This window comes from Staphylococcus croceilyticus (genome assembly GCF_002902575.1).
GTDB lineage: Bacteria > Bacillota > Bacilli > Staphylococcales > Staphylococcaceae > Staphylococcus > Staphylococcus croceilyticus.
The window spans coordinates 1-55,804 of sequence record NZ_PPRD01000002.1; the positions used below are offsets into that span (position 1 = coordinate 1).

At 33.9% G+C, this 55,804-nt stretch carries 55 protein-coding genes, 1 tRNA gene and 1 other RNA gene; 41 read left to right on the forward strand and 16 right to left on the reverse strand.

The window, feature by feature from the left end; translation table 11 throughout:
- Positions 1-33: 33 nt before the first annotated feature.
- The 3 genes from CD128_RS00085 to CD128_RS00095 form a co-directional block, all read right to left on the reverse strand.
- Entirely contained in the window at positions 34-402 is a 369-nt protein-coding gene (locus tag CD128_RS00085) for a CHY zinc finger protein (RefSeq protein WP_167797500.1), read from the reverse strand.
- Between the two features lie 37 nt (positions 403-439).
- Positions 440-1,363 (reverse strand): UDP-N-acetylmuramate dehydrogenase, encoded by a 924-nt coding sequence (murB, locus tag CD128_RS00090; protein ID WP_103328078.1) that lies wholly within the window; start codon positions 1,361-1,363, stop codon positions 440-442.
- A 141-nt stretch (positions 1,364-1,504) separates the two neighbouring features.
- On the reverse strand, positions 1,505-2,020 hold the full coding sequence (locus CD128_RS00095) for a GrpB family protein (RefSeq protein ID WP_103328079.1): 516 nt from the start codon (positions 2,018-2,020) through the stop codon (positions 1,505-1,507).
- A gap of 111 nt (positions 2,021-2,131) precedes the next feature.
- Between CD128_RS00095 and CD128_RS00100 the strand changes: the two genes are divergently transcribed.
- From CD128_RS00100 to CD128_RS00110, 3 genes are all read left to right on the forward strand, one after another.
- Complete coding sequence (locus CD128_RS00100) at positions 2,132-3,007, forward strand: EMYY motif lipoprotein (protein ID WP_103328080.1); 876 nt, start codon at positions 2,132-2,134, stop codon at positions 3,005-3,007.
- 181 nt (positions 3,008-3,188) lie between these two features.
- Complete coding sequence (gene ytxJ / locus CD128_RS00105; RefSeq protein ID WP_103328081.1) at positions 3,189-3,509, forward strand: bacillithiol system redox-active protein YtxJ; 321 nt, start codon at positions 3,189-3,191, stop codon at positions 3,507-3,509.
- A 724-nt stretch (positions 3,510-4,233) separates the two neighbouring features.
- Positions 4,234-5,355 carry a glycerate kinase gene (locus CD128_RS00110; RefSeq protein ID WP_103328082.1) on the forward strand — a complete coding sequence of 374 codons (1,122 nt, stop codon included), beginning with the start codon at positions 4,234-4,236 and terminating at the stop codon, positions 5,353-5,355.
- Between the two features lie 94 nt (positions 5,356-5,449).
- Here CD128_RS00110 and pepT read toward each other — a convergent pair whose 3' ends face one another.
- The 4 genes from pepT to gdpS form a co-directional block, all read right to left on the reverse strand.
- Positions 5,450-6,679 (reverse strand): peptidase T, encoded by a 1,230-nt coding sequence (pepT, locus tag CD128_RS00115; protein ID WP_103328083.1) that lies wholly within the window; start codon positions 6,677-6,679, stop codon positions 5,450-5,452.
- A 14-nt stretch (positions 6,680-6,693) separates the two neighbouring features.
- A complete protein-coding gene (locus tag CD128_RS00120; protein WP_103328084.1) occupies positions 6,694-7,188 on the reverse strand; it encodes a threonine/serine exporter family protein in 495 nt (164 codons plus the stop codon).
- 16 nt (positions 7,189-7,204) lie between these two features.
- The gene (locus CD128_RS00125) at positions 7,205-7,966 is read right to left on the reverse strand and encodes a threonine/serine exporter family protein (protein ID WP_103328085.1); all 762 of its coding nucleotides are present in this window, start codon (positions 7,964-7,966) and stop codon (positions 7,205-7,207) included.
- A 251-nt stretch (positions 7,967-8,217) separates the two neighbouring features.
- Entirely contained in the window at positions 8,218-9,288 is a 1,071-nt protein-coding gene (gene gdpS, locus CD128_RS00130; RefSeq protein WP_103328086.1) for a GGDEF domain-containing protein GdpS, read from the reverse strand.
- 404 nt (positions 9,289-9,692) lie between these two features.
- Between gdpS and CD128_RS00135 the strand changes: the two genes are divergently transcribed.
- On the forward strand, positions 9,693-10,769 hold the full coding sequence (locus tag CD128_RS00135) for a glycosyltransferase family 4 protein (protein ID WP_103328087.1): 1,077 nt from the start codon (positions 9,693-9,695) through the stop codon (positions 10,767-10,769).
- A gap of 74 nt (positions 10,770-10,843) precedes the next feature.
- Here the strand turns inward: CD128_RS00135 and CD128_RS00140 are convergent, their stop codons facing one another.
- Entirely contained in the window at positions 10,844-11,485 is a 642-nt protein-coding gene (locus CD128_RS00140; RefSeq protein WP_103328088.1) for a YigZ family protein, read from the reverse strand.
- 140 nt (positions 11,486-11,625) lie between these two features.
- On the opposite strand from CD128_RS00140, the gene fakB1 reads away from it, so the two are divergent.
- The 19 genes from fakB1 to whiA all read left to right on the forward strand — a co-directional run bounded on the left by fakB1 (position 11,626) and on the right by whiA (position 35,117).
- Positions 11,626-12,492, forward strand: a complete 867-nt coding sequence (gene fakB1, locus CD128_RS00145; RefSeq protein ID WP_103328089.1) for a fatty acid kinase binding subunit FakB1 — start codon at positions 11,626-11,628, stop codon at positions 12,490-12,492.
- 150 nt (positions 12,493-12,642) lie between these two features.
- Complete coding sequence (locus CD128_RS00150; RefSeq protein ID WP_231917230.1) at positions 12,643-13,878, forward strand: DEAD/DEAH box helicase family protein; 1,236 nt, start codon at positions 12,643-12,645, stop codon at positions 13,876-13,878.
- On the forward strand, positions 13,871-14,545 hold the full coding sequence (locus CD128_RS00155; protein WP_103328091.1) for a ComF family protein: 675 nt from the start codon (positions 13,871-13,873) through the stop codon (positions 14,543-14,545). Before CD128_RS00150 ends, CD128_RS00155 begins: the two co-directional genes overlap by 8 nt.
- 61 nt (positions 14,546-14,606) lie before the next feature.
- A complete protein-coding gene (gene hpf, locus CD128_RS00160; RefSeq protein WP_103328092.1) occupies positions 14,607-15,185 on the forward strand; it encodes a ribosome hibernation-promoting factor, HPF/YfiA family in 579 nt (192 codons plus the stop codon).
- Between the two features lie 479 nt (positions 15,186-15,664).
- Entirely contained in the window at positions 15,665-18,205 is a 2,541-nt protein-coding gene (gene secA, locus CD128_RS00165; RefSeq protein ID WP_103328093.1) for a preprotein translocase subunit SecA, read from the forward strand.
- Between the two features lie 213 nt (positions 18,206-18,418).
- Positions 18,419-19,535, forward strand: a protein-coding gene (prfB, locus tag CD128_RS00170) for a peptide chain release factor 2 (RefSeq protein ID WP_103328094.1) whose coding sequence is annotated in 2 segments (ribosomal slippage) — positions 18,419-18,490 and positions 18,492-19,535 — 1,116 coding nt in all. Because the reading frame shifts where the segments join, the coding sequence is not laid out codon by codon here.
- Between the two features lie 210 nt (positions 19,536-19,745).
- The gene (locus CD128_RS00175; protein WP_103328095.1) at positions 19,746-20,708 is read left to right on the forward strand and encodes a COG3942 and LysM peptidoglycan-binding domain-containing protein; all 963 of its coding nucleotides are present in this window, start codon (positions 19,746-19,748) and stop codon (positions 20,706-20,708) included.
- Between the two features lie 220 nt (positions 20,709-20,928).
- The gene (locus CD128_RS00180; RefSeq protein ID WP_103328096.1) at positions 20,929-21,570 is read left to right on the forward strand and encodes a YfbR-like 5'-deoxynucleotidase; all 642 of its coding nucleotides are present in this window, start codon (positions 20,929-20,931) and stop codon (positions 21,568-21,570) included.
- Between the two features lie 5 nt (positions 21,571-21,575).
- Complete coding sequence (locus tag CD128_RS00185; RefSeq protein WP_103328097.1) at positions 21,576-21,803, forward strand: CsbA family protein; 228 nt, start codon at positions 21,576-21,578, stop codon at positions 21,801-21,803.
- A gap of 283 nt (positions 21,804-22,086) precedes the next feature.
- A complete protein-coding gene (gene uvrB, locus CD128_RS00190; protein ID WP_103328098.1) occupies positions 22,087-24,072 on the forward strand; it encodes an excinuclease ABC subunit UvrB in 1,986 nt (661 codons plus the stop codon).
- A gap of 7 nt (positions 24,073-24,079) precedes the next feature.
- Positions 24,080-26,914, forward strand: a complete 2,835-nt coding sequence (gene uvrA, locus CD128_RS00195; RefSeq protein ID WP_103328099.1) for an excinuclease ABC subunit UvrA — start codon at positions 24,080-24,082, stop codon at positions 26,912-26,914.
- Between the two features lie 279 nt (positions 26,915-27,193).
- Entirely contained in the window at positions 27,194-28,129 is a 936-nt protein-coding gene (gene hprK / locus CD128_RS00200; RefSeq protein WP_103328100.1) for an HPr(Ser) kinase/phosphatase, read from the forward strand.
- Positions 28,130-28,132: 3 nt separating this feature from the next.
- The gene (gene lgt / locus CD128_RS00205; RefSeq protein WP_103328101.1) at positions 28,133-28,978 is read left to right on the forward strand and encodes a prolipoprotein diacylglyceryl transferase; all 846 of its coding nucleotides are present in this window, start codon (positions 28,133-28,135) and stop codon (positions 28,976-28,978) included.
- On the forward strand, positions 28,978-29,457 hold the full coding sequence (locus CD128_RS00210) for an acyltransferase (RefSeq protein ID WP_103328102.1): 480 nt from the start codon (positions 28,978-28,980) through the stop codon (positions 29,455-29,457). The genes lgt and CD128_RS00210 overlap by 1 nt, the downstream gene beginning before the upstream one ends.
- Positions 29,458-29,475: 18 nt before the next feature.
- Entirely contained in the window at positions 29,476-30,915 is a 1,440-nt protein-coding gene (locus CD128_RS00215) for a tetratricopeptide repeat protein (protein WP_103328103.1), read from the forward strand.
- A gap of 63 nt (positions 30,916-30,978) precedes the next feature.
- On the forward strand, positions 30,979-31,920 hold the full coding sequence (trxB, locus tag CD128_RS00220) for a thioredoxin-disulfide reductase (RefSeq protein ID WP_103328104.1): 942 nt from the start codon (positions 30,979-30,981) through the stop codon (positions 31,918-31,920).
- A gap of 201 nt (positions 31,921-32,121) precedes the next feature.
- A complete protein-coding gene (gene rapZ / locus CD128_RS00225) occupies positions 32,122-33,048 on the forward strand; it encodes an RNase adapter RapZ (protein WP_103328105.1) in 927 nt (308 codons plus the stop codon).
- Entirely contained in the window at positions 33,045-34,031 is a 987-nt protein-coding gene (locus tag CD128_RS00230) for a gluconeogenesis factor YvcK family protein (RefSeq protein ID WP_103328106.1), read from the forward strand. The genes rapZ and CD128_RS00230 overlap by 4 nt, the downstream gene beginning before the upstream one ends.
- 141 nt (positions 34,032-34,172) lie before the next feature.
- On the forward strand, positions 34,173-35,117 hold the full coding sequence (gene whiA, locus CD128_RS00235; protein ID WP_103298315.1) for a DNA-binding protein WhiA: 945 nt from the start codon (positions 34,173-34,175) through the stop codon (positions 35,115-35,117).
- A gap of 172 nt (positions 35,118-35,289) precedes the next feature.
- On the opposite strand, the gene CD128_RS00240 is transcribed toward whiA, so the two are convergent.
- The 4 genes from CD128_RS00240 to CD128_RS00255 all read right to left on the reverse strand — a co-directional run bounded on the left by CD128_RS00240 (position 35,290) and on the right by CD128_RS00255 (position 37,019).
- Positions 35,290-36,063, reverse strand: coding sequence for a DUF1828 domain-containing protein (locus tag CD128_RS00240; protein ID WP_103328107.1), 774 nt, complete (start codon positions 36,061-36,063; stop codon positions 35,290-35,292).
- 19 nt (positions 36,064-36,082) lie between these two features.
- The gene (locus CD128_RS12000) at positions 36,083-36,262 is read right to left on the reverse strand and encodes a hypothetical protein (protein ID WP_103328108.1); all 180 of its coding nucleotides are present in this window, start codon (positions 36,260-36,262) and stop codon (positions 36,083-36,085) included.
- 28 nt (positions 36,263-36,290) lie between these two features.
- The gene (locus CD128_RS00250; protein ID WP_103328109.1) at positions 36,291-36,521 is read right to left on the reverse strand and encodes a hypothetical protein; all 231 of its coding nucleotides are present in this window, start codon (positions 36,519-36,521) and stop codon (positions 36,291-36,293) included.
- Positions 36,522-36,947: 426 nt separating this feature from the next.
- A tRNA-Arg gene (locus tag CD128_RS00255) sits at positions 36,948-37,019 on the reverse strand.
- A gap of 170 nt (positions 37,020-37,189) precedes the next feature.
- Here CD128_RS00255 and clpP point away from each other — a divergent pair.
- Positions 37,190-37,780 carry an ATP-dependent Clp endopeptidase proteolytic subunit ClpP gene (clpP, locus tag CD128_RS00260; protein WP_103328110.1) on the forward strand — a complete coding sequence of 197 codons (591 nt, stop codon included), beginning with the start codon at positions 37,190-37,192 and terminating at the stop codon, positions 37,778-37,780.
- Between the two features lie 59 nt (positions 37,781-37,839).
- On the opposite strand, the gene CD128_RS00265 is transcribed toward clpP, so the two are convergent.
- Together CD128_RS00265 and CD128_RS00270 are read right to left on the reverse strand one after the other, a co-directional pair.
- Entirely contained in the window at positions 37,840-38,028 is a 189-nt protein-coding gene (locus CD128_RS00265; protein WP_103328111.1) for a hypothetical protein, read from the reverse strand.
- An 18-nt stretch (positions 38,029-38,046) separates the two neighbouring features.
- Positions 38,047-38,946, reverse strand: coding sequence for a TIGR01777 family oxidoreductase (locus tag CD128_RS00270; RefSeq protein ID WP_103328112.1), 900 nt, complete (start codon positions 38,944-38,946; stop codon positions 38,047-38,049).
- A gap of 707 nt (positions 38,947-39,653) precedes the next feature.
- On the opposite strand from CD128_RS00270, the gene CD128_RS00280 reads away from it, so the two are divergent.
- Complete coding sequence (locus CD128_RS00280; RefSeq protein WP_103328114.1) at positions 39,654-40,448, forward strand: DUF4887 domain-containing protein; 795 nt, start codon at positions 39,654-39,656, stop codon at positions 40,446-40,448.
- A 98-nt stretch (positions 40,449-40,546) separates the two neighbouring features.
- Here the strand turns inward: CD128_RS00280 and CD128_RS00285 are convergent, their stop codons facing one another.
- Positions 40,547-40,765, reverse strand: a complete 219-nt coding sequence (locus tag CD128_RS00285) for a hypothetical protein (RefSeq protein ID WP_231917232.1) — start codon at positions 40,763-40,765, stop codon at positions 40,547-40,549.
- Between the two features lie 338 nt (positions 40,766-41,103).
- Between CD128_RS00285 and CD128_RS00290 the strand changes: the two genes are divergently transcribed.
- From CD128_RS00290 to CD128_RS11980, 16 genes are all read left to right on the forward strand, one after another.
- The gene (locus CD128_RS00290; RefSeq protein WP_103328116.1) at positions 41,104-42,120 is read left to right on the forward strand and encodes a sugar-binding transcriptional regulator; all 1,017 of its coding nucleotides are present in this window, start codon (positions 41,104-41,106) and stop codon (positions 42,118-42,120) included.
- Positions 42,121-42,168: 48 nt separating this feature from the next.
- Entirely contained in the window at positions 42,169-43,176 is a 1,008-nt protein-coding gene (gap, locus tag CD128_RS00295) for a type I glyceraldehyde-3-phosphate dehydrogenase (protein WP_103328117.1), read from the forward strand.
- Between the two features lie 163 nt (positions 43,177-43,339).
- A complete protein-coding gene (locus tag CD128_RS00300) occupies positions 43,340-44,530 on the forward strand; it encodes a phosphoglycerate kinase (RefSeq protein ID WP_103328118.1) in 1,191 nt (396 codons plus the stop codon).
- 120 nt (positions 44,531-44,650) lie between these two features.
- Complete coding sequence (tpiA, locus tag CD128_RS00305) at positions 44,651-45,412, forward strand: triose-phosphate isomerase (RefSeq protein WP_103297440.1); 762 nt, start codon at positions 44,651-44,653, stop codon at positions 45,410-45,412.
- Between the two features lies 1 nt (position 45,413).
- The gene (gene gpmI / locus CD128_RS00310; protein ID WP_103328119.1) at positions 45,414-46,931 is read left to right on the forward strand and encodes a 2,3-bisphosphoglycerate-independent phosphoglycerate mutase; all 1,518 of its coding nucleotides are present in this window, start codon (positions 45,414-45,416) and stop codon (positions 46,929-46,931) included.
- Between the two features lie 156 nt (positions 46,932-47,087).
- Positions 47,088-48,392, forward strand: a complete 1,305-nt coding sequence (gene eno, locus CD128_RS00315; protein WP_103328120.1) for a surface-displayed alpha-enolase — start codon at positions 47,088-47,090, stop codon at positions 48,390-48,392.
- 296 nt (positions 48,393-48,688) lie between these two features.
- Complete coding sequence (locus CD128_RS00320) at positions 48,689-49,159, forward strand: hypothetical protein (RefSeq protein ID WP_103328121.1); 471 nt, start codon at positions 48,689-48,691, stop codon at positions 49,157-49,159.
- A 67-nt stretch (positions 49,160-49,226) separates the two neighbouring features.
- Complete coding sequence (secG, locus tag CD128_RS00325) at positions 49,227-49,460, forward strand: preprotein translocase subunit SecG (RefSeq protein ID WP_103297444.1); 234 nt, start codon at positions 49,227-49,229, stop codon at positions 49,458-49,460.
- Between the two features lie 228 nt (positions 49,461-49,688).
- On the forward strand, positions 49,689-50,429 hold the full coding sequence (locus CD128_RS00330; protein WP_103328122.1) for an alpha/beta hydrolase: 741 nt from the start codon (positions 49,689-49,691) through the stop codon (positions 50,427-50,429).
- 42 nt (positions 50,430-50,471) lie between these two features.
- Positions 50,472-52,850 (forward strand): ribonuclease R, encoded by a 2,379-nt coding sequence (gene rnr / locus CD128_RS00335; RefSeq protein ID WP_103328123.1) that lies wholly within the window; start codon positions 50,472-50,474, stop codon positions 52,848-52,850.
- A gap of 24 nt (positions 52,851-52,874) precedes the next feature.
- Entirely contained in the window at positions 52,875-53,345 is a 471-nt protein-coding gene (gene smpB, locus CD128_RS00340; RefSeq protein WP_103328124.1) for an SsrA-binding protein SmpB, read from the forward strand.
- A gap of 109 nt (positions 53,346-53,454) precedes the next feature.
- Positions 53,455-53,816: a transfer-messenger RNA gene (gene ssrA, locus CD128_RS00345) on the forward strand.
- Positions 53,817-53,960: 144 nt separating this feature from the next.
- Positions 53,961-54,176 carry a GNAT family protein gene (locus CD128_RS11735; protein ID WP_135351004.1) on the forward strand — a complete coding sequence of 72 codons (216 nt, stop codon included), beginning with the start codon at positions 53,961-53,963 and terminating at the stop codon, positions 54,174-54,176.
- 2 nt (positions 54,177-54,178) lie between these two features.
- Positions 54,179-54,394 carry a GNAT family N-acetyltransferase gene (locus CD128_RS00350; RefSeq protein WP_231917234.1) on the forward strand — a complete coding sequence of 72 codons (216 nt, stop codon included), beginning with the start codon at positions 54,179-54,181 and terminating at the stop codon, positions 54,392-54,394.
- A 69-nt stretch (positions 54,395-54,463) separates the two neighbouring features.
- Entirely contained in the window at positions 54,464-54,961 is a 498-nt protein-coding gene (locus tag CD128_RS11975) for an amidohydrolase family protein (RefSeq protein ID WP_269458891.1), read from the forward strand.
- 28 nt (positions 54,962-54,989) lie between these two features.
- The gene (locus tag CD128_RS11980) at positions 54,990-55,451 is read left to right on the forward strand and encodes an amidohydrolase family protein (RefSeq protein WP_269458892.1); all 462 of its coding nucleotides are present in this window, start codon (positions 54,990-54,992) and stop codon (positions 55,449-55,451) included.
- A gap of 88 nt (positions 55,452-55,539) precedes the next feature.
- Here CD128_RS11980 and CD128_RS11740 read toward each other — a convergent pair whose 3' ends face one another.
- Positions 55,540-55,716 carry a hypothetical protein gene (locus CD128_RS11740; RefSeq protein ID WP_167797498.1) on the reverse strand — a complete coding sequence of 59 codons (177 nt, stop codon included), beginning with the start codon at positions 55,714-55,716 and terminating at the stop codon, positions 55,540-55,542.
- Positions 55,717-55,804 lie beyond the last annotated feature (88 nt).

Consider the following 55,804-nt stretch of genomic DNA (forward strand, 5'->3'; position numbering starts at 1 on the left):
TTGCCTCAACAACAAAAAAAGAGATTAAACAACCTAAGGTTGCTTAATCTCAATATTAGGACTCATCAGTCCGATTTGACGTAGAGCCCATAATTCAAAGTATAAATGATAATGGAATTTGCAACGAGTATTAAAATGAGCGTTACAATTCGGGCAAACTTCAGTCATCATATAATCTTGTATGGACAGTTCATGTTTACATACACCACACATAATGGCTTTGGTGTGGAATTCTTTTTCCGGCCATCGTTTAATATTGTGAGATTCATGTTCATTATGGCATTGATAGCAAGGATAATATTTATTGCAACAATTAAATTTAATGGCTACAACATCTAAAAATGTATGATAATGCACACAACGTGTTTCTTCATCTACAAGTGACCCGTAAACATGGGGCATCATACATCGTCTCCTTACTTTAAAAATTTAATTTAAATTATTCTTCTGGATGTTCGCCGATAATTCTTACTTCTCGGTGAAGGTCTACATCAAATTTTTCTTTTACAACGTTTTGAACATGGTGGATTAAATCTTCGTAATCTGTAGCAGTCCCATTATCTACGTTAACCATAAAGCCAGCATGTTTTTTTGAAACCTCTACGCCACCAATACGATATCCTTGTAAATCTGAGTCTTGGATTAATTTTCCAGCAAAGTGACCAGGAGGTCTTTGGAAGACACTACCACAAGAAGGGTATTCAAGTGGCTGTTTAGTTTCACGACGTTCTGTTAAATCATCCATTGTAGCTTGAATTTCATCTAAGTTACCAGGAGCTAAACTAAATGCGGCTTCAAGAACGACAAGATGTTTCTTTTGAACGATACTATTACGATAATCTAATTCTAACTCTTGATTAGTAAGTTGTAATAAATCGCCATCTTCATTCACACATAAAGCGTAATCAATACAATCTTTCACTTCACCACCGTAAGCACCTGCGTTCATGTAAACAGCACCACCAACTGAACCTGGAATGCCACAAGCAAACTCTAATCCCGTTAGTACGTGGTCTCTTGCTGCACGTGATACATCAATAATAGCTGCACCACTACCAGCGATAATTACATTGTCAGATACACTAATATGATCAAGTGATAATAAGCTAATTACTATTCCGCGAATACCGCCTTCACGAATAATGATGTTAGAACCATTTCCTAAATATGTTACAGGGATATCGTTCTCTTGAGCATAACGTACAATAGTTTGAACATGCTCATTTTTAGTAGGGGATAAATAAAAATCAGCATTACCACCAGTTTCAGTATATGTATAACGTTTTAAAGGTTCATCGACTTTAATAATATCTTCAGGTATTAAGGATTTTAAATTTTTTAAGATGTTATCTTTGTTTAACATAAGTACATCCTTTCTTCTCTTCTGTACTATAATCTATTCCTTATTATAGCAACTTTAAATCTTATTTGTTAATTGAGAGATAACGAATTAATGACATATTATGTCATATATTCTCATTTTAAATTACGTTCGGATAAGAATTTATAATTTTTTGTATAAACTTTCGAAGTATTTCTGTTTTTGATTTTCATAAGTTCTTATACGATTGACATGTTCAATCATAGTTTTCTTTTTTTCTGAAAATTGAAGCGCCATGTCCTGGTTTGAAGCGAGCGCCTCATCTACAGCTAAATATTGTTCAAATAAAGGCGTGTTCATTTGAACAATATGAAGGCGTATCGTTTGTTTTAAATCAATCATGTTATTGAAGTGAGCCATCATTACTTTTTTCTTATATGGATGATGCAAACGATAAAATCCTACGTAATTTAACCGTTTTTCATCTAAAGAGGTAATGTCATGTAAATTATTAACGCCGACTAAAATATCTAGTATAGGTTCAGTAGCATAATTAAAATGCTTTGTTCCCCCAATATGTTGGGTAAACTGAACTGGAGAATCTAATAAATCAAAAAGTAATTTTTTAGTATTCTGATATAAAGTTTTATAATGTTGTTTAGATGAATTGTCGACAAAAGGTTGGACAGTGGAATACATGTGAATCTCCTTCAAATGATTGATTATTTTACAAATTCTGAAATACTATAACATAAATAATTTTCAATATAAATAGCTTTAGGTATAATACATGATGATAGGAGTGCAGATATGAAAAAAATAGCAATTCTTTCAATAATAATAATATGTGGATTGGTTCTATCGTCATGCGGCACGCAACATAATGCGGATTTAAAAAGCTTTGCACGTCAAGTAGACAAAGTCGAAGAAAAGAAAAAAGACGTTGAAACGGTTATGGATAAAATTCATTTAACAAAACTTAATGAATTGAGTAAAACAGATACTACCGATAAAAATAAACAAGAATTTAAGGTTCTCCAAAAAGACATTAATAACCATCTAATGCCTGCATTTAAAAAATATGATAAAGAAGCTAAACAGTTACCAGCTAAAACGTCAGAAATTAAAGATTTAAAGCAGAAGTATTTAAATAATGTTAGCCGAGAAAGAAAAGAGATTAATGATATTAAAACATTTGTCGATTTATGTAATCAATCGATTCAAGCAAATGAGAGTATATTAGATTATACGAAATCATTTGAAACGAATCGTTCTCAGGTAGAAACAGCAATTCAAAAATCTAGTAATCAAGATGATGCAAATCAATTAACTACTAAAATTGAATACAATAATAAACAATTACAACAAACAGCACAAAAATATTTAGAAAATGGTAAGTTTGATTCAAAACAAGCTATTGAAACACGCATTAAACCATTAATTGAAAAACAAATTACTGATCTTAATCGAACTAATATTACAGATGCTAATGTTAATGAGGCGCGTAAAAATGCTATTGAGATGTATTACAATCTGATGAACTATTATGATACGCGTGAAAAAACAATTGAAATTGAGAAAAAACTTTCTAAAATTGATGTCGAAAAATTGCCAAAAACGGGTAAAGAGTTAAATAAGCAAGATAATGATTTTGAAAAAGCGTTCAAGCGTATAAAAGAGAAGTAATATTGGAAAATATGAGAATTTAAACATTGTTATGTGCTATAATCATTTAAATCTTATATTAAAAATTAAAATTTTTGGTTAACATTAGAGAATGAAATGTGTATAATTGTACCCATTGAGTAGTTTATAATGATTATAAATAGTAGGAATATGGGCATTAATAATTTTAGAGGTGAATAGAATGGCTATAAAGCTGAGTTCGATTGACCAGTTTGAACAAGTACTAGATGAAAATAAATATGTATTTGTATTAAAACATAGTGATACTTGTCCAATCTCAGCAGATGCATTTGATCAATTTAATAAATTTTTATATGAAAGAGACATGGATGGCTATTATTTAGTTGTTCAAGAAGAAAGAAAGCTCTCTGATTATATTGCTGAAAAAACGAATGTAAAACATGAATCACCCCAAGCATTCTACTTTGTAAAAGGGGAAGCTACATGGAATGCAAGTCATAGTGACATCAATGTATCTGCGTTAGCTCAAGCTGAAGAATAATATAAATTAAATACAAAGTCTGGAATTTTATTCCTAGAAAAGTAGCCAGTAAATGATTTTTTTATAATTTCATTTACTGGCTTATTTATTTATAAATTTTTCATTTTACGACTAAGGACTAGAGCGTAAAGAAGTTCTTAGGTGAACATTTACTCATTTTTATTGTGACGCTTTCTTGCGGGAAAGGCTCAAGCCTGTAGTATTATAAAGGCGTTCTTAGATAGATGTTCACTCACTTAAGTTGCTAAGCTTTCCAAGGGTGCCGTCTCAGCCTGTAGTCTTCTAAAGAAATTCTTAGATGAACATTCACTCATTCTGTTGTGATGCTTGCCTAGGGGGGCTGGGTCGAGCCTCGGTCTCGACACTCATCCTGCTCCCTCAGGCGTCACACAACGTCATTCGTAGTTCATCTTTAGAATTTCTTACATAAGTGCATAGCACTTATGTTCATTAATAATCAACATAGGAGTCTACGCAACTACGTTTCGTTATCTACCTTAGAACTACTTACTTAAATGTATGAGTATTTATGTTCATCAAATTACCGTTCTCTCAAGTATCATACACCTCTATTTCGTAGTTCATCTTTATGTATTCTCATAATTAGTTTTGTTTCATTAGTAAAAGTGAAGGTAACCCATGTATAATGTGAAAGTGAAGTTAAAATAATAAAGTATGTATTATTTTTAAGATAATAGGAAAAGTGGCAAGAGGTGATTAAAGGATGAAAGTATTAGTAGCCATGGACGAGTTCAATGGTATCATTTCAAGTTATCAAGCGAATCGTTATGTAGAAGAAGCAGTAACAAGTCAAATTGAAAAAGCTGACGTTGTCCAAGTCCCATTATTTAATGGACGCCACGAATTGATGGACTCTGTATTCTTGTGGCAATCTGGGACGAAATATAGAGTGAATGTGCATGACGCAGATATGAATGAAGTTGAAGCGGTTTATGGTCAAACAGAAGACGGTTTAACAGTCATTGAAGGAAATTTATTTTTAAAAGGTCATCAACCTATTGAGCAACGTTCAAGTTTTGGTTTAGGAGAAATTATTGTCGATGCGTTAAAGAACGGTGCTGACAATATTGTTATCTCTCTTGGTGGCATTGATAGCTTTGATGGCGGTATTGGCATGTTACAAGCTTTAGGCGGTAAATTTTATGATGATGAGAATAATCTACTAGATGCCCGCGAAGGCGCACGTATGATTAAATTTATTCGCCATATTGATTTATCAGGAATAGCTACTGAATTTAGTAATGCTAAAATTCAAGTAATGTCAGATTTCTCAAGTAAATTATATGGTAAAAATAGTGAAATTATGAAGACATTTGATGCGCAGCACATCAGTCTTGATAAAGCGAAAGAGTTAGATAACTTAATTTGGTATTTTAGTGAACTTGTTAAAAATGAATTGCGTGTAGCTTTAGGCCCTATTGAACGTGGAGGTGCCGGCGGTGGTATCGCAGCTGTGTTAAGTGGACTATATGGAGCGGATATTTTAACTAGCCACGAATTAGTAGATCAAATTACGCATCTAGACGATTTAATTTCGCAAGCGGATTTGATTGTTTTTGGAGAAGGCTTAAAAGAAGAAGATAGTCTTTTAGAAACAACAACTTTAAGAATCGCAGAGTTAACAGAGAAACATCATAAGCCTGCCATTGCCATTTGTGCAACAGATGATAAATTTGATGTTTTTGATAAACATAATGTTACAGCTATGTTTAATACATTTATCGAAATGCCTGAAAGTTACACTGATTTTAAAATGGGCATTCAAATTAGACACTACACAGTTCAAGCATTACGACTATTAAAAATGTCGTTAGATAAATTGTAATTTTATAAACACTACAAATAAGGCAAACCTGAAGCTCCCAGGGTAGAGATACCCACGTCGACTTAGGTTTGCCTTTTAATGTATTTAAAATATTTTATTTTTTATAGTTAGTAACTTCTTGAGCAATACCAATAATCACTTGTACAGCTTTTTCCATGACATCAATAGAGGCATACTCGAAAGGACCATGGAAATTACCACAACCAGTGAAGATATTAGGTGTTGGAAGTCCCATAAATGAAAGTTGTGAACCATCAGTACCACCACGAATTGGTTCAGTATTAGGTTCGATATTTAAATCTGCGAACACTTTTTTAGGAATCTCAATAATATATGGGTGTGGTTGAATTTTTTCAGACATATTATAATATTGATCTTCAATGTCTACTTTGACAGGATAATCTTCATAATGTGAGTTGATATCATCACGAATTTCGAGAAGTTTTTTCTTACGTAATTCAAACGCTTCTCTATCGTGATCGCGAATGATATATTGAAGCGTCGCTTTTTCAACATTACCTTCAAATTTCATTAAATGATAGAAGCCTTCATAACCTTCAGTACGTTCAGGCACTTCACTAGCTGGTAATAAACTATGGAATTGATGACCTAATGAAAGGGCATTAACCATAATATTCTTAGCAGAACCGGGATGAACATTCACACCATGTGTTGTAATTTTAGCTTCAGCAGCGTTGAAACTTTCAAATTGAAGTTCACCAAATTCACTACCATCCATTGTATATGCGAAATCAGCATTAAAGCGTTCTACATCAAATTTATGAGGACCACGACCGATTTCTTCGTCTGGCGTAAATGCGATGCGAATGCGTCCATGTTTTACTTCGGGATGTTCGTTTAAATATTTTACAGCTTCCATAATTTCTACAACGCCAGCTTTATCGTCGGCACCTAACAAAGACGTACCATTCGTAATCATTAATGTATGACCTTTAAGTTTTTTTAATTCAGGAAAAGTTTCTTGGCTTAACACGCGATTTGTATTACCTAATTGAATAGGTTTACCATCGTAAGACTCAACAATTTGAGGGTTTACGTTAGTAGCATTAAAATCTGGCGATGTATCTACGTGAGCTAAGAAACCTACTGTTGGTATGTCTTCTTGAATATTACTTTCTAATGTAGCAAATAAATAACCGTTGTCATCCATATCAGTAGATAACCCAAATGCTTCAAGTTCTTGTTGTAATAAGCGTAATAAATCCCATTGCTTATCTGTTGAAGGTGTAGTTTCCGAATCTGGATTAGATTGTGTATCGATTTTTACATAACGTGATAATCTGTCTATAATTTGTTCTTTCATAGCTAGACATCCCCTTAGACTCTATTATTCATATCATAGATTTTCTTATATCTTTTACCTTTAATTTTATCATAATACTGTTTGATACGGGTGTAAATGTAATAGAGAATCTCTGCTACTAATATACCAAAAGCAATTGAACCTGAAATAAGTGTTACTTCTAAAAATGTATTAACAGCCTGTGTATAATCATTTGAAACTAAGAAACGTGTTGCTTCATATGCTGTTCCTCCAGGTACTAGTGGAATAATTCCTGGCACGATAAAGATGATAACTGGACGTTTATAGCGACGACTCATAACATGACTTAGTAAGCCTAATATTAAACTACCAAGGAACGCGGCGCCCACTTTTCCTAAATCCATATCTACAGTGTATTGATAAATTGTCCAGGCTACGGCACCTACGAAACCACAGGCAAGTAGTAATCTCTTAGGCGCATTGAAAATGATGGAAAAAAGCACTGTAGAAATGAAACTAATTGTAAAATGAAACAAATAAAATAACATTTATTAACAGCCTTTCTTATAAGATTAATAGAACGATGGCTACACCGGCCCCAATTGCAAATGATGTAAGGGCCGCTTCAACACCACGTGACATACCGGCAAGGAGTTCGCCTGCCATTAAATCTCGAATAGCGTTGCAAATTAAAATACCAGGAACTAATGGCATAACACTAGAGATGGTAATGATATTCTGGTTAGTAGCTATTCCTAATTTAGTAAACGAAGCAGCGATAGTAATTACTACAGCTGAAGCTACAAATTCTGAAAAGAACTTAATCTGTATAAAACGTTGCACTAAACTGAAAGTTAAAAAAGCAGCACCGCCTGCGAGCACAGCAATCCAACAATCAGATGCTACACCACCAAACATGAATAAGAAGAAACCACATGCAATTGCAGCAGCAAAAAAGTTTAATAGAAATGAATATTGTAGTGAAGCTTTACTTAAATGAATAAGTTCCGATTTAGCTTCATCAATAGTTAATTCATTTCTTGAGATTTTTCGTGAGAGGCTATTTGTTAGCGCAATTTTCTCTAAATCTGTCGTACGTTCTCTAATACGAATCAAACGTGTACTCGTTCGATCATTAAGTGAAAAAATAATAGCTGTAGAAGTTACGAAGCTATATGTATCATTTAAACCATAACTATGCGCGATACGATTCATAGTATCTTCTACACGATAGGTTTCAGCGCCAGCTTCTAGGAGAATTCTTCCAGCTATTAACACGACATCAATCACTTTATTTTCATCGATAATAGTGATTGAATCTGACATAAACGGCACCTCCGTAAAATTAGTTAAATTCATTTTATTTATTAGGACAATTTGAAGTGTACAACTAGAAGATGTAACTTGCAATAGCCTTGAGTTTAATCACACATTTTCTTAAACGATAAGTTACAATTGATACGAAATCGTCATTCTATTTTCTAAAAAGCAAAAATAAAAACTGCCAATTACTATTTAACCCAATCAACTGGAATACAGCGATTTTGTAAATAGCATATTGACAGTTAATATCATCCTTATAACTTAACAATAGGATTAAACATTACTTGATTACGGCCTTCATTCTTAGCCACATGGACCATATCATCGGCATCTTTAAATACTTTACGTTGTGATTTGTGATCTTCCTGAGATAAATAGCCTACACCAATCGATACAGAAAGTTTGATGACTTCTCTATTAGGTAAATGGAACGATGATTTTTCCACGCCTGTACGAATATTTTCAGCTAATTTAACACTTTGATCTAGTGAATAATCGCGAATCACTACTGAGAATTCTTCGCCACCATTTCGGAAAATTTTAAACTGTCTTGGCACATAATTTTTCAATAACTGTGACATTTGTTTTAAGACAGCATCACCTGATTTGTGTGAATAAGTATCATTCACATCTTTAAATCCATCAATATCGATAAGAAGTAGGGCAAGACTTTCATTATTATCTTCCGCTAATTGTGAGATTTTATTTAAATGTCTATCAAACTCTTTGACGTTTCCTAAACCTGTAAGGTAATCATATTTGTCTTCATTTTCATAGCGTGTAACTAAAGAGAAGAAATGCCAAATATCAACAAATGTGATAGCTGAGGCAATTGTTAAGACAAATGAAATAGGAATTAATACTGCTACTTCTATTAAATCGTATAAAGGACTAAAGATAGATAAAATAAATAAAATGATGACACTGATCAAATTTAAAATAATCAGAGAAATGATATCGTTTTGTTTTAAAAATGGCCCTACCATACTTGAAATAAGTCCGATGACAATTAAAACGACGCCGTATAAAATAGAATTCCCAAAGGTAAAGACATCGACTAAGGCAATAATGATTGCCGCGATGAGTGTGTAACCTATATTCGTATAGCGTCCAAGAAATAGTAACGGTACAAATGTTAAGTGAATCAAATATTCATGATGGAATGGGATAGGGTAGGCGGCTAGTAATAAAGCTACTAGCGTCATTAAGACAGTGACATAGCCTTTTGAAAAGACCATGATTTTATTTTCGGAGTATTGTAACCGATGAAAAAGATAAATACCCGCAACCATGACCGCAATATTATAAATGATTGCTTCAATCATATGGAAATCGACTCCTTTAATTTAACCATTAGTTATTGTAAGTGAAAACTTACCATTTGTCATTAAGAAGCATCTTATATTGTTAGAAAATAATTGCATTAAATGTTCTTTCATGTTCAAACAACAGATGAAATGGTATGATAGAAAAAATAACTTATCTTTACAAAAAATTTACATTACTCGTAATTAAAGTAAAAACTTTTCAGAATAAAGTATAATATTTATGACTAAACTCATGAAAATGAGGCTATTTTATAGATAATGGCATCATTTTTGAAGTGAAAAGTGACGAGATATTTCCTACTATAGTCCAATATAAAAAGAAGACACATACCGTTTAAAATAATGTAAATAAGAAAAATGCAAATGCGAAAAATTTAGAGGAATTTAATGAAGGTGAACTGATGTATACTTTACTACTCATTGCTGTAACAATGGTCATCAGTCTGATACTCACACCTATCATAATTAAGGTTTCAACTAGGTTTGGCTTAGTTGATAAACCTAATTATAGGAAAGTACATACGAAACCTGTTTCCGTGTTAGGAGGCACCGTGATTTTACTTTCTTTTCTTATTGGAATATGGCTAGGCCATCCAATTGAGAGAGAAGTAAAGCCTTTGGTCATAGGGGCAATTGTTATGTACTTAGTAGGTTTAATTGATGATATTTATGATTTGAAACCGATACTCAAGTTAATTGGTCAAATAATTGCTGCGTCGATTGTGGCGGTTTATGGGATTACAATAGACTTTATTTCTTTTCCGATGGGACCGACGATTCATTTTGGTATTTTAAGTATTCCAATTACGATTATTTGGATTGTGGCAATTACTAATGCGATTAATTTAATAGATGGGCTCGATGGATTAGCTTCTGGTGTATCAGCCATTGGATTAATTACAATTGCGTTTATAGCCATTTTACAGGCAAATATTTTTATCATTATGATCTGTAGCGTATTAATAGGTTCGTTGTTAGGATTCTTATGTTTCAATTTCCATCCTGCAAAGATCTTTTTAGGGGATAGTGGCGCTTTAATGATAGGCTTTATTATAGGCTTTTTATCATTACTCGGCTTTAAAAACATTACGTTTATTTCATTATTCTTCCCAATTGTTATTCTTGCAGTACCATTTATTGATACACTATTCGCTATGATCCGAAGAATGCGAAACGGTCAACATATCATGCAAGCAGATAAATCCCATTTACACCATAAACTTCTAGCACTAGGCTATTCTCATCGTCAAACAGTCTTACTCATTTATTCAATTGCGATCATGTTTAGCTTATCTAGTATTATTCTCTATTTATCCCAACCACTAGGTGTATTACTAATGTTTGTTCTCATTCTTATCACGATAGAACTCATTGTAGAATTCACAGGATTGATAGATGATAATTATAAGCCAATTATTAATTTTATTTCTAAGAAAAATGAGCACCATCACGCTTATGACACAACAGATAAAAAATAAAACCTTGTATAAGCCAAGTAAGCGCTAATAGCTAAACTTATACAAGGTTTTTTAATATTTAAAATGCCATTACCCTAATTTGTAGGAATATCAAATGGCAATTTTTTAGTTTCTTCTTCATGTAAATCATAATTACCTGCTGTATTACGATTCAAGAATTCTATAAATGCATCATACTCCGTTTGCACGACATCTATGTGGTAGCTCACTTTGTCTGTGTAAGTCTTGTCTCTTAATAAATAAGATGTTGAAGCGAGTTCGTATTCAAATTTTCCAGTTAAATCATAACTAATCGTTACAATAGTAGGGATAGCATCTCGTAATTCAACGCGACCTATATCATAAATGACGTCTCTCACTGCGCCACTGTAAGCACGGATAAGGCCACCACCGCCTAATTTAATACCACCAAAGTAACGGGTCACTACTACGCATGCATTATGAACTTCAAGTTTTTTTAAAATTTCTAACATAGGCACACCAGCAGTCCCACTAGGTTCGCCATCATCATTCGCTTTTTGAATGTTCATTTGATCACCAACAGTATAGGCAGAACAATTGTGTGTCGCTTCTTTATGGGTTTGTTTCACCTCATTAATAAACGCTTTCGCTTCATCCTCAGAAGACACGGGTTTAATGTGGGCAATAAAGCGTGATTTATTGATTACATTTTCAATTGTATGTTCTTGTTTAACTGTTATAACATGGTCACTCAATCGTTACACCTCCATCTATCATTAATCATATGACTTTTATTATACACTCAAATTTTAGAATGAATAAATATATGATTATGAATTTCTTTTTTAATTAAAATCACTTATAATAACGATGAGTATAATTGAGGAGGACTACTATGAAAATTGCAGTTATGGCAGATTCAACTGGCTATCTACCACAAGCATTCATGGATAAATATCAAATGCCTATTGCACCATTAAGTGTTGCATTTGATGATGGAGAAACTTTTACTGAGAATGATGGTGTTCCAATTAAACACTTTTATGAGAAAATGGCTTCATCTAAAACTTTCCCAACGACAAGTCAGCCAGCTATCGGCGAATGGATTGAAAATTACGAACACTTGCGTGATAAAGGCTACACAGATATTATCGTAATTACTTTATCAAGCGGTATTAGTGGTAGCTATCAATCCGCTACTCAAGCAGGCGAAATGATTGAGGGCGTGAACGTTCACACATTTGATAGTAAATTAGCTGCAATGATTGAAGGTAGCTACACAATGTATGCGATGGAACTCGTTGAGAAAGGCTTTACGCCAGAAATTATTATTGAAGAATTAACAGAAGCGAGAGAACAAGCAGGCGCGTACCTTATTGTAGACGACTTAAAAAATCTTCAAAAAAGTGGACGTATTACAGGCGCACAAGCTTGGGTAGGTACATTATTAAAAATGAAACCTGTTCTTCGCTTTGAAGAAGATGGTAAAATTCATCCATTTGAGAAAGTACGTACAAAAAAACGTGCATTCAATACTTTAGAAAAGAATATTTTCGATATTATTAAAGATATTGAAGAAGTGACAGTATTTGTTATTGATGGCGATAAAACCGAGGAAGGTCGCGCATTTTATCGTCATTTACAAGAAACATATCCTGATGTTAATATTCAATACTCTGAATTTGGACCTGTGATTGCTTCTCACTTAGGTTCAGGTGGACTAGGATTAGGTTACTTCCCTAGAAGAATCGAAATTAATTAAGTATTTAAGTCTAGAGATAAGCAATGAGAGTTGAAAGCATGATAACTCTTACTTATCTTTAGACTTTTTTTATTTTTGAAAAGGACGTGATGAACTATAAAACATTATGGAAAGTTAATATTCCCACATACAGCATTAAGCGATGAGCGAGTGAAATTAATTACACCAGGGGTCATTGAAACGAAAACGGGTCATCATTGTATGCAATGTGGCAATGAAGATAAAACTTATTTCTGTCAGTACACTTCAGTCATTTTACAAAAAGAAATTATTTACTGTCGACGTTGTATCCAATTAGGAAGAATGGACAATATAACAGAGTATAGAATAACTGAAAGTGTGGGTCATGTAACAGAAGGTTATTATGAGTTACCATTTCAACTTTCCGAGCAACAAAGCTATGCGTCAACTCAAATTATTGAAGCCATTAACCAGCATGAGGATTTATTATTATATGCGGTCACAGGTGCTGGTAAGACAGAAATGATGTTCGAAGGAATCAGTAGGGCGCGTCAATTAGGTTTGAATGTCGCGGTCATTTCGCCACGTGTCGATGTGGTGATTGAGATTAGTAAACGCATTAAAGAAGCATTTACTGACGAAGACATTGATGTGTTACACCAATCTAGCCATCAACAATTTAATGCGCACTTTATCGTTGCGACCGTGCATCAACTCTTTCGCTTTAAAAGTCATTTCGACGTCATCTTCATTGATGAAGTCGATGCCTTTCCACTATCTATGGATCCTCAATTACAAGGTGTGATAGCGCTCGCCTCTAAAACCAAGCATAGCCATATATTTATGACGGCCACACCTCCTAAATCTTTACTACACCAAATTCAAGCAGACCATATTATAAAATTGCCTGCACGTTTTCACAGACATCCATTACCCGAACCAATATTTAGTTATTTCAAATTAAAGCCTACCCGCGCACAATATAAACTGAAAGCATTACTATTAAAACAGGTAAATGCACAACGCTTTACTTTAGTCTTCTTCAATAATATCGAACTGATGCTTAAAGCGTATGACTGTTATCATTATTTCTTCCCAGATTTAATATGTGTATCAAGTGAAGATGCCTTACGTTTTGATAAGGTTGAAGCATTGCGCCGAGGTGAACACACTATCGTATTTACTACCACCATTTTAGAAAGGGGATTTACGATGGCTCAGTTAGATGTCATTGTGATTAACGCTGATACTTTTGAAAAGGCAGCCCTAGTACAGATAGCGGGAAGAGTAGGGCGAAAACAAGAGGCACCCACAGGGACAGTAATATTTCTACATGAGGGGGTAAGTTTATCAATGATTCAAGCCAAACGTGATATCAAAGAGATGAATAAATTAGGCAAAGCGAGAGGTTGGATTAATGCATAGATGTATTCAGTGTTTACAACCTATTCGTGAAACTTTGACTATTTTTAATTTCTATCGACCACGTGAACAATTCTGTCATGCATGTCGACAACAATGGGAAGTAGTTGCGCTAGATTCGAAGGTTGATCGTTGTCCGAAATGTTTAAATAAGCAAAGAACAGACAGTGGCGTATGCCTAGATTGTCAATTTTTAGAAAAGACGTTTACTTTAATGTCTCAATTATATTGTGACTATCAATACACAGGCGTGATGAAAGAAGTGATTCATAATTATAAATTTATGCGAGACTACTATTTAGCAAAAGTGTTAGCCTCGAAACTTAAACTTCCTAAAACTTCTTATGATATGATTGTTCCCATTCCCTCTCCATATGAACGCGATGCCGAACGCACATTTAACCCAGTTACTACCGTGTTAGATTATATGGGCGTGACTTATACCAACTTATTAAAAACGCAACTTCGACCTAAGCAATCTCGATTAAGAAAGATAGAGCGTGCCAAAGCCTCTAATCCTTTTTATATTGATAGTGAGATTGATTTAACGGGAAAAGTCATCTTACTCGTTGATGATATTTATACTACTGGTTTAACGGTACACCATGCAGGAGAACTATTATGTGACAAAAGTGTCAGAAAATTCAAAGTGTTTGCGTTTTCAAGATGAGGTAAACGTGGTATTATAATAGTAAGCATTACCAATACAAGAGGTTAAAGGAGAGATAACTATGATTAGATTTGAAATTCATGGAGATAACCTCACTATTACAGATGCCATTCGCAACTATATTGAGGACAAAATTGGTAAACTTGAACGTTATTTTAACGATGTGCCAAATGCAGTAGCACACGTAAAAGTAAAAACGTATCAAAATTCAACAACTAAAATTGAAGTTACAATTCCATTAAAAAATGTAACATTAAGAGCGGAAGAACGACATGATGACTTATATGCTGGTATTGACTTAGTAACTGGCAAATTAGAACGTCAAGTTCGTAAATATAAAACACGTGTCAACCGTAAACATAAAACGCGTGGGGAACAAGACGCTTTTGCGACTGAAGTACCTGAAACACTATCAGTTCAAGCTGAAGAAGCGGATAATAACCAAGACAACGATAATGAAATTGAAATTATCCGTTCTAAACAATTTAGCTTAAAACCAATGGACTCTGAAGAAGCGGTCTTACAAATGGACTTATTAGGTCATGATTTCTATATCTTTACTGATCGTGAAACAGAAGGCACAAGCATTGTTTACAAACGTAAAGATGGTAAATACGGATTGATTGAAACAACAGAATAATTACTTTATAATAAGTAACCTTTAAAGTTGAGAGCGTCCATATTCTATGGGCGCTCTCAGACTGTAGATAAACCCTTTCACTCTTTGTCACCTTATGTGTAACTTGCTCATTTACGCATAGTAAACTCCCTTCGTTAAACATTTCGTTTCCTCGATTGGCAAGGGTTTTCTTTCAGTCTTACTATATTTATTTACTAAAGGACTAACTCAGAGCGTCTATATTCTATGGGCGCTCTTTAATATTCAATAATAACGTTATTCGTGGACGCTCTTAACATGCTATGCTAATGTAGTGAGTAATGAGTTATTAATAATGAAAAAGATACAAATATTTAGTAGGGATAGTTAAAGTAATCTATAATAGTTGTACACAATTAAGCATGGTGTTTATATGAGTATATAAGTATAAATTTGAAAGTATAAATGATATGATAAATTGTTGTAGGCCAAACAGTTTTTAAGCTAAAGGAGCGGAAGTAATGGGATTTTTATCGAAAATTGTTGACGGCAATAAAAAAGAAACAAAACGTTTAGGGAAAATAGCTGATGAAGTACTCGCATTAGAGGAAGATATGGCTATTTTAACTGATGATGAAATCAAAGCTAAAACCAAAAAATTTCAAGAAGAAGTACAAGAAATTGAAGATGTAAAAAAACAAAATGATTATTTAGATAAAATTTTACCGCAAGCTTATGCACTTGTGCGTGAAGGTGCAAAACGTGTATTTAATATGACACCATATAAAGTTCAGGTTATGGGTGGTATCGTTATTCATAAAGGCGATATTGCTGAAATGAGAACAGGGGAAGGTAAAACATTAACAGCAACAATGCCAACATATTTAAACGCATTAGCTGGTCGTGGCGTTCACGTTATCACAGTCAATGAATACTTATCTAGTGTTCAAAGTGAAGAAATGGCTGAGCTATACGAATTCTTAGGATTAACAGTTGGTTTAAACTTAAACAGTAAATCAACAACTGAAAAGCGTGAAGCATATGCGCAAGATATTACTTATAGTACAAATAATGAACTAGGGTTTGATTATTTAAGAGATAACATGGTGAACTACGCAGAAGAACGTGTTATGAGACCACTACACTTTGCTATCATCGATGAGGTCGACTCTATTTTAATTGATGAAGCAAGAACACCATTAATTATTTCAGGTGAAGCTGAAAAATCAACTTCACTGTATACTCAAGCTAACGTTTTCGCAAAAATGTTAAAAATTGAAGATGACTATAAATATGATGAAAAAACGAAAGCAGTACACTTAACCGAACAAGGTGCTGATAAAGCAGAACGTATGTTTAAAATTGATAACTTATACGATGTGCAAAACGTTGAAATTATTAGTCATATCAATACAGCATTAAAAGCACATGTTACGTTACAACGTGACGTGGACTACATGGTAGTCGATGGAGAAGTATTAATTGTAGACCAATTTACAGGTCGTACAATGCCTGGCCGTCGTTTCTCTGAAGGTTTACACCAAGCGATTGAAGCAAAAGAAGGCGTAAAAATTCAAAATGAATCTAAAACAATGGCCTCTATTACTTTCCAAAACTACTTCCGTATGTACAATAAATTAGCTGGTATGACAGGTACAGCGAAAACGGAAGAAGAAGAGTTCCGAAATATTTACAATATGACAGTAACACAAATTCCTACTAATAAACCTGTTCAACGTGAAGATAAATCAGACTTAATTTATATTAGTCAAAAAGGTAAATTCGATGCCGTTGTCGAAGATGTTGTTGAAAAACATAAAAAAGGGCAACCTGTGTTATTAGGTACAGTAGCGGTTGAAACAAGTGAATATATTTCAAACTTACTGAAAAAACGCGGTATTCGTCATGATGTATTAAACGCTAAAAACCATGAACGTGAAGCAGAAATTGTAGCAAAAGCTGGTCAAAAAGGTGCCGTTACAATTGCGACTAACATGGCCGGTCGTGGTACCGATATTAAATTAGGTGAAGGCGTTGAAGAAATAGGTGGTCTTGCGGTTATTGGTACCGAACGTCATGAATCACGTCGTATTGATGATCAGTTACGTGGTCGTTCTGGTCGTCAAGGTGATAAAGGGGACAGCCGTTTCTACTTATCACTACAAGATGAATTAATGGTACGTTTCGGTTCAGAAAGACTTCAAAAAATGATGGGCCGTTTAGGTATGGATGATTCAACACCAATTGAATCTAAAATGGTGTCACGTGCTGTAGAATCAGCGCAAAAACGTGTTGAGGGTAATAATTTCGATGCTCGTAAACGTATCCTTGAATACGATGAAGTATTACGTAAACAACGTGAAATCATCTATAACGAACGTAACAATATTATTGATACGGAAAATAGTTCTGACTTAGTAATGACAATGTTACGTTCTACGTTACAACGTGCTGTGAATTATCACATTAATGAAGAAGATGATAATCCGGATTACACACCATTTATTAACTATGTTAGTGACGTATTCTTACAAGAAGGCGACTTAACTGAAGATGAAATCAAAGGTAAAGATTCAGAAGATATCTTTGATGTTGTATGGGCTAAGATTGAAAAAGCTTATGAAAGTCAAAAAGAAAAAATTGGCGATCAAATGCCTGAATTTGAGCGTATGATTTTATTACGTTCAATTGATTCACATTGGACTGATCATATCGATACTATGGACCAATTGCGTCAAGGTATCCACTTACGTTCATATGCACAACAAAATCCGCTTCGTGATTATCAAAATGAAGGTCATGAATTATTCGATATGATGATGCAAAATATCGAAGAGGATACATCTAAATTTATTCTTAAATCAGTCATTCAAGTTGATGATGATATCGAGCGTGAAAAAACAACTGACTTTGGTAAAGCACAACACGTGTCTGCTGAAGACGGTAAAGAAAAAGCAAAAAAACAACCTGTTGTTAAAGGTGAAAAGATTGGTCGTAATGACCCTTGTCCATGTGGTAGTGGCAAGAAATATAAAAACTGTCACGGCAAAGACGAATCATAATTTTAATGAAAACGGGAGATGTGAAGGTGTTCACGCTCCTGTTTTTTTATATAGTGACAAGGTATAGTTGCACTTCAACATTAGGTCTCATAACAAGGCTTCAATATTTTATGCGAGTAAATCGAATTGGCCTTTTCCAAAAGAAATGACAAGCATGAGAAATATCATGTATGATTAAGAAATGTATAGTAATGATTAATAGGAGAGATATGAATGGAATTATCTGAAATTAAACGTAATATTGATGATTATAGTAATGATTTAGACCAAATTAGGGGGTCTCTTTGACTTAGAGAATAAGGAGACGAATATTCAAGAGTATGAGGAAATGATGACGGAGCCTAATTTCTGGGATGATCAGAATAAAGCGCAAGAAATTATTGATAAGAATAATGCGTTGAAGGCTGTAGTGAATGGTTATCATGATTTAAATAATGAAGTTGAAGATATGACTGCAACTTGGGAATTGTTGCAAGAGGAATTTGATGAGGATATGAAGGACGACTTGGAGCAACAAGTCATCGGTTTCAATGAGAAGGTCGACCAATTTGAGTTGCAATTGTTATTAGATGGTCCTCATGATGCGAATAATGCGATTCTTGAATTGCATCCTGGTGCAGGTGGTACGGAGTCTCAAGACTGGGCGAGCATGTTACTACGTATGTATCAGCGTTATGGTGAGCAACAAGGCTTCAAAGTTGAAACAGTGGACTATTTACCTGGTGATGAAGCGGGCGTTAAGAGTGTCACATTATTAATTAAAGGTCATAATGCATACGGTTATTTAAAAGCTGAAAAGGGTGTACACCGATTAGTCAGAATTTCACCGTTTGATTCATCAGGTCGACGTCATACATCATTTGCTTCATGTGATGTCATTCCAGAATTTAACAATGATGAAATTGAGATTGAAATTAACCCGGATGATATTACGGTAGATACGTTTAGAGCGTCTGGTGCTGGTGGTCAGCACATTAACAAAACGGAATCCGCCATTCGAATTACGCACCATCCAACAGGTATCGTTGTAAATAACCAAAATGAGCGTTCACAAATTAAAAACCGTGAAGCGGCGATGAAAATGTTAAAGGCCAAATTGTATCAATTGAAATTGGAAGAGCAAGAACGTGAAATGGCTGAAATTCGTGGTGAACAAAAAGAAATTGGCTGGGGAAGTCAAATTCGCTCATACGTCTTCCATCCATATTCAATGGTGAAAGATCATCGTACTAATGAAGAAACAGGTAAAGTAGATGCAGTGATGGACGGTGAAATTCAACCGTTTATTGAAGCTTACTTGAGACAGTCAATGAATAGTAATGAAGAATAATGAAGTGAGTAGATTTTTATTAAATTAATTTGAAAATGAAGGCTTTATGTGTAATTAGCAAAGATATTTATTACTAAGATAGGCGTTTTTAATTAAATATGGAGTGTTATTTAACCTTTATATTACAACGGTTTAACATTACACTTTTCCCAAAAAATTTGTGCTACAGTATTGATGAACAAGAATACATTACTACAAAGGAATGACAACATGAGAAAAAAATCATTGACTGTAACACTGACATCTATCGCAGCGTTTGCTGGTATTAATGGCTTAGCTAGTGCACAACAAACACACGTTGTTGAAGACACGACATCAGTAGAAGCATTAGCGCATCAATTTGCTACGACTGCTAGTGAAATTCAATCATTAAATCATATTCAATCAAGCGAAGTTCAACAAGGGACATCTTTAGTAGTACCAGATAAAGATGTCGTTGAAGTAAAAGTTGGAGATACATTAAATAAAATTGCTAAAGCACATCACATTTCTTTAGACGAAGTATATGCATTAAATCCTGGGTTAACAACACTTATTCATCCAGGTGATTTAATTGCTGTTACTGAAAAAGGTGCTGCTAGTTTAGATAATCTTTCTGTTGATTATGCTCAACTTTATGCAGCTTCTACAACTTCTTCTAAAGAACAAGCAATTCATACTACTCAATTAGCTAGTTCATATAGCCATGCCTATATAGGGAACAGCGCGGTAACACATAGCCAAATGACTTCTAACTATGGTGCAAGCAATTATGAAGCACCAGCAAGATATACAACTAGCCACAACTATAATGTTGAGGTGACAAGCGCACCTGTAGCTTCAAACTATAATCATAGTACTGTAAACAACCAAGGTAATCGTTATTATTATGGTAACTGTACATACTATGCGTTCAATCGTCGTCAACAATTAGGTCGTTCAGTAGGAAGCTTCTGGGGTAATGCTAGTAACTGGGCTAATTCCGCTAGAAATGCTGGCTTAGCAGTTGATAATAGACCAGAAGTTGGGGCTGTATTCCAAACTAGCGCTGGTTACTATGGTCATGTAGGTGTAGTGGAACGTGTGAATAGTGACGGTTCTTTTTATGTGTCTGAAATGAACTGGAATGGTAACTATAATAATGTGACAAACCGTACAATTAAAAATACATCAGGCTACAACTTTATCCACTAAGAGATAGTATTGAATAAATTAATTAAAATATGAGAAAGCACTATGCTAGCAAAGAATTAATTGCTAAGTATAGTGCTTTTTATTTAGTTTTGTCTTTATTGAATTCAAAAAGCACAGTTTTGCCATATTTAATATAGATTGATACTTTTCATCAAATTATTGATTGGTATAATAAAAATAAGTATAATCTGTATTTAATAAAACATGGAGGTTTCGCGATATGGGTGTTCATCAATATTTTAAAAGACTTTCTGATTTAGAAAAATTAATTCGATTACCAGGTAAATTTAAGTATTTTGAACATAACGTAGCTGCACATTCTTTTAAAGTCACTAAAATTGCCCAATACTTAGCAACCGTTGAAGAGTACCATGGTAATACAATTGATTGGAAAAGTTTATATGAGAAAGCTTTGAACCATGACTTTGCAGAGGTATTTACTGGAGATATTAAGACACCTGTCAAATATGCAAGAACGGAATTGAAGATGTTATTCTCACAAGTCGAAGAAGAAATGGTGAATACTTTTATTAATGAGGAAATCCCAGAAGCGTATCAAGATATTTATCGCAAACGACTTCAAGAAGGTAAAGATGATTCTTTAGAAGGACAGATTTTATCAGTCGCAGATAAAATTGATTTACTTTATGAAACATTTGGCGAAATTCAAAAACGTAATCCAGAATCTTTATTCTTTGAAATTTATGAAAATAGTTTAGAAACCATTATTCAGTTTGATCATTTAAGTTCAGTACAAGACTTTATCGATAATGTCATACCTGAAATGTTAACTGAGAACTTTATTCCAAGAGCTGAATTACGTGAAACAACGATGGCCATATTAAATCGTAGAAATGGGTGAAAGAAATGATTTGGTATGCTTTAGCCGCCTTTTTTCCATGTGTATTAGTCGTATTATTTAGTGTGGTTACGAGAAGTAAGTGGGTAGGCGTACTTGTAACATTGATATTAATAGCCACATCGATTTATAAAGGCTTCTTCCATAATGAATGGATTATCTTTATAGATGTGGTGTCATTATTAGCTGGGTACGTCATTATAGACAAGTTAGAATTTCATAAACACCAAGACTGATACTTTATAAACAGATAAATTGAATTTAGTAATGAGTTGTTTTATATTAATTTTACATTTAAAAGAAATTAATACAGATAGATGGGACCTCTAGGTTAAAATGCTTTAACTTTAGGCTCATCTCTTTTTATATTTGAATGATTGAGTAAGGAAGATACAAACGTAAGCGAACAAACGTTTGTATTTTTCTTTATACTTTTGCTAAAATAAGCTTAAGTAAGAATACTTTTCAAAGAATAGGAAATAACAGTAGTAAGCATAAATTGAGGAGGCGCTTGTAAGAATGGTGGAACACTATCCATTTAAATTGAATTCTGAGTTTGATCCGCAAGGGGACCAACCTCAAGCGATTGAAAAGATTGCCAAAGGCGTTAAAGAAGGTAAACGTCATCAAACATTGCTTGGCGCTACCGGTACAGGTAAAACGTTCACCATGAGTAATGTAATTAAAGAAGTTGGGAAACCAACTTTAATTATTGCCCATAATAAAACATTGGCTGGCCAATTATACAGTGAGTTTAAAGAGTTCTTCCCTGAGAATAGAGTGGAGTACTTCGTAAGTTATTATGACTATTATCAACCTGAAGCTTATGTGCCTTCTACGGATACTTTTATTGAAAAAGATGCATCGATTAATGACGAAATCGACCAATTACGTCACTCTGCTACAAGTGCACTATTTGAACGTGATGATGTTATTATTATCGCCAGTGTAAGTTGTATTTATGGTTTAGGTAATCCAGAAGAATATAAGGACTTAGTAGTGAGTGTACGTGTAGGAATGGAAATGGATCGTAGTGAATTGCTACGTAAATTAGTCGACGTACAATACTCTAGAAATGATATCGATTTCCAACGAGGTACGTTTAGAGTACGCGGTGACGTTGTTGAAATTTTCCCAGCGTCACGTGAAGAAATGTGTATACGTGTAGAATTCTTTGGCGACGAAATTGATCGTATTCGCGAAGTGAATTACCTAACAGGCGAAGTCATTCGTGAAAGAGAACACTTCGCTATTTTCCCAGCCTCTCACTTCGTTACGCGTGAAGAGAAAATGAAAATAGCTATCGAGCGTATTGAAAAAGAATTAGAAGAACGTTTAAAAGAATTAAAAGATGAAAATAAACTATTAGAAGCACAACGTTTAGAACAACGTACAAATTATGACTTAGAAATGATGCGTGAAATGGGCTTTTGTTCGGGCATTGAAAATTACTCTGTTCATTTAACATTACGACCACCTGGTTCTACACCTTACACCTTACTGGATTATTTCGGTGATGACTGGTTAGTGATGATAGATGAATCACACGTAACGTTACCGCAAATTAGAGGGATGTTTAATGGTGACCAAGCACGTAAAAAAGTGTTGGTAGATCATGGTTTCCGTTTACCAAGCGCGATGGATAACCGCCCACTTAAATTTGAAGAGTTTGAACAAAAAACAAACCAATTGGTATATGTGTCAGCTACACCAGGTCCATATGAAATTGAACATACGGATGAAATGGTTGAACAAATTATTCGTCCTACTGGCTTATTAGATCCTAAAATTGATGTACGTCCAACGAAAAATCAAATTGATGATTTATTAGGTGAAATTCAAGAAAGAATTGATAGAGATGAACGTGTATTAGTGACGACATTAACTAAAAAAATGAGTGAAGATTTAACGACATACATGAAAGAAGCGGGTATCAAAGTTAACTACTTACACTCAGAAATTAAAACGCTAGAACGTATTGAAATTATTCGTGACTTGCGTATGGGTACATACGATGTTGTCGTAGGTATTAACTTGTTAAGAGAAGGTATCGATATTCCTGAAGTATCACTTGTGGTTATTTTAGATGCCGATAAAGAAGGCTTCTTGCGTTCTAACCGTTCATTAATTCAGACTATCGGTCGTGCTGCGCGTAATGATAAAGGTGAAGTCATTATGTATGCTGACAAGATGACGGATTCAATGCAGTATGCGATTGATGAAACACAGCGTCGTCGTGAAATTCAAATGGCTCATAATGAAAAATATGGCATCACACCGAAAACAATTAATAAAAAAATTCATGATGTTATTAGTGCTACTGTGGAAAATGATGAAACAAACGAAAAACAACAAATAGAAGTACCTAAGAAAATGACTAAGAAAGAACGTCAAAAAACAATTGAAAATATAGAAAAAGAAATGAAAAAAGCAGCTAAAGACTTAGACTTTGAGAGAGCAACAGAATTGAGAGATATGTTATTTGAATTAAAAGCAGAAGGGTGACAGATAAATGAAGGGACCAAGTATCGTAGTTAAAGGTGCGAGAGCACACAATTTAAAAAATATTGATATTGAACTTCCTAAAAATAAATTAATTGTTATGACGGGATTATCTGGTTCAGGTAAATCATCACTTGCCTTTGATACGATTTATGCAGAAGGTCAACGTCGATATGTAGAATCTTTAAGTGCCTATGCACGCCAATTTTTAGGCCAAATGGATAAACCAGATGTAGATACTATTGAAGGTTTATCTCCTGCCATTTCGATTGACCAAAAAACAACAAGTAAGAATCCACGTTCAACTGTAGCCACTGTAACTGAAATTTATGATTACATTCGTTTACTTTATGCACGTGTAGGTAAAGCGTACTGTCCTTATCACAACATTGAAATCGAATCACAAACTGTTCAACAAATGGTAGACCGCATTTTAGAGCTTGAAGAACGCACTAAAATTCAAATTTTAGCGCCAGTGATTTCTCATAGAAAAGGTAGTCATGAGAAATTAATTGAAGATATTGGTAAAAAAGGCTATGTACGTTTACGTGTTGACGGCGAAATCGTCGATGTGAATGAAGTGCCAGAATTAGATAAGAATAAAAATCATACAATTGAAGTTGTTGTAGACCGTTTAGTTGTAAAACCAGGTATTGAATCACGTTTAGCTGATTCGATTGAAACAGGTTTAGAATTAGCGGAAGGCAATATTACAATAGATGTTATTGACGGTGAAGACCTTAAATTCTCTGAGAACCATGCTTGTCCAATTTGTGGCTTTTCAATAGGCGAATTAGAACCTAGAATGTTTAGTTTCAACAGTCCATTTGGTGCTTGTCCAACATGTGGTGGGTTAGGGCAACGTTTAACAGTCGATGTGGACTTAGTTGTTCCTGATCAAAATAAAAGCTTAAACGAAGGTGCCATTGAACCTTGGGAACCGACAAGTTCTGACTTTTATCCCACATTATTAAAACGTGTCTGTGAAGTTTACAAAATTAATATGGATAAACCGTATAAGAAATTAACAGATAGACAAAAAGATATTCTAATGAATGGTTCTGGCGATAAACAAATAGAATTTTCATTCCATAGTCGTAACGGTGGTACACGCCATAGAAAAATGAAATTTGAAGGTGTATTGCCTAACATTGATCGTCGCTATCATGAATCACCTTCAGAATACACACGTGAAGTCATGAGTAAATATATGACAGAATTACCATGTGAAACTTGTCACGGTAAACGTTTAAGTAAAGAAGCCTTATCTGTTTACGTAGGCGGTTATAACATTGGTGAAGTTGTAGAATACTCTATTAATAATGCTTTACAGTTCTATGAAAATATCGAATTATCAGAACAAGACAAAGCGATAGCGAATCAAATTTTAAAAGAAATTATTTCTCGTTTATCATTCTTAAATAACGTCGGCTTAGAATATTTAACATTAAATCGTTCATCAGGTACGTTATCAGGTGGGGAAGCGCAACGTATTCGCTTAGCTACACAAATTGGTTCACGTTTAACTGGCGTACTTTATGTGTTAGATGAACCTTCTATCGGCTTACATCAACGTGATAATGATAGATTAATCGGTACTCTAAAAGAAATGCGTGATTTAGGCAATACACTGATTGTTGTCGAACATGATGACGATACTATGAGAGCGGCAGATTATCTTGTAGACGTTGGTCCCGGCGCAGGTAATCACGGCGGTGAGATTGTCTCAAGTGGTACACCAACTAAAGTTATGAAAGATAAGAAATCATTAACTGGTCAATATTTAAGTGGTAAAAAACGTATAGATGTACCTGAACATCGTCGTGAAATTACTGATAGAAAAATTAGCATTAAAGGCGCACGTAGTAACAACTTAAAAGGTGTAGACGTAGATCTACCATTATCTGTGATGACAGTAGTGACAGGTGTATCTGGTTCAGGTAAAAGTTCATTAGTAAATGAAGTACTATATAAATCTTTAGCACAAAAAATTAATAAATCTAAAGTGAGACCTGGTGAACACGATGCAATTGAAGGTATTGATCAATTAGATAAAATTATCGACATCGACCAATCTCCAATTGGTAGAACGCCTCGTTCAAACCCGGCGACTTATACTGGTGTATTTGACGATATTCGCGATGTCTTTGCGCAAACAAACGAAGCTAAAATTCGTGGTTATCAAAAAGGACGTTTCAGTTTCAACGTGAAAGGTGGCCGTTGTGAAGCTTGTAAAGGCGACGGTATTATCAAAATTGAAATGCATTTCTTACCTGATGTGTACGTACCTTGCGAAGTGTGTGATGGTAAACGTTATAATCGTGAAACTTTAGAAGTCACATACAAAGGTAAAAATATTGCAGATGTATTAGAAATGACAGTAGAAGAAGCAACTTATTTCTTTGAAAATATTCCTAAAATACATCGCAAATTACAAACACTCGTAGATGTAGGTTTAGGCTATATCACATTAGGTCAACAAGCTACTACACTTTCTGGTGGGGAAGCACAACGTGTGAAATTAGCATCAGAATTGCATAAACGTTCTACTGGTCGTTCAATTTATATCCTAGATGAACCAACAACTGGTTTACACGTAGATGATATTAGTAGATTATTGAAAGTGTTAAACCGACTTGTTGAAAATGGTGACACAGTAGTCATCATTGAACATAACTTAGATGTGATTAAAACTGCAGATCATATTATCGATTTAGGTCCTGAAGGCGGTGAAGGTGGCGGTACTATCGTAGCTACCGGTACACCTGAAGAAATTGCTCAAGTCGAAGCGTCTTACACTGGTAAATATTTAAAACCCGTGCTTGAACGTGACTCAGTCGAATAAATATGCCACAACGCGCACAGAGTGGCTAAGTAAAAAGTAAATATATATTAGTGGTCTTTCCTATATAAAGTGATGGAAGTAAAGCGAAGAAATGATAGGGAATATTGATTTCTTCGATGCTATAGTAGTGCTTCTAACCTTTAAAATAGGGAAGACTTTTTTATTTGTTTAGAGCTTGAACAAACAAATTCACCTCCAAAGCGACATTTTTATATTAATAGTGACTTCATTTTTGATATGATAGTAAATGAATTCAAGTGAAAATTTTGAGGTGAACTCATGTTAACGACAGAGAAATTAGTCAAAATATTAAATTTAGAACTGTTTACTGGGGAAAAAGGATTACATAAACATATTAAAAATACGGATATATCACGTCCTGGTTTGGAAATGGCTGGATATTTTTCACATTATGCGGCTGATAGAATCCAATTATTAGGAACAACTGAATTATCTTTCTATAATTTATTGCCAGATGAAGAACGACAAGGACGTATGCGCAAATTATGCCGTCCAGAAACACCAGCAATCATTGTGACAAGGGGACTAGAACCACCTCAAGAATTAATCGAAGCAGCTCAAGAAATGGATACCCCATTAATTGTTTCTAAAGATGCCACAACAAGTTTGATGAGTCGTTTAACTACGTTTCTTGAACATGAGCTAGCACAGAGCACATCGTTGCACGGGGTATTAGTCGATGTATATGGAGTAGGTGTGTTAATCACTGGAGATTCAGGTATTGGTAAAAGTGAAACAGCATTAGAGTTAGTGAAACGTGGCCACCGCTTAGTAGCCGATGATAATGTTGAAATTCGTCAAATTACTAAAGGTGAACTCATCGGTACACCACCGAAATTAATTGAACATTTGCTTGAAATTCGTGGCCTCGGTATTATCAATGTTATGACATTGTTTGGCGCAGGGTCTATTTTGACGGAAAAGCAAATCCGCTTAAATATTAATTTGGAAAATTGGAACAAAGATAAATTATACGACCGCGTTGGTTTGAACGAAGAAACTTTAAAAATTCTTGATACTGAAATTACTAAAAAAACCGTTCCAGTACGTCCGGGTAGAAACGTAGCTGTAATCATAGAAGTGGCTGCTATGAACTACCGTTTAAATATTATGGGTATCAATACGGCTGAAGAATTTAACCAACGCTTAAATGAAGAAATTTTAAGAAAAGGTAATCAAAGCAAGGAGAAGTAAGACATGATGTTTAATTTGAATTATATTGATCCAACTGCTTTTCACTTAGGACCTTTAGCTATTAAGTGGTATGGGATAATTATCGCCGTAGGTATTCTTATCGGTTATTTTATAGCCCAGGAAAGTTTGAAGCATGTTGGTTTACATAAAGATACATTAGTCGATGTCATTTTTTATAGTGCTATCTTTGGATTTTTAGTTGCACGTATTTATTTTGTGATTTTCCAATGGCCTTATTATATGGAGAATCCTGCAGAAATTCCTAAGATTTGGCACGGTGGTATCGCGATACATGGTGGTTTAATAGGTGGATTTATTACGGGAATAATTGTATGTAAGATAAAGAATTTAAATCCATTTCAAATTGGAGATATCGTAGCACCAAGTATTATTTTAGCGCAAGGCATCGGACGTTGGGGCAATTTCATGAATCATGAAGCGCATGGGGGGCCGGTTTCTAGAACGTTTTTAGAACATTTACATATTCCTGAGTTTATTATTCGTAATATGTATGTTGAAGGTGTTTATTATCATCCAACATTTTTATATGAATCGATTTGGGATGTACTAGGATTTATTATCCTAATGACGATTAGAAAGCATCTTCGTGTAGGTGAAACATTCGCACTTTATTTAATCTGGTATTCAATTGGCCGTTTCTTTGTAGAAGGTTTAAGAACAGACAGTTTAATGTTAACGAGTCATATACGTGTTGCTCAATTAGTATCTGTTATCCTAATTATTGTAGGACTTATCTTAATTGTTTATAGACGTTTGAAACACCCCCCCCCAATTTATAAAGAAGCAGGACCATTAAGTTGGCCTAACAGTAAGGTGAACGCGAAATAATGCGACGTTTAACCCAGATAACAAGACAGGCGGTAAATCCATTATGGCGTATTTACCGCTTTGTCAGTTTTCCAAAGACCTTTAGAAATACGTTAATCATTGAGCTATGTCGCTACATACCTAACTTAAAGTTGAAACGATGGATTTATATTCATTTTTTGAAAATGAAGATCGGCAAACAGACCGCAATTGCTTATAAAGTGATGATGGATATTTTCCATCCTCAATTAATATCCATTGGCAATAATTGTGTAATTGGTTATAATACTACAATATTAACGCATGAAGTATTAGCAGAAGAATATCGTTATGGTCCAGTAAAGATCGGACATAACACTTTAATAGGCGCTAATACTACCATTTTGCCAGGTATTCATATTGGACATAATGTAACAGTGAAAGCCGGCACTATAGTGTCTAAAGATATTCCAGATAACGCGATTGTATATGGAAATCCAATGCACATACAATATAAATAGAAAGAGAGGTGACAAAGTATGGCACAAAAGAACAATAATGTAATATCAATGGTATTTGATGAAGACTTCTATCGAAAAATGGCAGATCAAAAATTTAAACAACAAGATTATAAAAAAGCAGCGGAGTACTATAAAAAAGTGCTTGATTTGTCACCAGATGATTTTGATATTCAATTAAACTATACGCATTGTCTTACTAAAATGAATTTAGGTAGCCAAGCTGAAAAGCTTTTTTACGAGAATATTATTAAAAGAAACCATGTAGAAGAAAGTTATTACCAATTAAGTGAATTAAACATCGAACTTAATGAGCCAAACAAGGCCTTCTTGTTTGGTATTAATTATGTGATTTTGACTGAAGATAAAGAGTATAGAGCAGAATTAGAAAAAACATTCGAAGTGTCTTATATAAGTGAAGAAAAAATTGAATTAGAAGCACAGTTATTTGCAACACAATTGTTATTCCAATATTTATTTTCACAAGGACGTTTAGAAGAAGCACGCGCATACATATTGCAACAAGATGAAGGCATCCAAGAACATCGCGTCGTGCGTAATTTATTAGCGATGTGTTATTTGTACTTAAGTGAATACGAAACGGCTAAAGAATTATTTGAAACACTCTTAAGTGAAGATAATTCAGATGTGCATGCCTTATGCCACTATACGTTGTTGCTCTATAACACAAATGAAACTGAAAAATATCAAAAGTATTTAAAGATTTTAAGCAAAGTTGTACCAATGAACGATGATGAAAGTTTCAAATTAGGTATCGTCTTAAGTTATTTAAAACAATATGAAGCGTCTCAACAACTTTTATTACCACTGTATAAAAAGGGCAAGTTCGCTTCAATTCAAATGTTTAACGCTTTAAGCTTTAACTATTATTACCTTGGAAATAAAGAACAAAGTGAATTATTCTGGGACAAGCTGTTACAGATTTCTAAAGTGGATGTTGGTTACGCGCCATGGGTAATAGAAGAAAGTAAACAAATATTTGATCAGAAAATTCAACCACTATTAATGGACGATGATAGCCATTATAGATTATATGGTGTCTTCTTATTGAATCAGTTAAATGGTAAGGAAATTCTTATGACTGAAGAAATTTGGTCAGTTCTTGAAACGATGAATGATTATGAAAAACTGTACTTAACTTATTTAGTACAAGGACTTCACTTGAATAAATTAGATTTTATTCATCGTGGTTTACTCAAACTTTACAATAATAAAGAATTACGTCAAGATACAGAGCTGTTTATAAGTTGGATTGATAAAGGCGAAGGATTAATTGCAAATGAAGTAGATTTAAGTGACGTAGATAGATACGTGGCAGCACATGTCTACCTTTATCATCGATACTACGACACCCATATGACTAAAAAAGAAATAATAGAATTGTTTAATACTTCAAAATACAAGCTAGATAGCGCGATTAATCAGTTATTGAGCATATAAATTTAAGAAATGACTATTATAATATATAATGCGCATGATAATAAAAACGTAGGAGGCATAAAAATGACTGAAGTAAACTATGATGTTGCGATTATCGGTGCTGGACCCGCTGGTATGACTGCAGCAGTTTATGCATCACGTGCAAACTTAAGCACTGTTATGATTGAAAGAGGAATGCCAGGTGGCCAAATGGCTAACACAGAAGAAGTAGAAAACTTCCCAGGTTTTGAAATGATTACTGGTCCAGATTTATCAACTAAAATGTTCGAACATGCGAAAAAATTTGGCGCTGAATACCAATACGGCGATATTAAATCTATTGAAGATAAAGGTGACTACAAAGTTATTAATTTAGGTAACAAAGAAATCACAGCGCATGCTGTTATTATATCAACTGGTGCAGAATATAAAAAAATCGGCGTACCTGGTGAACAAGAACTAGGCGGACGTGGCGTAAGTTACTGTGCTGTATGTGATGGCGCATTCTTTAAAAATAAAAACTTATTCGTAATCGGCGGCGGTGACTCTGCAGTTGAAGAAGGCGCTTTCCTAACTAAATTCGCAGATAAAGTTACAATTGTGCACCGTAGAGACGAATTAAGAGCTCAAAAAATATTACAAGATCGTGCATTTAAAAATGAAAAAATCGACTTCATTTGGAGCCACACATTAAAATCAATTAATGAAAAAGATGGTAAAGTAGGTTCCGTTACACTAGTATCTACGAAAGATGCCTCAGAACAAACATTAGATGCTGACGGTGTATTTATCTATATCGGAATGAAACCATTAACTGCACCATTCAATAACTTAGGTATCACAAATGACATGGGTTATATCGTTACTAAAGACGACATGACAACATCTGTCCCTGGTATTTTTGCAGCTGGAGACGTTAGAGACAAAGGTCTACGTCAAATTGTAACTGCGACAGGCGACGGTAGTATTGCTGCTCAAAGTGCAATCGACTACATTGAAGAATTAAAAGATAAAGCAGAAGCGTAAGCATAGAATCAAGCTAGGATAATGCCTCAATGAACTTTTCATGAATGGCATTGTTCTAGCTTTTTTATTTGAAAATGAAACCCCAAAAAACAAAACTATCTCGTTAGTTACGTTCCCTTAAACATATGATATTATGAAAGTAAATAGATACTTATGCATACATATTAGATATAAACATAGACTAACTGGGCGGTGTTCATAATGATAAATCAAACAAATAATGAAACAAGTGAAAAAATTAGCAAAAGTGAATTATTAGTAGTGACCGGATTATCAGGCGCAGGTAAATCTGTAGTCATTCAATGTTTAGAAGATATAGGTTTCTTCTGTGTAGACAATTTACCACCGATTTTATTGCCGAAATTTGTTGAATTAATGGAACAAGGAAACCCATCATTACAAAAAGTAGCGATAGCTATTGATTTACGAGGTAAAGAATTATTTACGTCATTAGTAGAAGAAATTGATGCTATAAAAAGTCGCAACGACGTCATCGTTGACGTGATGTTTTTAGAAGCAGATACTGAAAAACTCATTTCTAGATATAAAGAATCTCGTCGTGCTCACCCATTAAATGAAAATGGCCAAATGTCACTTATCGATTCTATTCTTGAAGAAAGACAACTGCTTTCTAGAATTCGTACTTTTGCAAATTACATTGTAGATACAACCAACTTAACAATTAAAGAATTAAAAGACAGAGTTAAAAAGAAATTTAAGGATGAAAACTTTAAGTCATTTAGTATCAATGTGACAAGTTTTGGTTTTAAACATGGTATTCAAATGGATGCAGATTTAGTATTTGATGTGCGATTTTTACCTAACCCATATTATGTAGAAGACTTGAGACCGATGACAGGGGAAGACGAAGCTGTTTACAATTATGTTATGAAGTGGAAAGAGACAGAAATATTCTTTGAAAAGTTAATGGACTTACTAAAATTCATGATTCCAGGGTATAAAAAAGAAGGAAAAGCTCAGTTAGTTATTGCGATAGGTTGTACAGGCGGACAACATCGTTCAGTAGCGCTAGCTAAGCGTATTGGTCAAGAACTTGACGAAATCTTTGATTATAATGTTTATGTTCATCACAGAGATGCACATATTGAAAGTGGCGTGAAAAAATGAAACAGTTAAAAGTCGTACTTATAGGTGGGGGGACAGGCCTATCAGTATTAGCTAGAGGATTAAGAGAATATCCCATTGATATCACAGCTATCGTTACGGTAGCCGATGATGGGGGAAGCACGGGGAAGATTCGAAATGAAATGGATATCCCTGCGCCAGGAGATATTCGTAATGTAATCGCAGCACTTAGTGATGCAGAACCGATATTAGAAGAATTATTCCAATATCGCTTTGAAGAACATCAAATTGAAGGTCATTCACTTGGGAACCTTTTATTAGCAGCACTCACTAATATTAAAAATGACTTTGGTCATGCGGTTAAAGAATTAAGTAAAATCTTAAATATTAAAGGGAAAGTTATTCCATCTACAAATACTAACGTCATGTTAAATGCCGTTTTAGAAGATGGAGAAATTGTAAAAGGGGAATCTAAAATTCCTCAAAAAAATAAAAAAATTGAGCGTGTATACTTAGAACCGCCGAATGTTGAACCTATGGAAGAAGCCATAGAGGCCCTTGATGAAGCGGATTTAATTGTGTTAGGCCCAGGTTCTCTCTACACTAGTGTCATCTCTAATTTATGTGTAAAAGGAATGTCTGACGCTATTTTGAGTTCGAAAGCGCCTAAACTCTATATTGCTAATATCATGACACAACCAGGGGAAACAAATAATTATGATGTTTTAGATCATATCAATGCTATTCATGACCATGCTGGTAAGCAGTTCATTGATTATGTGATTTGTAGCGATGAGAAATATGATGAACAAATTTTACAACATTATAAAAATCGCAATGCCCAACCAGTAGTTATGAACGAGGATGATTTAACTAAGAATAATATTAAGATTATTACGTCTTCTAATTTAGTAGAGGTATATGATCAGCATTTGGTGCGTCATAATACTAAAGTACTCGCTAAATTAATCTATGACTTAGCACTTGAATTAACAAGTACAATTCAATTTAAACCTAAGAAGTAGTATATCGTTTTTGCACTTTGAAAATTATGATACAATAGAGAGCGTGTGTTTATAAACGATTAATTATGATAACTTAATGAATTTTGGAATGTTAATTACATATATTTATGACAATGATTGGAAAGGAAGGGAAATAAGGCGATGAGTTTTGCATCAGATATGAAAAATGAACTAACACGTATAGAAGTAGATGAAAGCAACGCTAAAGCGGAACTTAGCGCATTAATCCGTATGAACGGTGCCCTTAGTCTATCTAATCAACAATTTGTAATTAATGTTCAAACTGAAAATGCGACAACAGCCCGTCGTATTTACTCATTAATTAAACGAATATTTAATGTTGAAATTGAAATATTAGTACGTAAGAAAATGAAATTAAAGAAAAATAATATTTATATTTGTCGTACTAAAGTAAGAGCCAGAGAAATTCTAGATGAACTTGGAATATTAAAAAATGGTATATTTGTACATGATATTGACGCGAGTATGATTAAAGATGACGAAATGCGTAGAAGTTATTTACGTGGTGCGTTTTTAGCAGGTGGTTCTGTAAATAATCCAGAAACCTCTTCTTACCATCTTGAAATATTTTCCCAATATGAGAATCATTCCGAAGGTTTAACCAAGCTAATGAATAGTTATGGCTTAAATGCTAAACACTTAGAACGTAAAAAGGGAAGTATAGCTTACTTAAAAGAAGCAGAAAAAATCTCAGAATTTCTTAGCTTAATAGGTGGTTATCAAGCACTATTAAAATTTGAAGATGTGCGCATAGTTAGAGATATGAGAAACTCAGTAAACCGCTTAGTAAACTGTGAAACTGCTAATTTAAATAAAACGGTAAGTGCAGCGATGAAACAGGTACAAAGCATCCAACTTATCGATGAAGAAATTGGTATTGAAAATCTTCCAGATCGCTTAAGAGAAATTGCAAAATTACGTGTAGAACATCAAGAAATTTCATTAAAAGAACTAGGAGAAATGGTTTCAACAGGACCTATTTCGAAATCAGGCGTCAACCATCGTTTGAGAAAATTAAACGAACTTGCTGACAAAATACGTAGTGGCGAGAAAATAGAATTATAAATATGAAGAAAGGTATTTTTGAAGATTAGTCAAAAATACCTTTTTATTATATAGTAGAATGTTGTTGAATAAAAAGCATAGAAGGAAATCAAGATTAAAAATCTGATTTCCTTCCTGTTATTTAGCACAATAAATATTTTTTATATATTAATCTAAACTTGTTTTTAACTTATTAATTTAATGCCTCTAATATTTCTTGCTTATTAGACCATTTAAGAATTGAAACACCTTCATAGTCAGCAGCCTGTTTTACCCGAGAGGAAACACTATTTTCGATATCATTTGCAATTATAAACATTTGAGATTCTAGGTTATTTCTATGAGGTCTGTTAGGCTTTACATCTCTATAAGCAAAAGCATCAGAAGTTATTTTATTAAAATCTAAATTATTTGCAAAATTTAGAAGTTTTTCAGGCTTATTTTTTTTAGCAGGCAAAATAAAATCTATAGTATATTTAATACCTGACTCTCCAGCTACGGCAACATTCGCTGTACCAGTTATATCTTCATTGAATAAAAAGTCGAAAACTTCTTCATAAAATAGACTTGAAACATTTGATTTGCTTGTTAAAGTTAAATCATAAATTTTTAAAATTCCTTGAATTAAATTATGTTTAGATTGGGCAAAAGTATCGTTTTGGACATAGGATATTATCTCATCGTCATCCAATGTCAAATTAAATTGATTCATAATTGAACTAATTAATTTTTGTCTAGCTTTAGTATTAATATCAATACCAAACATTTTTAGCTCATTTAACGTTAAGCCATCATCAGAAAGTAGTAATTCATTATTATTAATTATATCTACATATATTCTAATGTAATCATTTAAATGATTTTTAAAAGGAGTGGTGATTTCAGTAGAGCCATCAAGCTTTTTATAGCTATAACGTTGTTTGAGCCAATTAAAATATTCATCCATTTTTTGCTCAATAATTTCCACTTTGATCACTCCTTTTTTATTATAATAACTTTGGAATAATTATAGCATTTTTGTGATTAATATTTGTATAATCCATAAAGAATTCTAAAGAATCCATTAACTCATTTTCCAATGCTTTATTTGATAATTTTGATAAGGGAATAGCTATTCTACCATTATCATATTCTTCTGAAAAAATATGAAGGTGAGGTGTTGGAATTCTAGTATCATTAGGGGGATTAGAGTGATCAGAACAAACGTACCATTAAACTCTTTTCAGTAGCGCTGTGAAGTAGTAATGTTAGATTATATTTATTTCTGTGGCCTTTTCTATTTACTATTAAAGTGAATTTCTCATCTTTATCTATATAATGAATTAATTTATGATTAGACTGTTGCCCAACTCCTGCCAGTTTTATAATTTCTTGTTCAAAATCTTTAATCATCTTTAACAAACGATTATAGCTTTCGTTTTCCATAAATCTATCTCCTTAAAAAATTGTATTAACAGAAAATGAAACAGTTAAATATTCTATTAATATATGATATTAAGATCTTAGCACTATGCTTTTGTATTTAAAGTATTGTTTAATTCTTTAAAAGGGTAACTATTATTTGTATAGAATCGCTATGATTTTCCGAAAAGTATTATCATAAAAGCCCTTAAGTGGTGATTAATAATTTTATTATATAATACAATTATTAATATGTAAGGTAGTTTTGAATTAATTATTACTTATCGAAATTTTTACTTGATAGCTTGAGCAATGGAAGAAATGTTTAAAAAGAGAAGGCGTAAGTACTCAAAAAAGACTCTAAAATTAGTGGGATTTAGCATTTATTTAAAAGGGAAAATAAAATAACAACGTTCTAGTTTAAAAAAGTATGTTTTTATAAACTATTAGTCCCCCCGAAAGGAATCGAACCTTTATTATAAGAACCGGAATCTTATGTGCTATCCATTACACTACGGGGAGAGAATATTAAAAGCCGAATTTCTGTACTATTTGTGATTTTAAAAGTACAATCTGTATGTATGTTTATAGTGTACAAAAAATTAAAAAATAGCGTCAATAGTTAATTTTTGACCATATTTGACTTTTGTTGTAAAATGAGTACAACAGTTAATTACAAGGAGGAAATATAAATGAATTTAATTCCTACAGTTATTGAAACAACAAATCGTGGCGAACGTGCTTATGATATTTATTCACGTTTATTAAAAGACCGTATCATCATGTTAGGTTCAGCAATTGATGATAACGTAGCAAATTCAATTGTATCACAATTATTATTCTTACAAGCTCAAGACTCTGAAAAAGATATTTATCTATATATTAACTCTCCAGGCGGTAGCGTGACTGCTGGATTTGCGATTTATGATACTATTCAACACATCAAACCAGATGTACAAACAATTTGTATCGGTATGGCTGCTTCAATGGGTTCATTCTTATTAGCAGCTGGTGCAAAAGGTAAACGTTTCGCATTACCTAATGCTGAAGTAATGATTCACCAACCATTAGGTGGTGCTCAAGGTCAAGCAACTGAAATCGAAATCGCTGCTAACCATATCTTAAAAACTCGCGAAAAATTAAACAGAATTTTAGCTGAACGTACTGGCCAAAGTATTGAAAAAATCCAAAAAGATACTGATCGTGATAACTTCTTAACAGCTGATGAAGCTAAAGAATATGGTTTAATTGATAGTGTAATGCAACCTGAAGATCAAAAATAAATAAGTTAAATAAAGATTTAAGAGGGAACGCCGTAACTGGCGCTCCCTCTTTTTTATACTTATCTTGAATTTTTTGACGCTTTCAAAAATAATCTGACTGATACAACTAATAAAAGTATACCTATGATTAGGAAAAATATAGACATTATGATAATGCCTATATTATTTTCAAAAGCAAATATACCATTCAAGATAAGAAATATGCTTGCAATAATGAGCAAAATATAGGTTAACTTGTTGTCATTCATGGTATCAAACTCCTATGTTTATTTGCTAATTAAATCTTCAAGAGCTATCTTCAGGTTAGGATATTTGAAATTAAAATCTAACGCATCAAGTTTATTAGGTAGAACTTTTTGCGTGTCTAATACAACTGTAGACATTTGTCCTAAAGCAGCTCTCATGGCTAAGGCTGGAACCCATGTTTCGTGCGGTCTATGCATAACGCGACCAAGCGTATAACCAAATAAGTTTTGACGTTCAGGTATTGGTGCTGCCATATTGAAAGGTCCTTTAGCAGTTGGCTCATTAATCGTGAATAAAATAGCACGACCTAAGTCCTCAATATGAATCCAAGAATACCATTGACGACCAGAACCTAATTTACCGCCTACATAGAATTTATATGGCAATTTCATCATTGGAAGAGAGCCACCCTCGTCAGATAAAATCATACTAAATCTACCCAACACAACACGAGTACCAAACGCTTCAAATTTTTTAGCAATACGTTCCCATTGATACACTACATCTGATAGGAAATCGAATGGAAGCGTGTGATATTGCTCAGTATATGTGTGATGTAAGCTTGGAGGATAATAGCCCATAGCACTTGCATTAAATAATACTTCAGGCTTTTTAGAGCGATTTTTAAATAAATCAACCAAAGCTTGTGTAGATTGGATACGGCTAATCATAATCGTTTGTTTATATGACTCAGTCCATCGTTTGTTTAATGATGCACCAGCAAGGTTGATGACCACATCAATATCTGGAACTTGTTCTTCCCATCCGTCTTTCGACCAATTTATATATGAAACTTTAGGTTCATCACTTACTTTATCACTACGCGTTAAAATAGTGATATGTGCATCTTGCTTTTTAATTTCTTCAACTAAGTGGCTACCTACCATTCCTGTGCCACCGGTAATAAGATATTGTTTCATGTTTACACCTCGTTTAAATAATTTTTTGATTTTAATAACACACTATTCTGTTCAAATAATGTCCAATGATTAGTCAATAATATGTCATTTCCTAAGCTGTAAACCTGATTATTTCTCGAAAAATTTAAGATATAATAAAGGAGAACCTTCGCATACTATTAACATCTTTCAATTAATATTAGTATACCCATAATTAGCGAAGGTCAATTTTGACTCCCTTTAGTAATGACCCATACGTTAATCGTATGGGTTTATTGTATATCTATTATAGTACTAATAAAAAATTTTTAGGAACAATATGATTAAAGGAATAAAAATTATTGATAATAGTAAAAAATCAAAAGAAGATGTTTTATCTTCATCATAATGGTCATTATTTATCATCATTGACTTAAGTTTAGTCTTACTTGTAGTGCTATTATCAAAGCCTTCTTTTGAAAAGTTTTCATGCATTCTTATCACGCTTTCAAATTTAGAAATAGATAACTTATTTAAATTTAGTGTTTGTAAGTACTTATGATGTTATCATATATAAGAGATTATATATGATATTTATTTTACAACTTAATTCTTTCGATATGATTTTTTTAGATAAATGCTGTAAAATTATATGCTACATTCATAGAAATACACCACTAAGTTTCAATGTGGAGCATCATAAGACTTGGAAAAACAAAAATTAAGATGACGGAGGCAGACAATTAAAAATGAGTAGTATTTCAAAAATTATCAGTACAATTGTCATTTTACTTTTACTTATAGGACTAGTTTTTGCTATTTTCTCATTTGTAGACAATTCAAAACGTGGAAGTGAACGTTTAAGTAATCAAACTACAGAAAAGCATAAAGATAGCGATAAAAAAGATGATAAGAAAGATAAGAAAGATAAGAAAGATAAGAAAGATAAAAAGGATAAAGATAGTGACAAAAAAGATAAATCTAAAGATAAGTCAGATAGTAAAAAAGGAACTCAATCAAATGAAGATAATTCAACGCCAAACAATGAACAGTACAATGCAGATGTTGTTAATCAAGGCAATGTAGGAACGCGACAAGCACCTAAAACACAAGAAACCCAACAAGCTACACCATCTTCACAACAAAACACGCCACAAACACCACGTACAAGAGAATCAACGAATGATTCTAAGACTAAACAACAACAATCAACTCAGAACACTACACAAAATAAACAAACAGATACTCAAGAACAACCAACACAGGAACGAGAAGATAACGAAAATAATCCTTCTCAATCTAATACTACACATTCAGGTTCAGCCTCAAATAGTAATAGCAATAACAACAATAATGATGCAACAACTAATCAGTCATCGCCTAGAACGAATCAAGCACCAAGCACTAATAATACACAACAAGCGAATACACAAGAAGCTTCAACTCAACAAAGATCAACTCAACAGTCGGTACAACGTAGTACTGCACAATCTCAAAATCAGAGTCAACAATCACAGTCATCAAATGAAAATGATAACAATTAAGTAAGTTAAAGAAACGCCCTTCAACGTAAAAAATTGGAGGGCGTTTTTTGTATGATAATTCAATATTAATACCAAATAGCATGTATATGCGTTTCTAGTTAGAACATCCAATTAAGTAAAAAAGTTAATAAGATTGAAAGAATTACAGAAATAAAAATAGAAGAAAGACAACCAAAAGGACAACCACAACCATATCGATAATGAATAGGTGAAGAATTTTCAAAGTCATCTCTTTCATTTCTAAAATAGTTATCATCTTTATATCTTTGATCAGATGGGTCAATGACCTCAACTTTATCTCGTTCTTCTTGACTCACGTTTAGCCCCCTCCTCATATGTTTACTTTATTTTAAACTAAAAATATTAGAAAAATAAAATAAAAACAATTCGCATAAAAAATTAAAAGGGAGGGTAATATTTTAAAATAAGAAGATTTTAACACCTAAATATGGACAAAAAATATTCCGATTATACTCTTTCGGAATAATTTTACAGATAATTTAAAATATTAGAGTTTTTCTCTTGCAATTTCATAAGCACAATAGTACTATTGCAAGTGTAAAGAGGTTAGATTTTGTCCCACGCGGGACACAAAAAGTCAAACCGGTTTTTTATACTATTGGTTACCTTTGATAAATAAAGGAGGAAGGTAGTAGTGAAAGACTTGATTAAAATTCAACAAAAGCTGATACCTGATTTAATAGATAAAATGTATCGACGCTTTTCTATCTTAACTACTATCTCAAATAATCAGCCAGTAGGTAGACGAAGTTTAAGTGAGCATATGGATATTACAGAGCGTGTTTTAAGATCTGAAACAGATATGTTAAAAAAGCAAGATCTTATTCAAGTTAAATCAACAGGTATGGAGATTACAGACGAAGGTACTGAAGTTTTAAACCAACTCAATGATTACTTCAATGTTTATAGTGATGATAATCAACTCGCTGCTCAGATTAAAACGGCATATAACATCAAAGAAGTTCATGTCGTACCTGGAGACGCTGATAATCACGAGAATGTAAAAGCTGAAATGGGCCGACAAGCTGGCCAGTTATTGGAAAGTATATTGTATGAAGATGCAATTGTATCAGTAACAGGTGGATCTACAATGGCTAATGTTAGTCGAGCGATGCACTTATTACCATTCAATGTTTTCTTTGTCCCAGCTCGAGGCGGTCTTGGTGAGAATGTTATTTATCAAGCCAACACAATTTCAGCAAGTATGGCTCAACAAACTGGTGGTTATTACACGACACTATATGTGCCTGATAATGTAAGTGAATCAACTTATAACACATTGTTGATGGAACCTCCTGTCGTACATACATTAGATAAAATCAAGCAAGCAAATATAACAATTCACGGTATTGGTGATGCGCTGAAGATGGCGCATCGTAGACAATCGTCTGATGAGGTGATTGAAAGACTTCAACATCACCAAGCCGTTGCTGAAGCTTTCGGTTACTATTTTGACGCTCAAGGAAAGGTTGTTTATAAAGTAAAGACAATCGGTTTACAACTTGAGGATTTAGAAACGAAAGAATTTATATTCGCTGTTGCCGGGGGTAAATCCAAAGGCGAAGCAATTAAAGCTTACCTAAGTATTGCTCCTAAAAACACGGTATTGATTACTGATGAAGCAGCAGCAAAAGTAATATTAAATAAGTAATAAAAAGTTAATAACTTTTTAAATATCATTTTAAAGGAGGCCATTATAATGGCAGTAAAAGTAGCAATTAATGGTTTTGGTAGAATTGGTCGTTTAGCATTCAGAAGAATTCAAGATGTAGAAGGAATTGAAGTAGTAGCAGTAAACGACTTAACTGATGACGAAATGTTAGCTCATTTATTAAAATATGACACTATGCAAGGTCGCTTCACTGGTGAAGTTGAAGTTATCGATGGTGGTTTCCGTGTAAATGGTAAAGAAGTTAAATCTTACGAAGAACCAGATGCAAGCAAATTACCTTGGGGCGATTTAGGTGTTGACGTAGTATTAGAATGTACTGGTTTCTATACTGAAAAAGAAAAAGCAGAAGCTCATATCAATGCAGGAGCTAAAAAAGTATTAATTTCTGCACCAGCTAAAGGTGACGTTAAAACTATCGTATTCAATACTAACCACAAAGACTTAGATGGTTCTGAATCAGTAGTATCAGGTGCTTCATGTACTACTAACTCATTAGCACCAGTTGCTAAAGTATTAAGCGATGAATTCGGTATCGTTGAAGGTTTAATGACAACTATCCACGCTTACACTGGTGACCAAATGACTCAAGATGGTCCACACAGAAAAGGTGACAAACGTCGTGCTCGTGCAGCAGCTCAAAACATCGTACCTAACTCAACAGGTGCAGCGAAAGCTATCGGTAAAGTAATTCCTGAAATCGATGGTAAATTAGATGGTGGTGCACAACGTGTACCTGTAGCAACTGGTTCATTAACTGAAGTAACAGTTGTATTAGAAAAAGACGTTACAGTTGAAGACGTTAACAATGCAATGAAAAACGCTTCAAACGAATCATTCGGTTACACTGAAGACGAAATCGTTTCTTCAGACGTAGTTGGTATGACTTACGGTTCATTATTCGATGCTACACAAACTCGTGTAATGTCAGTAGGTGGCCGTCAATTAGTTAAAGTTGCAGCTTGGTATGACAACGAAATGTCTTACACTGCTCAATTAGTACGTACTTTAGAATATTTAGCAGAATTATCTAAATAATTTAGAAGCCTAGTTAAATTAAACTTGTGCTCAGTACAACTGTCTTTTTAACAATACACTTGTACAAATTATAGAAATAAGTTAGCTTATGAGTAAGCGGGGAGCACTAACGCTTCTCCGCTTATTTTTATATCAATAATTCCTATTAGAGGAGGAAATTATAATGGCAAAAAAAATTGTTTCTGATTTAGATTTAAAAGGAAAAGTTGTTCTTGAACGTGCTGATTTTAATGTACCTTTAAAAGACGGTAAAATCACTAACGATAACCGCATTGTTCAAGCATTACCTACAATTAAGTACATCATTGAACAAGGTGGTAAATTAGTATTATTTTCTCACTTAGGAAAAGTAAAAGAAGAAAGTGATAAAGAAGGTTTAACTTTAAAACCTGTTGCAGATGCATTATCTGAAAAATTAGGGAAAGAAGTCACTTTCGTACCTGAAACTCGTGGTGAAAAATTAGAATCTGCTATTAAAAACTTAAATGAAGGCGATGTATTATTAGTTGAAAATACTCGTTTCGAAGATTTAGATGGCAAAAAAGAATCTAAAAATGATCCTGAATTAGGTAAATATTGGGCTTCATTAGGCGATGTATTTGTAAATGATGCATTCGGTACAGCTCACCGTGAACACGCATCAAACGTAGGTATTTCTACACATTTAGAAACTGCTGCTGGATACTTAATGGAAAAAGAAATTAAATTTATCGGTGGCGTAGTTAATGACCCACATAAACCAGTAGTTGCTATCTTAGGTGGCGCTAAAGTTTCTGATAAAATTGGCGTAATTAAAAACTTAGTGAATATCGCTGATAAAATCCTTATCGGTGGCGGTATGGCGTATACTTTCTTAAAAGCTCAAGGTAAAGAAATTGGTTTATCTTTATTAGAAGAAGATAAAATTGATTTCGCTAAAGAGTTATTAGAAAATAACGGCGATCAAATCGTTTTACCTGTAGATGCTAAAGTAGCTAAAGAATTCTCTAACGACGCTAAGATTACTGAAGTATCTAGTGATGAAATTCCTGCAGACCAAGAAGCAATGGATATTGGTCCTAAAACAGTTGAATTATTCGCTAAAGAATTAGAAGGCGCTCACACAGTAGTATGGAATGGACCAATGGGTGTATTCGAATTCAGTAACTTCGCTCAAGGTACAATCGGCGTATGTAAAGCAATTGCTAACTTAAAAGACGCTACTACTATTATTGGTGGTGGTGACTCAGCAGCTGCAGCAATTTCATTAGGCTTTGAAGATGACTTCACTCACATCTCTACTGGTGGCGGTGCGTCATTAGAATACCTTGAAGGTAAAGAATTACCTGGTATTAAAGCAATTAATGATAAATAATTAAACCTTTGAAAATGAATAACGTTTTTGTCTTTATTTTCACGGGAAAAAGCATTATAGCTAAGATGTTTAGCGAAAATAAATATTCAAAAAAACAATTAATATATAGGAGTGTAATCAATGAGAAAACCAATCATAGCTGGTAACTGGAAAATGAATAAAACAGTTCAAGAAGCTAAAGACTTTGTAAATAATCTACCTGCATTACCTGATGAAAAAGAAGTTGAATCAGTAATTTGCGCACCAACAATTCAATTAGATGCATTAATTTCTCTAGTGAACGATGGTAAAGCAAAAGGATTAAAAATTGGTGCTCAAAACACTTATTTTGAAGATAATGGTGCATACACAGGAGAAACTTCTCCAGTAGCATTAGCTGACTTAGGTGTTAAATATGTTGTCATTGGACACTCAGAACGTCGTGAATTGTTCCACGAAACTGATGAAGATGTTAACAAAAAAGCACACGCTGTTTTTAATCACGGTATGACACCAATTATTTGCGTTGGTGAAACTGATGAAGAACGCGAAAACGGTAAAGCAAATGACGTTGTTAGCAACCAAGTTAAAAAAGCTGTAGAAGGTTTATCTGATGATCAACTTAAAGAAGTTGTTATCGCTTATGAACCAATCTGGGCTATCGGCACTGGTAAATCTGCTACATCTGAAGATGCTAACGAAATGTGTGCACAAGTACGTAAAACAGTTGCAGAAGTTGCTAGCCAAGACGTTGCAGACGCAACACGTATTCAATACGGTGGTAGTGTGAAACCTAACAACGTTAAAGAATACATGGCTCAATCTGATATTGATGGTGCATTAGTTGGTGGCGCATCATTAAAAGTTGAAGATTTTGTACAATTGTTAGAAGGTGCTAAATAATATGGCTAAACAACCAACAGCATTAATCATTTTAGATGGTTTTGCTAACCGAGAAAGTGAACATGGTAACGCTGTAAAACAAGCGCATAAACCTAACTTTGATCGCTATTACAGCAAATACCCAACAACTCAAATTGAAGCAAGTGGTTTAGACGTAGGTCTACCTGAAGGCCAAATGGGTAACTCTGAAGTTGGTCACATGAACATTGGTGCAGGACGTATTGTTTATCAAAGTTTAACTCGTATTAACAAATCAATTGAAGATGGCGAGTTTTACGAGAATGAAGTTTTAAGCAAAGCTGCACAACATGTTAAAGACCATGATTCAGCATTACACATATTTGGTTTATTATCAGACGGTGGTGTGCACAGTCATTATAAACATTTATTTGCATTATTAGAACTTGCTAAACAAAAAGGTTTAGATAAAGTTTACGTACATGCATTCTTAGATGGCCGTGACGTAGATCAAAAATCTGCACTTAAATATATCGAAGAAACTGAAGCTAAGTTTAAAGAATTAAGCTTAGGTCAATTCGCTTCAATCTCAGGTCGTTATTATGCAATGGACCGTGACAAACGTTGGGACCGCGAAGAAAAAGCATACAATGCTATTCGTAATTTCGATGGACCAACTTATGCTTCAGCTAAAGAAGGTGTGGAAGCAAACTACGCTAATGATTTAACAGACGAATTTGTTGAACCATTTATCGTTGAAGGCCAAAATAATGGCGTAAATGAAGGGGATACAGTTATCTTCTTTAACTTCCGTCCTGACAGAGCAGCACAATTATCAGAAATATTTACTAATAAAGCATTTGATGGCTTTAAAGTAGAACAAGTGAAAGACTTATTCTATGCTACATTCACTAAATACAATGATAATGTAGATGCAGAAGTTGTCTTTGAAAAAGTTGACTTAACTAACACAATTGGTGAAGTTGCTCAAAATAACAACTTAACTCAATTACGTATCGCAGAAACTGAGAAATATCCTCATGTTACTTATTTCATGAGCGGTGGACGTAATGAAGAGTTCGAAGGTGAACGTCGTCGTTTAATTGATTCACCTAAAGTAGCAACGTATGACTTAAAACCAGAAATGAGTGCATATGAAGTTAAAGATGCATTACTTGAAGAGTTAGACAAAGGTGACTTAGATTTAATTATCTTAAACTTTGCTAACCCTGATATGGTGGGTCATAGTGGTATGTTAGAACCAACAATTAAAGCTATTGAAGCGGTAGACGAATGTTTAGGTGAAGTCGTTGACAAAATCTTAGACATGGATGGCTATGCAATCATCACTGCTGACCACGGTAACTCTGATCAAGTGTTAACTGATGATGATCAACCAATGACTACGCATACTACAAACCCAGTTCCAGTTATTGTAACTAAAGAAGGCGTTACATTGCGTGAAACTGGTCGTCTAGGGGACTTAGCGCCAACATTACTTGACTTATTAAATGTTGAGCAACCATCAGATATGACTGGAGAGTCATTAATTAAACACTAATCTCACTAACAATAGTGAATGAGGACTTTTTCAATATAGGTAGTGAAGCACAACATACCTATATTGAGCAGTTCTTAAAATAGTACAAATATTTTATTAAAATTTAAAATCAAGCTATAATAATTATAGAATCTAAATTAAAAGGAGATTTTTAACATGCCAATTATTACAGATGTTTATGCTCGCGAAGTCTTAGACTCACGTGGTAACCCAACAGTTGAAGTTGAAGTTTTAACTGAAAGCGGTGCTTTTGGCCGTGCATTAGTACCATCAGGAGCTTCTACAGGTGAACACGAAGCAGTAGAATTACGTGATGGAGACAAATCTCGTTACGGTGGTAAAGGTGTAACTAAAGCCGTTGAAAATGTTAACGAAATTATCGCACCAGAAATCGTTGAAGGTGAATTCTCAGTATTAGATCAAGTATCTATCGATAAAATGATGATTCAATTAGACGGTACACCTAACAAAGGTAAATTAGGCGCAAACGCTATTTTAGGTGTGTCTATCGCAGTTGCACGTGCAGCAGCAGACTTATTAGGTCAACCTTTATACAAATACTTAGGTGGATTCAATGGTAAACAATTACCAGTTCCAATGATGAACATCGTTAATGGTGGTTCTCACTCAGACGCACCAATCGCATTCCAAGAATTCATGATCTTACCAACAGGTGCAGAATCATTCAAAGAAGCATTACGTTGGGGTGCTGAAATCTTCCATAACTTAAAATCAATCTTAAGCGAACGTGGTTTAGAAACTGCAGTAGGTGACGAAGGTGGTTTCGCTCCTAAATTCGAAGGTACTGAAGATGCTGTAGAAACAATCATCAAAGCTATCGAAAAAGCAGGTTACAAACCAGGTGAAGATGTATTCTTAGGATTTGACTGTGCATCATCAGAATTCTATGAAAATGGTGTATACGACTACACTAAATTCGAAGGTGAACATGGTGCGAAACGTAGCGCAGCTGAACAAGTTGACTACTTAGAAGAATTAATTGGTAAATACCCAATCATCACTATCGAAGACGGTATGGATGAAAACGACTGGGACGGTTGGAAACAATTAACTGACCGCATCGGTGACAAAGTTCAATTAGTAGGTGACGATTTATTCGTAACAAACACTGAAATCCTTTCTAAAGGTATTGAACAAGGTATCGGTAACTCAATCTTAATCAAAGTTAACCAAATCGGTACATTAACAGAAACATTCGAAGCAATCGAAATGGCTCAAAAAGCTGGTTACACTGCAGTAGTATCTCACCGTTCAGGTGAAACTGAAGATACAACAATCGCTGACATCGCAGTAGCTACAAACGCTGGCCAAATCAAAACTGGTTCATTATCAAGAACTGACCGTATCGCTAAATACAACCAATTATTACGTATTGAAGACGAATTATACGAAACTGCTAAATTTGACGGCATTAAATCTTTCTACAATTTAGATAAATAAGATAACGCTGATTAAACTTCAGTTTTCAAAAGAATAGAGTTCACGCAAATGAATATCGCCTGTCACAGAGTTGAGACTGTGGCAGGCTTTTTTAGTTTTATTTTTTGGAAATGGAGGCCATACATCCCACATAACCTCATTTTCAGAAAGAGCAAATACCACACCATGAAGCTACCAATACCCCGCTTGAATTGCGACAGCTATGTGAACAAACTACCACCACAACATCCCCTATATTTAACTTACATAAGCAAACTGATATAATAGGCGTGTATTGAAAAGAAGGAGAGTCAAACATGGAGAATCAATCCCCACAGTCTAGTAAACGAGAACGCAATGCGGGTAAATTAATCGGTTACAGTTCTTTAATATTTAGTATATTGTTAATTATTCATAACTTTGTAGCATTGGATACGCAAACGGCTAAGGAGCTATTAACACAAGCAGGCCAAAAAGTGAATGACAGCACTGTCGCAAACATTCTAAACAGCTTTAGATATACAGGAATTATGTATATCTTAGCGTATTTAGCAGGTGTGATTGCGTTATGGAATCGTCATAAATATTTATGGTGGTTTATGTTTGCAGTATATGTGTCTAACGTATTGTTTACACTGGTCAACTTAGCGATGGTTATTAACGCAATTATTACTATTAAATCAGCATTATTCATTGCACCTATCATAATTGTCATTATAGGGTCAATTGTATTAGCAATATATATGTTAGTCATTTCAATCATGCGTAAGAGCACGTTCAATCGTTAGACATTGATAAGCAAGTATTGAGTATGATATAATTCTGAACGTATATAATGAACGGAGGACAATTTTCATGCATACACTTTTTATAGTACTATTAATAATCGATTGTATTGCATTAATCACTGTTGTATTACTCCAAGAAGGTAAAAGTAATGGACTTTCAGGTGCTATTAGTGGTGGCGCAGAACAGTTATTTGGTAAGCAAAAACAACGTGGCGTCGATTTATTCTTGCATAGATTAACAATTATTTTAGCAGTCATTTTCTTCTTATTAATGATTGGCATAAGCTATTTTGGTTTATAAGGTCCGACGATATAAATGTCGGGCTTTTTTATTTATAATTAAGTCGTGATAACGTCTTATAAACAAAGTAATGGTTTAAAGCCCATACAACATGTATAATTTCAGTGGAATGCGGGAATAATATATACTGTTTATAAAGGTAAATGTCTTTAAAGGAAGTAAGAAGACATCACTACAGGGAGTACTTAAAAAAGTAACATAGACAATTAGATGGAGAGGGATTATTCAATGCAAATTAAGTTACCACAACCGTTCTTTTTTGAAGAAGGGAAACGTGCTGTCTTACTATTACATGGTTTCACAGGTAATTCATCAGATGTAAGACAATTAGGGCGTTTCTTACAGAAAAAAGGGTATACATCATACGCCCCACAATATGAAGGACATGCAGCACCACCAGAAGAAATTTTAAAATCTAGTCCTCATGTATGGTTTAAAGATGTACTTGATGGTTACGACTATCTAGTAGATCAAGGGTATGAAGAAATTGCAGTAGCAGGTTTATCATTAGGTGGTGTGTTTGCATTAAAAATAAGCTTAAATCGACCTGTTAAGGGCATTATAACTATGTGTGCGCCTGCAGAAGTTAAAACGGAAGGTTCTATTTATGAAGGCTTCTTAGAGTATGCACGTAATTTTAAAAAATATGAAGGTAAGGATCAAGCGACGATTGATAAAGAAATGGAAGATTTCCGTCCTACTGAAACATTAAAAGAATTAAGTGAAACACTAGGCAATGTTAGAAATGAAATCGATGAAGTTTTAGATCCTATCTTAGTCGTCCAAGCTGAAAAGGACCAAATGATTGATCCTCAATCAGCTAATTATATATATGAGAATGTCGACTCAGATGAAAAACACATTAAATGGTATGCAAATTCAGGTCATGTCATCACAATCGACAAAGAGAAAGAACAAGTATTCGAAGACGTTTATGAGTTCTTAGAATCGTTAGATTGGTCTGAATAATAAAATAAATAATAAGAAATGAAAGAAGAAAGGAGGGGCATGATGAATTTAAAGCAATCCATTGAAGAAATCGTAAAACAACCGGATTATGAACCTATGTCGGTGTCTGATTTTCAAGATGCTTTAGGTCTTAATAGTGCCGACTCATTTAGAGATTTAATAAAGGTGCTAGTAGAACTCGAACAGGCAGGTTTAGTAGAAAGAACTAAAACAGATAGATATCAACGTAAACAATCTAAAAAAGCAACAAGTTCTAAACTAATTAAAGGAACATTAAGTCAAAATAAAAAAGGATTTGCTTTCCTACGTCCAGAAGATGAGGATATGGAAGATATTTTTATTCCGCCAACAAAAATTAATCGTGCATTAGATGGTGATACGGTTATTGTTGAAATTCAAAAATCTAAAGGTGAACACAAAGGTAAAATTGAAGGGGAAGTTAAATCTATTGAGAAACATTCAGTCACACAAGTAGTAGGTACTTATAGTGAGGCTAAACACTTTGGATTTGTTATTCCTGATGACAAGCGTATTATGCAAGACATTTTCATTCCGAAAGGTCAAAGCTTAGGTGCTGTAGACGGCCATAAAGTGCTTGTCCAAATTACTAAGTATGCAGATGGTACGGATAATCCAGAAGGTCATGTGTCTGCGATTTTAGGCCATAAAAATGATCCAGGTGTAGATATATTATCTATTATCTATCAACATGGTATTGAAATTGAATTTCCAGATAATGTCTTGAAAGAAGCTGAATCTGTACCAGAGGAAATCAAGCCTGAGGAAATTAAAGGGCGTACGGATTTACGAGATGAATTAACGATTACGATTGATGGCGCAGATGCAAAAGACTTGGATGACGCTATCAGTGTGAAAAAATTATCGAACGGCCATACTGAATTAACGGTAAGTATCGCCGATGTAAGCTATTACGTTAAAGAAGATTCAGCTTTAGACAAAGAAGCATATGATAGAGCGACAAGTGTTTATTTAGTAGACCGCGTTATTCCAATGATTCCACATCGTCTAAGTAATGGTATCTGTTCATTAAATCCAGAAGTAGACCGTTTAACATTAAGCTGTCGTATGGAAATTAATGAACGTGGTGAAGTGGTCAATCATGAAATCTTTGATAGTGTGATTCATTCTAATTATAGAATGACATATGATGCAGTTAATCAAATTATCACTGATAAAAATCCAGAAGTTCGTAAGCAATATCAAGAGATTACACCTATGCTTGATTTGGCTCAAGAATTATCAAATCGTCTAATTCAAATGCGTAAACGTCGTGGTGAAATCGACTTTGATATCAGTGAAGCTAAAGTATTAGTTAATAATGAAGGTTTACCAACTGATGTAGTATTACGTGAACGCGGTGAAGGTGAACGTCTGATCGAGTCATTCATGTTAGCTGCCAATGAAACAGTAGCCGAGCATTTTAATAAATTAGAGGTACCATTCATCTATCGTGTGCATGAACAACCGAAATCAGATCGCTTACGTCAGTTCTTTGACTTTATTACAAACTTTGGCATTATGGTCAAAGGTACTGGAGAAGATATCCATCCTTCAACATTACAATCTATTCAAGAAGAAGTTGAAGGCCGTTCAGAACAAATGGTTATCTCTACAATGATGCTACGTTCAATGCAACAAGCACATTATGATGATACTAACTTAGGACACTTCGGTTTATCAGCAGAGTATTATACGCACTTTACGTCTCCAATTAGACGTTATCCTGACTTAACAGTACACCGTTTAATTCGAAAATATCTCATTGATAAAGCAATGGATAATAAAGAATTACACAAATGGGAAGACAAATTGCCTGAATTAGCAGAACATACGTCACAACGTGAACGTCGTGCTATCGAAGCAGAACGTGATACAGATGAATTGAAAAAAGCTGAATATATGATTCAACATATCGGTGATGAATTTGAAGGTATCGTAAGTTCTGTAGCAAACTTCGGTATGTTTATCGAGTTACCTAATACAATTGAAGGTATGGTTCATATCTCTAATATGACAGATGATTACTATAACTTTGATGAGCGTCAAATGGCTTTAATTGGTGAACGCCAAGCTAAAGTATTCCGTATTGGTGATGAAGTTAAAGTTAAAGTAACACACGTTGATGTTGATGAGCGTATGATCGACTTCCAAATTGTAGGTATGCCTTTACCTAAAAATGATAGAAGCCAACGTCCAGCAAGAGGTAAAACAATCCAAGCTAAAACGCGTGGCAAATCTTTAGATAAATCTAAAGATGATAGTAATAAAGGTAAAAAGAAAAAACGTAAACAACGTAAAGGTAAAAACCAACGTAACCGTGATAAACAAGGCAAAACCAATCACAAACCATTTTATAAAGATAAAAGTGTGAAGAAAAAATCACGCCGTAAGAAAAAATAATCAGCAAAGAGGTGACAAGTAGTTATGGCTAAGAAGAAAAAGAAATCACCAGGCACATTGGCTGAGAACCGTAAAGCAAGACATGATTACAACATTGAAGATACGATTGAAGCGGGTATCGAATTAAAAGGTACTGAAATTAAGTCTATCCGTCGTGGTAGTGCCAACTTGAAAGATAGTTACGCCCAAGTTAAACGTGGCGAAATGTTCGTCAATAACATGCATATTGCGCCATATGAAGAGGGTAACCGTTTCAATCATGACCCTTTGCGTTCTAGAAAATTATTACTCCATAAACGTGAAATTATTAAACTAGGTGAGCGCACTAGAGAAATTGGTTATTCAATCATTCCATTGAAGCTATATTTAAAACATGGTCAATGTAAAGTATTGTTAGGAGTAGCACGCGGTAAGAAACTTCACGATAAACGTCAAGCTTTAAAAGACAAAGCAATGAAGCGTGATGTAGATCGTGCAATTAAAGCCCGTTATTAAGCACAATTGTTGCTTAATCGGGCCTCCTTTGATATGATAGTGAAAGTTGTTATTTAGAGTTGAAGTCAGTTAAATAATTATGATTTATTAGTTTTCTTAATAGCATTTAGGGGGCGTTCTTGGATTCGACAGGGGTCCCCCGAGCTCATTAAGCGTGTCGGAGGGTTGTCTCCGTCATCAACACATTCGGTTAAATATAACTGACAAATCAAACAATAATTTCGCAGTAGCTGCGTAATAGCACTCTGCATCGCCTAACAGCATTTCCTACGTGCTGTTAACGCGATTCAACCCTAGTAGGATATGCTAAACACTGCCGTTTGAAGTCTGTTTAGATGAAAATCAATCAAACTAGCATAATACTGGTTGTCTGTTGCTTACTATTATGCGAAATTTATCAATAGACTACACACGTAGAAAGATGTGTATCAGGACCTCTGGACGCGGGTTCAAATCCCGCCGCCTCCATACATAAAGCCTTATATATAAAGGTTTAAATTGAGTAAGTGTCTATTTTGTGTCTAGGAAGTAATCCTCTGACATATCATTGACCTTGCTCTTTTTTTGTACTTTTTTAAAGTTATATATTCAAATTTGAATTTTTGGGAGGTTATCATGCATTTAACTAAAATTGAATTAAAAGAACAAGATTATGACAGGGCATTAGATATATGGGAAAGATCCGTATTAGAAACGCATGCGTTTTTAAAAGAAAGTGATAGATTAGAATTGAAAAATGAAATACCAACCTATTTTAAATATGTAGAGGCATATTGTGGTATGACGGGGAGGGAGTCCTCGGTTTTTCTGGAACTAATGAACAAAACTTAGAAATGTTATTTATTGATCCTAAATATTTTAATCAAGGATATGGTACGAAAATTGTACAATATCTAATTATGGAAAATAAAGTACAGTACGTTGATGTGAATAAAGATAACGAGAATGCTATTAAATTTTATAAGAAAAATGGCTTTATAAAATATGATGAATCTCAAAAAGATGGACAAGGTAGAGATTACCCCATTTTGCATATGAAGTTAGGTTAAAAAATTGAAAATTAAAACAGTTATTGTATAATGCTAACAATATAATTTTTATTAGTAGGTGAATTGGTAATGATAGATATAGAAGAACTCATTGCAATACCCAAAATAGAATTACATTGTCATTTGGATGGTTCTGTAAGCTTTGAATATTTGAAAAGACAAGCAGAATTACAACATACCGATATCAATTTTAATAAAGTTTCTGCTAAAGAAGAATGCGAAAATTTAGCAGAATATTTAACATGTTTTGATGAGATATTAAAAGTGATGCAAACGGAAGATAGTTTAACTGAAAGTGTTATAGATGTAGCAAATCAAGCTCAAAAAGATGGTATTAAATATATAGAATTGAGGTTTGCTCCAAAATTTCATACTCAAAAAGGTATGAGTATTAGAGATACTTTAGAGGCAGTATGTAAAGGTGCAGAAATTGCAGAATCAGAATTTAGCATCATGGTGAGAATACTAGTTTGTGGTATGAAACATCATTCGAATGAAGAGAACATAAATATATTCAAACAGATTCATGATACAGAGATATTGAAAAAAATTTATTGTTGGCGTTGATTTGGCGGGTGGGGAAGATGATAATTCTATGTCTCAACATGCTGAAGCTATTCAATATGCCAAAGATAAGAAACTTAATATCACGTTGCATGCAGGTGAATGTGGTTGTATCAAGAATGTTTATGATGCTGTAAAAATGGGCGTGAAAAGAATAGGGCATGGAGTAGCACTATTTAATGATAAAGAACAATTGAATCATTTTCAAAATTCAAATGCATTATTAGAGATATGTCCCAAAAGTAATGTTCAAACTAAAGCGATTAACCATATTAAAGAGTTAGATTTAGATAGTCTTAAACGTTTAAATATACCGTATTTAATTAATACAGATAATCGCATTGTTACGCAAACTAACTTGATAAAAGAATATATTACTTTACTTGAAAACGGCGTGATTTCTATCGAAGAAATTAAAAGAATTAATAGAGAAGCTATAGATTATGCATTTCTTAATCATTTTGATAAAAGTAAGTTACTTAAGAACTGGTAGTGATTCGTACGTAGATCAATTATAAAAAAATAACCACTACTCTTTAATAAGTTGATTAAAAAGTAATGGTTATTCTTGTTTCTATAGTTTAGTGTTTATCTATTTTTTTGCCTTCTGTACGATCTGAATTACCAGAGCTTTTATGTGCTTTTGGATTATCTTTTTTATGTGTACTTTCTTTCACGTCTTTAGTTGAATTATCATGACTGCTACATGCGCCCAATAATAAGAAACTTGAAAGTAATAAAAACGCTACTTTTTTCATGTTATCACCCTTTGTATTCAATTTTTAAAAATATAAAATTTTGTGAAATTTAAATAATTATATTTTTAGTATGGCATATATTTATTAT

Excerpts from the sequence above, each read along its gene's own strand:
- CD128_RS00180 (WP_103328096.1), top strand. The coding sequence starts at position 20,929 with ATGGGTGTTCATCAATATTTTAAAAGACTTTCTGATTTAGAAAAATTA.
- CD128_RS00110 (WP_103328082.1), top strand. The coding sequence starts at position 4,234 with ATGAAAGTATTAGTAGCCATGGACGAGTTCAATGGTATCATTTCAAGT.
- CD128_RS00300 (WP_103328118.1), top strand. The coding sequence starts at position 43,340 with ATGGCAAAAAAAATTGTTTCTGATTTAGATTTAAAAGGAAAAGTTGTT.
- CD128_RS00175 (WP_103328095.1), top strand. The coding sequence starts at position 19,746 with ATGAGAAAAAAATCATTGACTGTAACACTGACATCTATCGCAGCGTTT.
- whiA (WP_103298315.1), top strand. The coding sequence starts at position 34,173 with ATGAGTTTTGCATCAGATATGAAAAATGAACTAACACGTATAGAAGTA.
- clpP (WP_103328110.1), top strand. The coding sequence starts at position 37,190 with ATGAATTTAATTCCTACAGTTATTGAAACAACAAATCGTGGCGAACGT.
- CD128_RS00330 (WP_103328122.1), top strand. The coding sequence starts at position 49,689 with ATGCAAATTAAGTTACCACAACCGTTCTTTTTTGAAGAAGGGAAACGT.
- rnr (WP_103328123.1), top strand. The coding sequence starts at position 50,472 with ATGAATTTAAAGCAATCCATTGAAGAAATCGTAAAACAACCGGATTAT.
- CD128_RS00270 (WP_103328112.1), bottom strand. The coding sequence starts at position 38,946 with ATGAAACAATATCTTATTACCGGTGGCACAGGAATGGTAGGTAGCCAC.
- CD128_RS11735 (WP_135351004.1), top strand. The coding sequence starts at position 53,961 with ATGCATTTAACTAAAATTGAATTAAAAGAACAAGATTATGACAGGGCA.
- gap (WP_103328117.1), top strand. The coding sequence starts at position 42,169 with ATGGCAGTAAAAGTAGCAATTAATGGTTTTGGTAGAATTGGTCGTTTA.
- hprK (WP_103328100.1), top strand. The coding sequence starts at position 27,194 with ATGTTAACGACAGAGAAATTAGTCAAAATATTAAATTTAGAACTGTTT.
- uvrB (WP_103328098.1), top strand. The coding sequence starts at position 22,087 with ATGGTGGAACACTATCCATTTAAATTGAATTCTGAGTTTGATCCGCAA.
- CD128_RS00085 (WP_167797500.1), bottom strand. The coding sequence starts at position 402 with ATGCCCCATGTTTACGGGTCACTTGTAGATGAAGAAACACGTTGTGTG.
- eno (WP_103328120.1), top strand. The coding sequence starts at position 47,088 with ATGCCAATTATTACAGATGTTTATGCTCGCGAAGTCTTAGACTCACGT.
- ytxJ (WP_103328081.1), top strand. The coding sequence starts at position 3,189 with ATGGCTATAAAGCTGAGTTCGATTGACCAGTTTGAACAAGTACTAGAT.
- gdpS (WP_103328086.1), bottom strand. The coding sequence starts at position 9,288 with ATGATTGAAGCAATCATTTATAATATTGCGGTCATGGTTGCGGGTATT.
- CD128_RS11975 (WP_269458891.1), top strand. The coding sequence starts at position 54,464 with ATGATAGATATAGAAGAACTCATTGCAATACCCAAAATAGAATTACAT.
- gpmI (WP_103328119.1), top strand. The coding sequence starts at position 45,414 with ATGGCTAAACAACCAACAGCATTAATCATTTTAGATGGTTTTGCTAAC.
- hpf (WP_103328092.1), top strand. The coding sequence starts at position 14,607 with ATGATTAGATTTGAAATTCATGGAGATAACCTCACTATTACAGATGCC.
- fakB1 (WP_103328089.1), top strand. The coding sequence starts at position 11,626 with ATGAAAATTGCAGTTATGGCAGATTCAACTGGCTATCTACCACAAGCA.
- CD128_RS00135 (WP_103328087.1), top strand. The coding sequence starts at position 9,693 with ATGTATACTTTACTACTCATTGCTGTAACAATGGTCATCAGTCTGATA.
- CD128_RS00125 (WP_103328085.1), bottom strand. The coding sequence starts at position 7,966 with ATGTCAGATTCAATCACTATTATCGATGAAAATAAAGTGATTGATGTC.
- CD128_RS00250 (WP_103328109.1), bottom strand. The coding sequence starts at position 36,521 with ATGGAAAACGAAAGCTATAATCGTTTGTTAAAGATGATTAAAGATTTT.
- trxB (WP_103328104.1), top strand. The coding sequence starts at position 30,979 with ATGACTGAAGTAAACTATGATGTTGCGATTATCGGTGCTGGACCCGCT.
- CD128_RS00155 (WP_103328091.1), top strand. The coding sequence starts at position 13,871 with ATGCATAGATGTATTCAGTGTTTACAACCTATTCGTGAAACTTTGACT.
- tpiA (WP_103297440.1), top strand. The coding sequence starts at position 44,651 with ATGAGAAAACCAATCATAGCTGGTAACTGGAAAATGAATAAAACAGTT.
- lgt (WP_103328101.1), top strand. The coding sequence starts at position 28,133 with ATGATGTTTAATTTGAATTATATTGATCCAACTGCTTTTCACTTAGGA.
- CD128_RS00185 (WP_103328097.1), top strand. The coding sequence starts at position 21,576 with ATGATTTGGTATGCTTTAGCCGCCTTTTTTCCATGTGTATTAGTCGTA.
- CD128_RS00265 (WP_103328111.1), bottom strand. The coding sequence starts at position 38,028 with ATGAATGACAACAAGTTAACCTATATTTTGCTCATTATTGCAAGCATA.
- CD128_RS00120 (WP_103328084.1), bottom strand. The coding sequence starts at position 7,188 with ATGTTATTTTATTTGTTTCATTTTACAATTAGTTTCATTTCTACAGTG.
- CD128_RS00210 (WP_103328102.1), top strand. The coding sequence starts at position 28,978 with ATGCGACGTTTAACCCAGATAACAAGACAGGCGGTAAATCCATTATGG.
- CD128_RS00100 (WP_103328080.1), top strand. The coding sequence starts at position 2,132 with ATGAAAAAAATAGCAATTCTTTCAATAATAATAATATGTGGATTGGTT.
- CD128_RS00230 (WP_103328106.1), top strand. The coding sequence starts at position 33,045 with ATGAAACAGTTAAAAGTCGTACTTATAGGTGGGGGGACAGGCCTATCA.
- secG (WP_103297444.1), top strand. The coding sequence starts at position 49,227 with ATGCATACACTTTTTATAGTACTATTAATAATCGATTGTATTGCATTA.
- pepT (WP_103328083.1), bottom strand. The coding sequence starts at position 6,679 with ATGAAAGAACAAATTATAGACAGATTATCACGTTATGTAAAAATCGAT.
- rapZ (WP_103328105.1), top strand. The coding sequence starts at position 32,122 with ATGATAAATCAAACAAATAATGAAACAAGTGAAAAAATTAGCAAAAGT.
- uvrA (WP_103328099.1), top strand. The coding sequence starts at position 24,080 with ATGAAGGGACCAAGTATCGTAGTTAAAGGTGCGAGAGCACACAATTTA.
- CD128_RS00215 (WP_103328103.1), top strand. The coding sequence starts at position 29,476 with ATGGCACAAAAGAACAATAATGTAATATCAATGGTATTTGATGAAGAC.
- CD128_RS00095 (WP_103328079.1), bottom strand. The coding sequence starts at position 2,020 with ATGTATTCCACTGTCCAACCTTTTGTCGACAATTCATCTAAACAACAT.
- smpB (WP_103328124.1), top strand. The coding sequence starts at position 52,875 with ATGGCTAAGAAGAAAAAGAAATCACCAGGCACATTGGCTGAGAACCGT.
- CD128_RS11980 (WP_269458892.1), top strand. The coding sequence starts at position 54,990 with ATGTCTCAACATGCTGAAGCTATTCAATATGCCAAAGATAAGAAACTT.
- murB (WP_103328078.1), bottom strand. The coding sequence starts at position 1,363 with ATGTTAAACAAAGATAACATCTTAAAAAATTTAAAATCCTTAATACCT.
- CD128_RS11740 (WP_167797498.1), bottom strand. The coding sequence starts at position 55,716 with ATGAAAAAAGTAGCGTTTTTATTACTTTCAAGTTTCTTATTATTGGGC.
- CD128_RS00280 (WP_103328114.1), top strand. The coding sequence starts at position 39,654 with ATGAGTAGTATTTCAAAAATTATCAGTACAATTGTCATTTTACTTTTA.
- secA (WP_103328093.1), top strand. The coding sequence starts at position 15,665 with ATGGGATTTTTATCGAAAATTGTTGACGGCAATAAAAAAGAAACAAAA.
- CD128_RS00320 (WP_103328121.1), top strand. The coding sequence starts at position 48,689 with ATGGAGAATCAATCCCCACAGTCTAGTAAACGAGAACGCAATGCGGGT.
- CD128_RS00350 (WP_231917234.1), top strand. The coding sequence starts at position 54,179 with ATGTTATTTATTGATCCTAAATATTTTAATCAAGGATATGGTACGAAA.